Genomic DNA, 57671 nt, shown 5'->3' with positions numbered 1-57671 from the left:
CGCCTATATATGCATTGGCAGACACGTGTACGAAGTCACCAATAACAGCGTCATGATCAATCACAGCACCGGCATTAATAATCACGTGATTCCCGATCCGGCTGTTTGCCTGTACTACAGCATTGGCAAGCACCACGCTCCCTTCTCCTATAGCAGCGTTCGTCGCCACATAAGAAGTACTGTGCAATAACCCGGTAAATGAATGGGCTACTTTTTCTGCCAATATTTCCCTGACATTGTTATTCCCAATACCCAATATCAATGGTAATTCAGGAAAAAGCAACGGATCGTAGGAGCGGATAATCGTATTGTTGCGGCTACCATGATGTGCAGCATCATCCGAGAACATTACAGGCACCTCAGCGCCGGTAAGCATTCCAAGATCTGCCAGCACGTTAGCATGACCTCCCGCACCGTAAATAAGAAATGATGTGGACATTATGCAGCTAGTTTAGGTTTTAATCCCGGTTTTAAAATTACATATATCAGCACCAGCGGTACACCAACAATCGCTATATTCATCAGCAAATTATTTTGACTACTGATGATGAATACATCGATCACCGCCTGCACCACTGCATACAATGAAGCCACCAGTAAGTGCGGCATCTTTCTTTCATTGGCCAGTAGCTGGTAAAAATGTAACCGGTGTGCTTTAAAAATATTCTGTTTGAGTGTTAAGCGATGGATAATGGTCAGGACCGTATCTACCCCATAAACCGACAGTAAAAGCAGGTATTTCCATTCGCCTGTAAATAAAATGAGTTTCAACAGCAACGTAATAATCCAGAAGGCAATCGTTACACTACCCACATCTCCTGCAAAACAAGCCGCTTTCTTCCTGAAATTAAAAAACAGGAAAACAGCACATGCCAGCATAGGCAGCCAGATCATATCTTCATTGATGAAATGAATATGCTGTATGTTTACAAACTGCAGCGCTCCCAGGGTCACCAGGCTGTATAAACCAGTGATGCCGTTAATACCATCCATAAAATTGTAGGCATTAATGATACCTATGACCAGTATGTACAAAGCGATGATAGTATAAACAGGAAAATTCCCGAATACCGCCAAATAGAAAAACATCAGCGACACTGCTGTTATATGAAACAGTATCCTTACTTTATTCGGTAAAGAATAAATATCATCCAGGAAACTAATGACACCAATAATAATCACACCTGCGGCAGGAATACCAAATCCATGAAAATCAAGGATCAGCGCCATCAGGGCTGCCATTACAAAAACAATACCCCCTCCTCTGATAGTAATACTGGTATGAGAGCTGCGCTCATTGGGCTTATCAATAATATTGTAATGAGCAGCCAACTTGAAATAAACTTTGATCAGCAAAAAAAATGCTGCTACCAATGCCAGATACATCATACTATAAATCTTATTTTCTCCGTAACAACTGATGGTTTCCAGTTAAGCAAATTCCTCGCTTTAACATCGCTGAAGGTCAGTGTTGTCGTAATTTTTTTAAGCTTGCTGCTGTTCACCGGAAATTTATCTCCCAGCAAATCCCCCAACAACGCCAGTAGTTTTGCCACCGGAAAAGGGATGCGCAACGGATCCTTTTTACCCATACCGCGGGCGATACAGTGTTCCAGCTCCCGAAAACTGGGATGATCCCCATCTGTTAAATTATACGTTCCGCCTATTTCCGCCACAGCAGGAAGAATAGCAGCAATATCTTTCGCCCATACAATACTTTTCTTTGCATTTGCCTTACCAATGCTCAGGTACTTTCCACTCCTGATACCCCGGATCATCGCTTTAAGATTTCCGGGAGGATTGTTACCCGCTATTAACGGCAAACGTAAAATACTCAGTTTTATCTGGTGCTTCGCACACCACTCTTCGAGGTATTGCTCTGCCATGATCTTACTTTCTGCATATGGTGTATCGCCGGCCAATGGATGATCTTCGGCAATCAAAACGCCTTCCTCCTTTCCATACACGGCCACTGTGCTGATAAAAACGAATGCTTCCGGAAGCGCCGCCGCCTTCTCCAGCGACTGGCACAAATTGACAGTTCCCTGAAAATTCACTTTATAAAAATCTTCTTTCTCCGCCGCATTTCCCGGTATGCTATGCGCTTTTCCTGCACAATGAATAACGTATTTAACAGCAGGCAGATTGATGACCATACCGCTGCCCAGATCGGCCGCGATATGCCTCCCGCCGGAAACCGGCGACTGCCTCCCCAGCGTAATAAAGTGGTACCTGCCGTCGAGAGTGCCAATAATTTCTCCTCCCAAAAAGCCTGAAGCACCGGTTAACAATATATCAATTTTCACTTGTTGTCATTTTTAGATATTTATCCAGGATAATCTCCCTGGTATATTTTGTTTCCGCCAGAGACCTCGCCCTTTCGCCCTTACTTTTAAGCTGTAGGACATCTTCAGGAGACAAGCTGTTAAAGAAATCAAGCAGCATGCGGGTATCCTTCATCGCATAACACCAGCCTACATCGTTCTCATTGATCATTCTGGCAATCTCGCTTTCGTCATCACCAATAAAGAGGATCGGCTTTCCCGCTGCCAGGATATTGTAAGATTTTGATGGCACACCAAGGCCGGCCATCCCCTCCTGCAGCGAAACAATGCCTACATCTCCGGCATTTAAAAACTCGCGCTGCTGACTACGGGAAAAAGAATCCAGCATGGATACGTTACGCAGATGATTAACAGCTACAAATTGCTTCATTTCTTCCTTCACAGCGCCTTCTCCGATAAACATAAAATGCACCAATGGATTCCGGATCTGTTTAATAACGTTACATAACTCCATCAGTCCCTGTACACGACCCAGATTTCCGGCAAATTGAAAAATGATTTTTTCTGTGATCCCCAGCTGCTGCACAATCCTGTTTTCATCTTTCCCTGTCGGGAAAATGCTTTTTGTATCGGCCCAATTCTCTACTACGTATATGGCAGGCTTCCTTTTATATCCTTTTAGCTTCTTTTCAAAAATTTCTTTCATATCTCTTCCCAACACAAACAGTACCGCCATTTTACTATACGCCTTGTTAAAAATCCATTTCAACAATTTATAGCCAATACTGCTGGTTTTCATTAACCTGGCTGCTACCAGATTTTCCGGGAAAACATCGTGTACAATCGTAAAGCATTTCAGCCCTTTTAACCTGCTGATCAAAGATACCAACAGCACTATTGGTGCAGGATTGGTAACAATCAGTACCCGATCACCCCTGCCTGCCTTTGCCAGCAGTTTAAATGAAAGCTGCACACTTAATAACATCATTCTGAGGGAACGTTGCAATAGCTTATCCTTACTCAACGGCAGGGCTTTTACCCGATGAATTTTCACACTTTCATTTGCAAAAGCATCGTTGGATACGATATTGGATTTTTGGTAAGAAGATGGACCACATATCACATGCACTTCACTGTTTTGCGCAATGTGTGCACTGACTTCCGTCATGATATACGCAGTGGACGTTTCTTCCGGAAAAAATAGCTCGGTTACTACCCATAATTTATTCCCCATAATTATTCATAGTTTTTCCAAACTGTTTTTTTAATATAGTCGGTGTAGGAAATAATTATCCTTACCACTTTATCTGCTACGTTAGGCATGGAGTAGTCAGCTACTTCCCGGAAGTTCCTGGTATCTCTTTCCTGATATTCCAGTTGTTTTAATCCCTGTAAGATCCTTTCCGGGTTCAGCCCTACCATCATCACCGAGGCTTCTTCCATTGCTTCGGGTCTTTCATGCGCTTCCCGGATGTTTAGTGCCGGAAAGTTAAGGATCGACGACTCTTCCGAAATAGTGCCGCTATCTGACAATACTGCTTTCGCCTTCATTTGCAGTGCGATATAGTCACTGAGTCCATATGGCTTCATCAGCTTTACCAGTGGATCAAAGGTCACGCCTTTTGCCTCAATCATTTTACGGGTACGGGGATGTGCGCTCACAATCACCGGCAAACCAAATATGCGGGCAATCTGGTTGAGCGAAGTAACGAGGTTATCAAAGTTCCTGTCAGAGTTAATATTTTCCTCCCGATGTGCAGATACAACAAAATATTCCTGCTCTTTCAACTGTAGTTCATCCAGGATATGCGATTGACGGATCTTTGGCATATAGTGATGCAACACCTCATACATAGGGCTGCCGGTCTTGATGATCCTGTCGGCCGGTAATCCCTCGCGCAGTAAATATTCTCTGGCGATATCTGAATAGGTCAGGTTGATATCACTGATATGATCTACTATTTTCCGGTTGGTTTCTTCCGGCACGCGCTGATCAAAACACCGGTTACCTGCTTCCATATGAAAAATAGGAATCTTTCTTTTTTTGGCTGGAATAGCACATAAACAGCTATTGGTATCTCCCAATACCAGGAAAGCATCCGGCTGCTCCGCTTCCAGCAGCGGGTCAATCTTTATAAGGATCTGACCGATTGTTTCCGTAGCGGTTTTGCCGGCGGCTTCCAGAAAATGATCCGGTTTGCGCAAGCCCAGGTCTTCAAAGAAGATCTGGTTTAACTCATAATCGTAGTTTTGCCCGGTATGCACCAGTACATGCTCTATTGCTTCCGACTCATCCAACTTAGCCAACACCCTTGATAATCTAATTATTTCCGGTCTGGTGCCCACTACTGTCAGCACCTTCAATTTCTTTATAGCTGTACTCATGATTATTATTGTTAAAAAACTTTTTAAACGGTTTCAAAGTAAGTATCAGGATCCTGCGGATCAAAAAACTCATTAATCCAGAATACTGTATATAATTCTTCTTCTCCGATGTTCTTAATATTATGCGTGTACCAAACCGGCATATCTACGTATGATGGCTCGTTTCCGTCCAATTCGAAATTCAATACTTCTTCGGTATTATATTTCCGTAACTGAATCAGTGCCTTACCCTTGATGACCAGGAATCTTTCAATTTTTCGGGTATGGAAATGATTCCCCCTGGTGATACCGGTATGCGTGGTAGAAAAAGATACCTGGCCGCCTACCTGCAACTTTACCATCTCCACAAAAACACCCCTGTCATCCGCGTGCTGCTTTAATTTAAAGGGGAAGTAAGTTTTATGGTCGATATAACTTCTGAAAGTATTAAACAGGTGGATGCTGAATGCATCCGGAAGCGCCGGGATCACTCCTTGCTCCAGATATAGTTCCTTAAAACCTGTCAATTTTGAAAGGATCTCAGACACATACAATTCTGCCGTAGGCTTTACTTCATAATCGCGTTGATGATCGTTGTTACGAATGGCATCAATGATCAGGGTGGCCAGTTCATCTACATGGATCAGCTTTAAAAATCCATCCTGGTCTATTTTAGGCGTTTGACCATGACAAAGCTGGTGGCAGAAAGTAGCGACTACAGAATTATAAAATGGCTTCCCAAAAGGACCAAATACATTCGGGATGATCAATCCCGAAAAATTTGCCTGATGACTAACAGCCCACTTCTCCAGCAGCTCACGTCCACCTTTCTTGGATTTACCATAAAGGTTATCCCTTTCTTCCTGGGTAGAGGAAGAAAAGATGACGTGCGGATGATTCCCCGCTTTGGAGAGTGCTGTTACCAGTTGCTGTACCAGCCCAAGATTGGTATCATGGATCAGCTGCGGATCCGGATCACGGTTCATTGCCGCCAGGTGTACAATTACGTCACATTGTTTCACCCATTCGGTTAGTTGTGCTTCCGAATCAAAATAAGATCTGCTGAAAGGGATGAGCGTAAACTCATCTTTCAGTAAACTTATTCTGTTAAACAGGTAAGATCCTACAAAGCCATTCTGGCCGGTAATTCCTATTCTTTTCATTTTATAATTTATTCCAGTCCAACCATAGTGAAGCATCAAAAGACCAGCGGTCTTCTCCCGATTGTTGTACATCCAGATCTGAATATACCATTAAGATGGAACCTGGCTCCAGTGCTTTTATACCATTGGCATACCCCGGAGGGATGCTTAATACCGCAGGTTCGGCCTCATTCAATATAAGGTATTCTGCCTTCAGATCCTTCGAAGGCTGGCTCCAGTCATCAATTTTCACCCACGCCAGTGCAAATTTCCCTTTAGGAACATAAAAATATTTTTGTTCCACTTTGTGCCCCTGCCATGCGCGTACAACACTTATATCCGGATGTACAATCTGGTAGAAACGTTTTACATCCGGGAAGGTAAACTCATTTACAAATCCCAGTGTTCCCCTTGCATCGGCAAAAGAACCGCCTTTTATTAGTTCTACTGATGCCATTAGTTCTTCAGTTCCTGCTGAACATAGTCCAGTTTGAGTAATAATGCTTTCAGTTCTTCGTCGCTTAATCTGTATGTATTATGGGAGTGGTAATCCTGTGCTTCTGCAATCTTGCTATCGCCTTCAGAAAAATACTTGGCGTAGTTCAGATCACGGTCATCGGCGGCAATACGGTAATAATCACCCAGGTCTTCTGCTTTTCCAAACTCTTCCCGTGTCAGTAATGTTTCGTAGAGTTTTTCCCCATGACGGGTACCGATTACTTTTATTTCATTTTTCGCTTTGAAAATTTCGCAGAGTGCTTCCGCTACCTGCCTGATAGTAGCAGCTGGTGATTTCTGTACAAAGATATCACCCGGATTGGCATTTTCATAGGCAAACAACACCAGTTCCACCGCGTTATCCAACGACATCATAAAGCGTGTCATTTCAGGATCTGTAATGGTGAGTGGTTTACCTGCCTTGATCTGGGAAATAAACAAGGGAATCACCGACCCCCTGCTGGCCATTACGTTACCATAGCGGGTACAGGTGATCAGCGGATTGGTACGTAAGCGGGCTTTGGAAATAGCCACTTTTTCCATCATGGCTTTGGAAATACCCATAGCATTGATGGGATATACGGCCTTATCTGTACCTAAGCAGATGATCTTGCTTACTTTATTTTTTATAGCAGCTTCCAGTACATTTTCTGTACCCAGCACATTGGTTCTTACGGCTTCCATAGGATAAAATTCACAGGAAGGCACCTGTTTCAATGCAGCAGCATGAAATACATAATCCACGCCTTCCATAGCACCATCAATGCTTCTGAAATCACGCACATCTCCCATATAGAACTTTACCTTTTCACTGCGGAGCAGGTTGCGCATATCATCCTGTTTCTTCTCATCGCGGCTGAATATGCGTATTTCCCTGATATCTGTATGTAAAAAACGATTCAGTACTGCGTTACCAAATGATCCGGTACCGCCGGTTATCAATAAAGATTTTCCTTCAAACATGATTAATTCAATTTTAATAAAACGTCAACGATTCTTTCTGCAGTTTTTCCATCCCATAATGGCGGGATGCCACCCTTTTTCCAGTTACCGGAAAAGAGCTTTTCAAAAGCCGGAGGAATGGCAGCAGGACTAATCCCCAGCAGTTCATTTGTACCGATGTCGCAGGTTTCCGGTCTTTCGGTATTAGCCCGCAGCGTCATACATGGGATATGCATGACGGTAGTTTCTTCCGTAATACCACCGGAATCAGTGATTACTGCCCGGGCATATTGAACGAGGTAGTTAAACTCCAGGTATCCTAATGGTTCCACCATATGGAGGTTAGGTGCTTGGATGCCAATATTGGCGAGCATTTTTGCTGTACGTGGATGTACCGGAAATACCAGGGGAAGCCCTTTTGATGAGCTGATAATGCCATCCATCAGTAGTTTAAGGTTTTGTTCCTGGTCCACATTGCCGGGTCGATGCAGGGTCATCACGATGTATCCTCCTTTTTGCAGTCCCAGTTCGTTCCAGATATCAGGTTGTTTGAAATGTGGCTGGTGTTTCAACAAGGTATCAATCATGGTGTTTCCCACCAGGAACAGGCGCTCTTCTGTTACGCCTGATTTCCGCAGGTTTTCGTTGGCGGTTTCTGTGGTCGTAAAAAAATAGTCTGTGATAGCATCCGTGAGCAACCGGTTGATTTCTTCCGGCATAGTCCAGTCTCCGCTACGGATACCCGCTTCCACGTGCGCTACTTTAATATTGTTTAATTTTTTGGCGGCCATGGCACAAGCAATAGAAGACGTAACATCTCCCACTACCAGCACCAGGTCCGGCCTGGTATCCATTAAGATCTTTTCGTATCGTACCATAATGGCCGCTGTTTGCTCCGCCTGCGTACCACCACCTGCTTCCAGGTTGATATCAGGTTCCGGAATACCCAGCTGCTCAAAAAAATCAGCACTCATCTTTTTGTCGTAGTGCTGACCTGTGTGAATGAGCCTGTAACGAATCCCCTCTTCCTTTCTTTGTTTTATAGCTTCAATAATCGGAGCTATTTTCATGAAATTGGGTCTGGCTCCGGCTATAATATCTATCAACATAACTTAGCTTTTATATTGTTTAAAATCCTGTATGATATCTTCTATTTGTTCCGGCTGCAATGCCGACTGAAAACGCCCGATATACTTCTTGAGAGCTTCTTCCGGCATATCCCACCATTGGAGGGCTTCCAGCTGCTGAATTATTTCTTCCGAAAATCTATACTTAATAATCTTCGCAGGCACCCCACCTACAATAGCGTATGGAGGAACATCTTTTGTCACCACAGAGTGGGCGGCTATAATAGCGCCGTTGCCAATCTTTACGCCACCCATTACGGAAGAGTTTAACCCTATCCAAACATCATTTCCAATCGTAACAGGAGCAGGACGGTCATCAAACTTATCTTCCGTAATCCATGAATACCCGGTACCATTATTTACAGAAAAAAATAAGGGCGACGTAGAAATAAAATCTGTTGGATGCGTACCAATACCAATAATGATATTCTTTGAAAACGAACAGTATTTRCCGATCGTTGCACTGTTAATATTGGTGCCATGTCCTATGTAAGAATACTTATCGATGGCACTTTGTCTTATCACTACAGATCTTTGAATGCGACATTTTTCAGAAATCACCGTTGCTTTATCATAAAAGACAAAGAATGACAGGTGACGATTTTTCCACCAGTCTTTGAAATGCTTTACGCTGAAATGATGAAGGATCAGATCAAGCATGCTTCCTCCTTTTTAAAGCATATTCCACTGCGCCCATGATAGAACCAGCCATTTGTTCCGGTGTTCTGTTATTGCGATAGTGTTCCTGTGCATTTTTCCCCATCCGGATTACTTCCTCTTTATTTTCTATGATCCATTGCATTTGCTGCTGGAGTGCTTCTACCCCACCTTCATAGATAATTCCGTTTTTCCCGTTGGTGATATTTAATACTTCTCCACCGGTGATCGCATTTTTCTCTGTTACAAAAATGGTGGCGTATCCCATGCTGGTCAGTACAGACAAACCTGCCTGATTAGGCGAAATACAGGCCAGTGCCCGTGTGTAGAATGTTTTAAGAATTTCGCTGTCGTAGATAGCGCCATGCAGGAAAACTTTATCTTCCAGTCCTTCTTCTTTTACCCATTTTTCAATGGAAGCGCGTTCAGGCCCCTCGCCAATAATATTTAAGACGGGCAGGGCTTCGCGGCTGGTTTTAATTTTGCTGTACGCCTGCAAAAGAATATCAATACCTTTTTCCTTATACAGGGTGCCTACAAAAAGAAAAGTATTTCTTTCCGCTACCAGGCCGTTCACCGGACTTACGTAGGTAGTATTGTTGGCAACAAAAATTTTATCCGCACTAAAACCTGCCTGTACAAATTTGGTTTTAGGATAATCACTATAGAAGATGAGGGACTCAGCTTTTTTACCAAAGAAATTCCTTACAAAGTCCCATTGCTTTTTATCATCAAATTTATTGCTGTAAGAGGCAGATACACCTATTCCCCAGAAAGACATGCTATACTTTCTCCAGGGATTCAACATCAGCGCCATGAGCCGCAACCAACGCAGTTCATAGAGTCCTATCACTGCATCGAACTGTGCGCATAACTTGTGCAGCGATTCTTTATGAATAAAAAAAGGCCCTACCTGTTTACCAGGTGTGAATACCGTTTTATATGGATATTTTTTATCTAAAAACTTGGGATCCGTATAAGCCACGGTTAAGTCGTACTTCTCATTAATAAGCTCAAATATTTTTTCCCGATATGGCCATACTTTGTTATAAACAATCAGTAGTTTCATTACATTCTTTTTAATACAAAAAATTAAGGGTTATCTTTTTAATGCTTTCAGGATCTGATCACTGTATATTATCACCTGGCTATCGTGACGCTGAACAAAGCTCTCCAGGTTGGGAGCTTCCTTTAGCATCTGTGGTTGTTTCTGCTTATAGTAATAAACTTCCCCATCCCAGAAAACTACGCCTGCAGGCCGGTTGCCATTCACTTCTGCACCCATGATCTTTTTAACATAGGCAGAAAATGCATCCATCGGTACCAGTGTCATAAATGACGCACCCTTACCCTGCCAACGAGGCCACACAAAAGGAAGCACAGGCTTATTCAGTTCCTTGCCCAGTTCCAGCGCTATCCGCAGGTTATTCTCTATGTATTTTTCGTTATAACTTCTGCTCACCACTCTTTCTGAATAAATCATGTAAAGCGACGGACAAATAACATCTACATACTTTAACAGGTCTCTCAGCTGATAACACTGGTTCTGCCACTTTTCATTAGCAGTAACTGTTCTGAATGGCAGTCCGTAAATACCCCATTGCACATTCGGCCGTTCCTGTTTTGCAATCATGATGGCTCTTCTAAACTGCGTGGCGATCTTCTGATAATCCTGATTACCGGAATGGTTGTTGGTCAGTATTTCCAGGGCCTCTCCTTCCCAGTCCAATATGCATACGCCAGCTGCACTTTTATCCGGGTATATTTTCCGGATGCTGGTAACGAGTAAATTGCTGTCTACGTTCAGGCTATTCTTCGCTACAATGCTGCTCTGACCAATCATCTTTGCCGTAGCAATATTCTGCTGCCCCTGTATATAGGTATTCGCTTTGTCGCCCAGCCCGCTGATGGCAATGTATAACCGGGGATTGCTGCTGGCAGGTTTTGCTGTTTGCGCCGATGCAGCAGGCAGTATACCTGCAATGCCCAGCAGCAGTATACCTGTAAACACTTTATATGTTTTTATCCAATACATCATCATAATCAGTTTAAAGATTCATCGAAAGGCTTGTTCTTTATTTCAAAAAACAATGCAAGCAGTATCCATAATCCGGGAGTAATAAAGATCCCCCCGGAAGTCATTGACAACAATAAATAGCCAAGCAATATCAATAGCAAGGCAATATGACGGTGTAGCCGGTACCGGCTGGCATAACCTGCTTTAATGAGCACCTCAAAGAGGATCAGCAAAAACAGGATGCCACCAACAGCTCCCAGCGACATCAGTAATTCAAGGAATACGTTATGCGGGTAGATATGGCTATGATCCGTCACATATTTATCTCCGATAAAAGGGTGATTACTAAACTGGTCCCAGGCACTGGCATATTCATAGTCCCGGTCTTCCTTCTCGCCATTGGCTACGTTATCAAAAAAGTGAGTTAACCGATAAAAGAGGAATACATCATCCGAAAATATTTTCGATCCTATACCACTCATCATCAGGCCACCCAACAGCATAAAAATAACCAGGGCTGATTTTAAGACGATGCTCACCGTATTACGGGACATTCTTAACTTAAAATAGAAGAGTATACATACCGATAATAGGAGGGAAAGGAAGGGGCCTCTGGATGCGCCCAGCAATACGTTGGCCACTCCAATGATCACACATATAAAAACTGCTATGCCACCTTTTATGGTTTTCGGTGCATCAAAAAGCAGTTTGCTCAGCGCTAAAACAGCCAGCAACATGCCATAGAAGCTGATCGTAATCGGGTTGATCATGGCTTCGCTGGGATCATCGCCCACAGCACCTCTGGTAGACATCAGCGCCATGGTAATACCATTACTTGTGAAGAAGGATACAAAGATGATAATATTGCTGACAAACGTGAAGATAAATGCCCATTTCAGGAACTGCTTTATGTTGATATATGGCGCTGCCGCTGCCACCGCAATCACCGGCAGAAAACAGTTGGCAAATGCCATGGAATACATAAAGAAAGTACTGTACCTGCCATTACCAAACTCTATTCCACGCAGGCTTACATCTACAAAAAGGCGGCAGGAATAAATGAACCATAACAACAATAAAAGGAAAGTACCTTTCGATACTTTCTTCATTGAAAACGGTACACGTGCAATCACTACCAGCGACGCCAGCGCTATCAACACACGAAAAGCGGCGTTAACAGGCGTTGAATTCACTTTCAGGAACAATGGAACAGCACACTGAATAGGATATCCCAACGCCAGAAACAGCACGATAGCACTCCCAAAAAAATTGGCGATTTTGCTATGGCGGTTATATGCTGCATCCAGCGCCATATGATTCACGGCTATATCTTTATATTCCAACTGTATCATGCTTGCTTATTCACTTTTCGTACCACTTCCAACCAGGAGTCAGCCCATCTTTCTGCGTTAAAACTGTATTTTATGGTGTCAATGGCATTTTTGGCCACCCTTTTTCTTTCTTCGGGGTTATTGACGAGATACTCTATAGCCCCCATAATATTTTCGGCAAACGGCATTGTCAGCATGCCGTTGTAGTTGTTCAATAAAATATTATTGATCCCGCCTATATTGCAGGCTACCACCGCGCATCCTGCACCCATTGCTTCCAGCAGCGAAAAAGAAGTACCTTCTGACGCTAATGTTGGCACCACCGCAATATGGAAATTGCCATGAAACCTCAGGGAGTCATTAAAGTCGTATTTGGTAATATGCACATTGGAGCAGTTTTTAAACCGTTCGGCCAATAGTGGTTCCAGTTCTCCTTCTCCTGCAAATGTGAAGCTCAGATTTGAGTATCTCTTATTCAGGTTCTCCACAATATCCGCCATCACCGCGATACCTCTGATCTTGGTAAAACGCCTGGCGATGAGTATCTTAATGGTTTCCCCACCGGCTCCGCCAAAATTGATATTAGGTGTTTGGCTCACACTCGCAAAATTAGGAATCACAAAAATCTTCTCTTCTCCTTCCCTCGCAGAAAACGTGCGGTACCAGGATAAATAATTGTAATCCACACAAACTTTATACTCTGATTTGGTAAAGTAACTGTAGGCTTTGAAAGACTGCATTAATTTGGTCACCACATTCAGTTGCATTTGCGCCATCAGCTTACGCATGCCTGTATTCAATTCCAGTGAGTCGAAATATATGCCATGTTGGATACTGATGGTTTTATAAGGCGCAATTTTTACAGACAGGGTATCAGCTCCCCATATCACCAGGTCATTCAGCGGATCAATCTGTGATACATGGCGATCAAACAACAGCTTCATCTGGCGTTTCGACAGGTTATAACCTACCAGGTTAACGTCGTTATCAATTTTCCTGTTAAAATCTTTATTTCCAAACTGTATAATGGATACATCGAGTCCCTCGCCTGCCAGCACGGCAGCCAGCGACAGCAAATAGGTTTGAACGCCTCCTACTGTTACATGTCCTCCGTCAAAATCATACACACGGGGGTAAAATATATGTACTTTAAACTTACTCATAATCTAAAATTTACGTTCTACAGTTCCTGAATGGCTTGTCTGAATAAAGAAAACATCTTATCTCCCCGGGCGATCTCTCTGTCAAGATCTGTTTGGAAAAGACTGATCCTGTTTGCATAGTCAGCGCGGATCTGTTCCACATAATTTACCAGCTGGTTAACATCAAACGGGTATTTCCAGCAGTCGAACGATTTAAAATTATCACTGACGATTTTCAGTTTCTGCTCCACTTCAATGCACACTGCAGGCTTGTTGAGCAGCGCCGCAAAAATGGCTCCATGGAACCTCGCAGTAACGAACATATCAATACCTGCCAGTTCCTGGATGAATGCTTTGAAGGTATATCTTCTGGCATCCCATATCATGGCTTCGATATTTTCCCGCTTAATAATATCCAGCCATTCAGGATCGCGTTCTTCTGAAAAAAGAATATATTTTACTTCGTATCCCTTTTGCTGCCAGATGCGGGTGGCTTCCAGTAACTTACCGTAATAGGCATGCCCTTCATCGGTATGTTTCCAGTCGCGCACGATGATACCAATCACACGCGGGTCTGCAGCTGGTTTTGTTTTTGTAAAATAGTTATTGACAAAAGAGGAATTAAAACACAAGTCGCTACCCAGGAACAAACCTTTGGATTCCCACGATTTACACATATCATAACTCACCACATCGCGAACCAGTGCCTGATCCAGCTGACGGAAAGTTTGCATCGCTACCCTTTCTTCTACAGAATCTTTTACAAACGGACCTACCCCAATACCGATAGCCACTGTTTTGGCGGCTTTGATGCCGCTTACTTTCTTAAACCCTCTTAAACGTGGTAGAACAACGGATTTGAGGGTTTTATAGTCAAAGAAATATTTCAATTTCTTCAGCGTCATTTTAGGTAAATACTTGACCTGCGTGTTAGGGAAAGAGAAAAACTGGGTACCTCCTCCGTAAACGAGCATATCTACATCCAGCTTACTAAAAAGATCTTCGGAAGAAATAATTCTTGCTGCAGGAAGTAACTCGCTAAAGTAATCTGCTTTGGTGCAATAGAAGCCAAATTCATCTTCACGCAGAATATCTTTTATGTGATCATACATTGTAATCATCAATGCATCATCTCCAAAGTTATTCAGTCCGTATCCCCCTCTTACCAATACTTTCATGTTATCTGGTTATTATATGGTTTTTCATATGGTTATCAAATGTCTTCCCTGTCAGTRCTATTGCTGTAGTGTACCCAGCTGTTTTGCCCTGAAGTATATTTTATCCTCGCTTTTAAGCTTGTTGTAATGTGAAGCGTCTCTGCTACCGATTACCTTAGCGGGATTGCCGGCTACAATAGAAAACGGAGCTACGGTGCCTGTTACCACGCTTCCGGCGCCAATGATGCTGCCCTCTCCAATACTTGTGCCGGGAACAATAATTACATTCCCTCCGATCCAAACATTCTCGCCAATGCTCACGGGTTTTGTATCCACCCGGTGATCATAAGGAATATAATGTGCGTCTCTGAATACATGATTGGCGGAGTATATCGTTACATCAGGTCCTATAATGGTTCCCTTTTCGATGGTAATACCACCTACGCCGTATAGTTTGGCGCCAGGGCCAATATAGGTGTACTCCCCTATAGAGATGTTACCTTCACCACTGCAGTGAAACGGGCGACCTATTGATACACCTGCACCCAGCAGACGGAACTTTGTCCGCCTGATACCCGCTTTGTGAATGCTGTTGGCAACAGCATTGTATATTTTACTAAGAAACAGACCTGACATGTTTATAAATTCTATAAAATATCCATAAAATAATGGCGCATGCAACGAGTAAAATCAACAGCCGCACGTATATGCTCAACTTGAACATCATCATCACTATAAATGCTATAAAAATGATTCCCCAGATAGCCAATGACTCAGGAGATATCAGGAAATAAGCATCTGCCAGTTGCTTTTTTATATAGAAGGGAACAAATACCACGGTACTGATAAAGTAGGCAAATGCATAGGCACCTGCACGTCCTTCCGAACCACCGTGCTTAATTCCCATCATATAAAAAATAGCCAGCAACCCCCAGATACCGTTACTTAACATACTCCACCACATAAAGCTGCCTGCTGCAAAATTTCTGGCTATACCCTGCCGGTGTGCAATAACGATAGTACCGATCATTACAATCACTACTGTACCATTTAAATTGCCGGATGTAAAATCCTTGCCAAAAGCGATACCTGCCATTTCCGGCACCAGTATAAAAGGCAGCGATAAAAATATGCCGATACCCCAGGGAACAAAATTGTTGATGGCTTCCAGTTTAGCATTCCGCTGTTTAAAATTGCGGATCACCTGCGGCAGCAACGCCTGCCCCAGCGTAGTATTTACCACACTGATAATAAGTGAAATGCTGAGTGCCGCATTATATACCCCGAGATGCGCATAGCCTGTTGGTTCTTTTGCCAGCAGCACATTACAATACCAGTTTACCGGTAATACCAGTATACCACTTAACACCGCCGGTAAGCTGAAAGTGTATAATACCTTTAACTCCTTGCGGTAATCTTTTTCATTTACATTGATACCAAATTTCTTTGTCTCCTTTTTGATCTCCACCCAACTCAACGCGGCAATTAAAAGTGCATTGATGGTTAAACTCAGAATAGCACCGTTTACGCCCATTAAATAGGTAAGCCCTATAGAAATCGGCAGGTTAATAACTCCTGCTATCAGGTTAACCTTCGCTATTTTTTTAAATGCTTCCAGACCAGCCAGGATGCCCGTTTGAACGCCATTAATGGCGTAAAAAAGGATCGCCCAGGAACCATATCTCAGGCCGGTGCCGAGGTGGGCATTCTCCAGCGAATGCTCTGCCAGCGGACTCGCCGAAAAAAATAACGAAACACTGATAATCAATCCCATTAAGATACCCATATGCATGGCCATCTTTGCTATTCTACCCGCTTTCTGTTTATCGGTATCCCTGTATTCCGCAATAAATTTTGTGGTGGTGATACCCAAACCGAATATGGAGAAAACGATAAACATGTCGATCGTTGACCGGATCATTCCCATCTCTCCGAAACCTTCCTTTTTAAGCATGCGGGCGATCACAATAGAAGATAAAAAGATCAGGGCTCTGAAGACCACCGTTCCCAGGAATGTCCAGAAAACACCGTGTACTATCTTCTTACCAACTTCTGATTTGTTAACCTTCGCTTTCAGCGCAAATATGATATCTGCAAGCCGTGGCATATACTTCTGGATAATTATCATCGTAGTATCTTGATCAGAAAATATTTTACCTATTTTCTGTTGTGATTCCGTTTAACCTTTATTTTGTAATAGCTGTTTTTTCCAGGATAGCATCGATGATCCTGGCACTTGCTTTACCATCACCATAAGGATTGTGTAACATGCTCATAGCAGCATATCTTTCACTATCCAATATGAGCCACTCCGTTTCATGGAAGATCTTTTCAGCAGAGGTACCTACCAGTATTACGGTTCCTGCATCTACTGCTTCCGGACGCTCAGTGGTATCTCTCATTACCAGTACAGGTTTACCCAGACTCGGTGCTTCTTCCTGAATACCACCGCTGTCTGTCAGCACCAGGTAACAATGTTTCATGAGATAAATAAATGGCAGGTAATCGAGTGGTTTGGTCAGGTATATATTTTCAATACCCCCCAGTTTATTATAAACAGGCCCCTGCACATTAGGATTCAGGTGAACCGGGTAAACGATGTCCACATCCGGAAAGCGGGTAGCAATATTTTTCAGGGCATCACAAATATTCAGGAAACCATCTCCAAAACTTTCCCTTCTGTGCCCTGTTACCAGGATAAATTGCCTGCCTTTTGAAATATCATATCCACTCTCCGCTAAAATCCCTTCCAGTGATAATTTCAACGACACATCGCTTTCTATTTTATCCAGTGCCAGCAGCAATGTATCTATTACGGTGTTGCCGGTAATAAATATGCTTGATTTCGGCATCCCTTCATTCAATAAATTGGCTTTAGACTTTTCAGTAGGCACAAAGCAGAGATCTGCAATTTTGTCTACTACCTGCCGGTTAAATTCTTCCGGCCATGGTGAATGAATGTTAAAGGTTCTCAGCCCCGCTTCCACATGCCCTATCTGAATCTTCTCATAAAAAGCCGCGAGCGAAACCACAAAAGCGGTAGTAGTGTCACCGTGCACGAGGATCAGGTCGGGCCGGAACTCTTTCAACACTACTTTCATTCTTGACAGAATGTTGATAGTGATATCATAAAGATCCTGTGATTGCTGCATGATATCCAGATCGAAATCCGGTGTAATATTGAAAGTTTCCAGTACACTGTCTAACATATGACGGTGCTGGCCTGTTACACATGTTCTTGCATCAATCAGGTCACTATGTCTGGCCAGTTCCATTACAACCGGAACCATTTTTATAGCTTCCGGCCGGGTGCCAAAAACTACCATTACTTTTTTCTTTTTGATATGGTTCATCCTTCTTATTTATGGGTCATTCAACAAAAGATCTCCAAGCCGAAGGTTTTTCAGCTAAAGATTTTTCAATAAAAGGTCTTTCAATTAATTATTTTTCAACTACTGGTTTCTCTCAAAAGGTTTTTTCAATAAAAGGTTTTTCAATAAAGATCTTTCAGCTATGGTTTCTCAATAATATTGTTTTAATCATCCGATACTTTATAAAAAGCGGGTATAGTACCCGCTTTTGCTATAATCTTCCGTCTACGAGCGAACGGTCTAAGATAGCTTTGGCGTCAAACACCACTGCATCATGACCATTCTTCAAGGCGTTATAATCAATTGTCAGAAATTCGTTGTGCGCAACGGCCACCAGAATAGCATCATATTGCTTTGAGATACTATCTACCAATGTCAGCCCATACTCCTCTTTCACTTCTGCTTTATCTGCATGGGGATCATACACATCTACTTTCATTCCAAACTCTGTCAGTTCCTTGTATATATCCACCACTTTGGAGTTACGTATATCCGGGCAATTCTCTTTAAAAGTAATACCAAGTATCAGTGCTCTTCCGCTTTCTATTCTGCGACCTTTTTTCACCATCAGCTTTATGATCTTATTGGCTATAAACACCGCCATCATATCATTCACCCGCCTTCCACTCAGGATCACCTGTGGATAATAGCCCAATGCCTCGGCTTTGTGTGCCAGGTAATAAGGATCTACACTAATGCAATGTCCGCCAACAAGCCCTGGTTTGAATTTCAGGAAGTTCCATTTTGTGCCGGCAGCCTCCAGCACATCAGTCGTATCAATACCAATACGATCAAAGATTAATGCCAGTTCATTCACAAAGGAAATATTCACATCCCGTTGAGCGTTTTCAATTGCTTTGGCTGCTTCAGCTACTTTTATGCTGGGTGCTTTATGGGTACCTGCCTTGATAATACGCTTATATAGCTGGTCGATCTTTTCTGCAATATCCGGTGTTGAACCAGAAGTGATTTTCCTGATAGTAGTAAGGGTATTCACCTTATCGCCAGGTACAATACGCTCCGGAGAATATCCCGCATAGAAATCCACATTAAACTTCAGGCCGGAAATTTTTTCCAATAATGGTACACAATCCTCTTCTGTACACCCAGGGAATACCGTAGATTCATAAATAACGATATCGCCTTTCTTTAAAACCGTACCCAACATTTCAGTTGCCTTCAGCAGGGGCTTTAAATCAGGTGCATTAAAACGATCAATGGGGGTAGGTACCGTTACAATGAAAGTGTTATAATCTTTAAGATCTTCTTTCTTGTCAGAGAAATTTAAGCCTGTTCCTTTGCTATCTTTCTTCTTCTCCATTGCTTCTTTCATACCTTCAAGATTCGCCTCCAGTGTATGGTCGTAGCCATTTCTCAGCTCTTCTACCCTACCTGTATTAATGTCAAATCCTAATGTATTATATAGCATCCCAAACTCAATAGCCAGTGGCAATCCAACGTAACCCAGTCCGATGATAGCAATTTTTGATTCCTGGTTCATTTTATTAACTATTTAATTAATATATTGTCTCTTAATATTATCTGCCAAACATTACCTTGATTCTACTTGACAGCCCCTTAGGTGAATTGTCATTATAGCCGTAACCATACCCATAGGTATAGCTATAACCATATCCTTTCCCAGCTTTTACATCATTTACAACGATGTTCATTTTGGGCATTTTACGGAAGGTATAAAGTTCTTTAGATATCTGAAGTTGTTGTTTGAAAGTATAGCCTTGTCTGACCAGATACAAGGTAGTATCTGCAAAATTACCCAATAACTGTGCATCTGTTACCAGCCCTACCGGGGGGGCATCGATAACAATATAATCGAAACGGGACCGGAGGTTGACAAATAATTCTTTCGTAACATCTGTCAGCAGGAGTTCCGCAGGATTTGGAGGAATGGGTCCCGAGGTAATAATCCAGCAATTATCATTTATACCGGAAGGCTTGATTAACTCGCTCAATGGCGTTTTCCCTATTGAATAGGTACTAAACCCGGTGCGATTATCAATACCCAGCTTCTCCGATATTTTGGGTTTTCTGAGATCCATTTCCATTAGCAGTACTTTTTTTCCCGACAAAGATAAAACAGCGGCCAGATTAGTGGCTATAAAAGTTTTCCCTTCCCCACTCATACTGGAAGTGAGCAGGATAACCTTTTCACCGGCGCCCCGCAACACAAATTGCAGATTGGTACGCAAAGCTCTGAACTGCTCTGCAACAGGGCTCACGGACTCTTTGGATATAATAACAGCCGTTTTGTCGTCCGTATGTCCCACCTCAGCCAATATAGGAGCAGGGGTATTTTCGGTGATGTCCAGCTTATTTACTACCCGACGGCTTAGTATATCGCGCAGGTATAAACCAATAGAAGGCAAAATGATACCCAACATCATTCCAAGGAGGTAAATCAAAGCCCGCTTAGGCATGTAAGGGAATGCTTCACTTTTGGCCAGATCAATGATTCTTGCACCAGCCAGGTTGGAAGACTTGGAAATAGCAGATTCTTCGCGCTTCTTGAGTAAAAACAGGTACAGCTCCTGTTTAACCGCCTGTTGGCGGGAATAATCCAGGAATACCCTTTCCTTGGCGGGCACCTGCTGAATCTTCCTGTCAATGGCACCGGATCTTTGTTGCAACTGACCAATACTTGTTTGTATGCCGGTTTTGAAAGAAGACAAGTTGCTTTTCAGATCTCCTCTGAGACCAACCAGCTGTTCATCGATGTTTTTCACTACCGGATTAGACGGCGTGTTTGACATCAACAGCCGCTCTCTTTCCAACTCCAGACCATTATACTTTCCAATAATAGATACAAAGTTGGGATCTTCCAGAACAAGTGAAGAGGGTACAATCCGTTTATTGTTTGTTTCGTCATTGATATATTTTTCCAGGGATTCAATGACACTTAATTTAACCTGCTGTTCTGTTAGTTGCCTGGAGAAGTCGCCGGTACTGGATATTAAGAGTTTAGCCTGTTCTCCGAGATCTGCCAGCTGATTATTCTGCTTGAAAGTCTGAATATCTTTTTCCACACCTGTCAGCTCATGGCTAACCAATGCCAGACGATTGTCTACAAAGGCGATAGTGCTGTCTGCAATCCGGTTTTTGGCATCCACGCTTAACTGCATATAAGCATTAATCAGCTCATTTAGTATAAGCTCCCCTTTTTCCGGGATAGTACTGGTCATCGTCAGGTCGATAGTGCTTACCTGCTTATTAGGAATATTTACCGCTAATTTATTACGGTAAACGGTTACTGCTTTATCGACAGATACCACTCTCACCACATAGTTTTCCTTAATCAGGTTATTACCCGGCTGCCTCATCACCTTCATCACTCCTTCCGGCAAATGCAGCGTGTCGTTCCAGGAAATATCCTTATTCACGATCCCTTCGGCACTTACGTGTACTTTAGATTCGGACAAAGGTCGCACCACATATTCAGCATCTGGCAGCGTATCGTTCAGATTAGTCCATTGCACGGAGAAGGGCAGCTTGCGGAATTGTTCTGCTGTTTTCAATCTGCCTTCCAGCCAATAGGATACATTCAACTGCAGGTCCCTGACTGTTTTCTCCATTAATGAACGGGACTTTATAATTTCCATTTCATTGTCCACATTACTCTTGCTATTGAATATCTGCAATTGCTGTAACATATCCTTTTCGGGACTGTCGCCGCCTTTCTGATCATCCTGTATCAATATTTTGGCGTTCACTTTATAATCGGGCGTTGCATACCTCAGGTATAGCCACGACAATGCGATGCCGGCCACTGCGCAGAGGAAGAACCAGTACCAATAACTGATCACTTTGTCCAGCAGCTTCCTGAGATCAAAAACCTTATCAGGTTCATTATGCTGATGTAAAACACCATTTACATTTACAGCAGTTTGTCCATTACCATTATAATTCTCCGACATAAACAGCAAACATTTAAAAATTAACCCTTGAAAAGATTACAACCAGCAGCGTCAGAACGGATGATATAATTGTAATATTCCTCAAACGGGCTGCATCCGTGGAAACCACCTTTGACTTATTCGGCTCAACATATACCACGTCTCCCTGTTGCAGATAGTAATAAGGAGAAGTAAATAAATTGCTGCTATTGAGATTAAATCTGATAAACTCCTTTTTCCCTTCTATTTCCCGAATCAATAAAACGTTCTCTCTTTTGCCATAAATAGTAAGATCCCCTGCCATGCCTATCGCATCCAGCAAAGTAACTTTCTCGTTAGGCATTACATAGGTTGCTGGTTTGGTCACCTCACCCAGTACCGTTACTTTAAAATTTATAAACCGGACATTTACTACCGGATCTTTATAAAATTCTGCGGCTTTGGCCCTGATAGCTTCCTGTACATCTCCGGTTGTTTTTCCTTTCACCAATATTTTTCCCACCAGTGGCAGTGTTACAAATCCCAGTTTATCTACCAGATAGCCCGGACTGTTGGTGGCGGCCGCACCTGCTGCACCGGAAGTGCCACCTACCGACCAGTTTGGTGAATTCTGCTGATTCATGAGTGCGGTAGATGCAGGATCCAGTGTTTGGATAGTTACCTGCAAAATATCATCCGGCTGTATAACAGGCGTAGTGTATGTTGCCATCTCCACCATCTGACGTTTAACTGTATCAGGCACATCTTTGAAGTACGCAATATTTTTTTGTGATGAGCAGCCACCCATGAATAAGGCGAGCATGCTCCCCATTAAAACAAGTAAACTTCTAAAACGTCTGAAACGGGACAAGCCCTGATTGATTATTTTCATTACCGGCAAACAGTTTAAATAAATCGTCCCCTGCTGCGAGCCCCCTGGGCTTGCAGAAAAGATATTTTACAGTATAATTTTACATCCTTATTTTACCTTGTCCAGTTCTTCATAAGCTGAATTTTTGCTGATGAACTCTGGCACCAATTCCTTCATCCTGGCCACGGTTGGTGTGAGGTAATGTTTTTGAGCTGACTCTATCAGTTGATTCACCCGCTCATTGATTTCCGTGAAATCAGATTGCCTTACTTTGGCGATCATGATTTTTTCATGATAAGTGGGCAATGTATTTTCTGCATTATTCAGTAGTTCTTCGTAGAGTTTTTCTCCCGGACGTAATCCGGTGAAAACAATCTGAATATCCTTACCTGGTTCTTTGCCTGTCATCCGTATCATTTTCCTGGCCAGGTCGGCAATCTTCATGGGCTTACCCATATCAAACACAAATATCTCGCCACCCTGTCCCATTGCACCGGCTTCCAGCACAAGCTGACAAGCTTCAGGAATGGTCATAAAATAACGGGTGATATCCGGATGCGTAACCGTTAATGGTCCACCCTTTTCCAGTTGTTGTTTGAAACGGGGAATAACCGAGCCGTTGGAACCCAGCACATTTCCAAAACGTGTGGTAATAAAGCGTGTTGGTGGTGCGCCGTATATCGGCCCCATTTTCTGATATTTTTCGCTCAGGTGATTATTGAAAGATTGAGAGAAAATCTCTGCAATACGCTTGGAAGCGCCCATTACGTTTGTAGGATTTACTGCTTTATCCGTTGATACCATTACAAACTTCTCCGCGCCGTATTCAACAGCAAGTTCCGCTACTGTTTTGGTTCCCAGCACATTGTTCATCACAGCGATAGACGGATTTTTTTCCATCATCGGCACATGTTTATAGGCGGCTGCATGATATACAATAGCAGGCGCATAAATTTCAAACAACTGCTGCATGCGAACTTTATCACACACATTTCCGATGAACGGAATAATAGGTATAGTTACCATCTTTTCCGCTATCTCCAGCTCCAGTTCATGCAATGGTGACTCTGCTTTATCACAAAGCACAATAACAGAAGGCTCATACCCCACCAGTTGCCTTACAATCTCACTGCCAATAGATCCGGCAGCTCCTGTTACTAAAATGCTTTTACCTTTCAGCTCTTTACTGAGTTCCAGGTTTTTAATATTGATAACAGACCGTTCCAGCAGATCTTCGATATTGATATCTTTCAATTGAACGCTGTTATTGTTAGAACCTTCTGTCCATTGACTCACGGGAATAATTTTTTGGACCCTTATATTCAATGTAATACATTCCTCTACCAGTTCATTCAGATGTGCGGCATCCAGGTGGTCATTAGGAATGAGCAGTACCTTGATCTTTCCTTCCTTCACCATTTTAAAGAGTTGGCCTTTACGGGAAGCATACACAGGAAGACCTTCTATTGACTTACCGGCATGTGCGTTTGTATCGGCTAAAAATGCAGTTATTTTCACATCTGACTGAGGATCGTCATGAATCGCCTTACGCAGCATCAGACTCGAATGGCCGGTATAATAAATAGCAGCGGCAACACGACTATGATTGCGGAAGTTATTATGGTACCTGAAGATCCATTTTACAAGCAGGCGATAAGATAACATACAGGAAGAACTGATGAAGAAATTAATCAGTATCACTGAAATAGGAAAGATGTTGAGCTTTGCATCCGGCACATGGCTATAGCCAAAAGTAAACAGGATCAGGCAACTGATAAGATTCAGTCCTGTAATGCGGCCAATATCTGTGAGACTCGTAAATCTTACGATACCACGGTAAGTACGCAATAGCAACGACAATGCCAGGTATACACCCAAAACTACCACTCCGATTTTCTCCACAGGAAAATACAAGTAGGCATCTACATCAAAATTCAATCTGAGAAGAAAAGCTAAATTGATTGCGATAACAGAACACCCCAGGTCTAATAGTAAAATTAGCCATGACGGGGTAATCCACGATGAACTACGCACCATAGGTTCAATAATAAGATATGGTTATTAAATGTCTTTACGTTCGCCTGGTCAACTACATCCACGCATTTTTCAAGGTTTTCATAGTAGCGCGTCAATTAAACCAGAACGGGTATACGAAAATGATTACAAACTATTCGGTTTTCAAAGTTAGCACAAAGTAAATACTAAAATTGATAAGTTCTGTTATGAAAAAGTAAACTGTTGAAAACTTTTTTTTCGAGCCCACCTCTAAAACAGAACGATAGTACATAACATTCCCGAACCGGCTTAAAAAAGCGATTATGAAAAAGATATCCGCAATCATCATCTACTGAAACACTGCCCCAACGGGACAACACAGCAAATAAATTTTTGGATATACGGAAAAAATAGGCGGATCAGCTAAATGCGCTGTCCATATTAAATATTACTAAAGAAATTTTACCAGTGATGCAACATTGGTGGTGATGCAACAGAACTTTGGGCTGTAACGTCTTGCTTTTCTCTGACTGCTCTAAAGTGTTAAATAGATGATACATGGTCTTTCAATTTTTCTGGTTAACGCAGCATATGACTAAAATATGGCTATATAATATGGTTAAAAAATCTGCGTTAAAATGATTCTTATAACGCTCGCAATCAAACAAACACCATACCAATTTACTAATTTATTTAATTTCCAACACAAAAAGTTAGTGAAGTTTTTATTAAATAGTACAGTTATTAAAAAACAACTAACATTATACCGGTCCGTCTGATATGGACCCCTTACAATGTAAGCGGCCTCACCTGTCAACAGGTGAGGCCGCTTATAACATAGAAGTATATACGTAAATGCTATTCGCCGGTAATAAATACCACCAGGCTTTTGGCACCATGAGCCCCCAATACCAGCGACTGTTCTATGTCGGCTGTTTTGGAAGGGCCGGCAATAAACACGCCGAAACCCGTTTGTGGCGCACCTATTTTTTCGTAGGCTTCATGCATCGTGGGCAGTATCCGCTGCCGGGGTAATACGATAGCTAAGTGCTGGCAGATAAAGGGCAGTACCCTTACCTGCATCTCCTGTTCTGTGAGCCAGATAGCCCCATTTTCTGCTACGCCCCATTGCCCGGGTACAACAGCCATGTCCACATCTTCCAGCAGATGCGGATCTTCATTCACCCATGCACGTTGCATATCACTAGCCGTAATGATGCGTTGCAGATGCGGATAATGCTCCGCCAGCAAAGCTGGTATCTCCGCTTCACTTTTTATTTCAAACAAACTGCCCCCCAGTGCCTCCAATACTTTGCGGTAGGCTTCCAGCGTACCGGGCATATTGCCGGATAGTCCCTGCAAAGCTGGCAACGCTGCCGCCTCCGGCTGGTTCTGTTTTACGGCGGCTAATATTTTATCCCTGCTGCTCATGAAGATTTTTTATTTTTTTCATACCATTCGGAGAATGATTGTGCCGGCGGCGCAGGCATTTCCCGTTGCTTGTACCATGGGTTCAGGCGGTTATTTACCATACCGGGGAAAGCACGCATCACCCAACGCCCCATTTTACCAGCGGTTTTATAGGTACGTGGCGCTGATAATACCCCACTCATTATTTTCATACTGGCGGTTTTCGCAGCCGTGGTATGTCCTTCCTTTACCAATACCTGCCGCCATTTATACAGCTGCTGGTGAATATCTATTTTCACCGGGCATACATTTGAACAGGAGCCACACAGCGTTGACGCAAAGGGCAAATCTGCATAATCCTTCATATCCAGGTTAGGCGCCAGAATAGCCCCGATAGGACCTGCTACCGCAGTATGATAGCTATGTCCCCCGCTGCGCCGGTATACCGGGCAGGTGTTCATACAGGCACCACAACGAATACACTTCAACGAGTTGCGGAAGTCCTCCCGGCCCAGCTGCCTGCTACGACCATTATCGACCAACACGATATGCAACTCCTGACCGGCCCTGGGCTGCCTGAAATGACTCGAATAGGTGGTAATGGGCTGTCCCGTAGCACTACGCGCCAACAGGCGTAAAAACACCCCCAGGTGCTTACGCTGTGGGATTATTTTCTCAATACCCATACAGGCAATATGTACATTGGCCAGGTGCGCGCCCATATCTGCATTCCCTTCGTTGGTACATACCACCATCTCCCCTGTTTCTGCTACTGCAAAATTCACCCCGGTAATAGCAGCGTTTGCCTGGAGGAACTCCTTGCGCAAATGCAGCCTTGCTGCTGCCGTCAGGAACTGCGGATCCGCATTTCCTGCGGGGGTACCGAGGTGTTCGTGAAACAGCTCGCCTATTTCTTCCTTCTTTTTATGAATACACGGCAGTACGATATGACTGGGTGGTTCTTTCGCCAGCTGTACTATTCTTTCGCCCAGATCTGTATCTATCACTTCGATGCCGTTGGCTGCCAGGTGCGGGTTCAGATGACATTCTTCCGTCAGCATCGATTTACTTTTCACCATCCGCTGCACACCATGCTTTTTCAATATGGCGGTGACGATCTGGTTATGTTCTGCTGCATCGGCGGCCCAATGCACGATCGCACCATTTTGTTGTGCCTGTTGTTCAAACTGCAGGAGGTAATCATACAGGTTCCCCAATGCATTAAGTTTTATCTGCGAAGCCGTTTCCCTCAATAGTTCCCATTCGGGGATGCTCCATGCCATGCGGTCGCGCTTTGCCCGCACCCACCACAAAGTTTCATCGTGCCAGTTTACCCGGGCTTCGTCCTCGTTGAACTTGTCCGCCAGCGTTGCGTGATCAGCTGTTTGCCTGTTCATGGATATTTTGATTGAGAATTTCAGCAATATGCATCACCTTCACTCCGGCATGCTGCCGGCGTAAAATGCCTTCCATGTGCATGAGGCAACTCACATCTGTTCCGGTGATTACCTCTGCGCCATGTTTAACGTGATCGGCTACACGATCCTTTCCCATTTTTACGGACACCGCTTCTTCTGCCACACAGAAAGTACCTCCAAAACCACAGCACTCATCCTGTCTGTCCAGCGGTACCAGCTCCACACCTGCCACCATGCGCAGCAGCTTTTCCGGTTTGGAAAAAGGTGCTGCCACCAGCTCACTCATTTGTGCCAGTGCCAGTCCACGTTGTCCGTGGCAGCTCTGATGCAAACCTACCTTACAGGGAAAACGGGCCGGGAGAGATTCCACCTTCAGGATGTCTGTCAGGAATTCCGTCAGTTCGTATATACGTTGGCGTATGTGCGTGGCCTTGTCCTCCACCACCGGATCGTGCAAATGATCCTTGATATGCAATACACAACTGCCGGAGGGACCTACAATATAATCGTAGTCAGCAAAATTTTTGATGAAGAGGGTATTACACTGATGCGTAAGATGCTCGTATCCTGAATTTGCCATTGGCTGGCCACAACAGGTTTGTCCCTGTGGGTATTCCACTTCACAACCCAGTTTCTGTAGCAACTGCAGGGTGGCAATGCCTACCTGCGGATAGAACTGGTCAATATAACATGGTATAAATAATCCTACTTTCACGGGTAAAGTAATTTAGATGATCATTGCTGACATGCAAATTTAGCAGGCAATGCGACAGTAATCCTACCTCTTTTTTACCGGTTACTGGCTTATTTTTGCTTTTAGCAGTTAGCCATTGGCTTTTAGCAAAATACAACGAAGACCTAATGTTGGCAACCCGGGCTATCCTGCTTTAGCTTTTAGCTGTTAGTCATTGGCTTTTAGCAAAAATGCAGCGGAGAACATAACAAATATGTCCTCCGCTGCATTTTTGCTAAAAGCCAATGGCTAACAGCTATCTCATGATTTGTTCTTCCTGTTTCTTCTTCAGATACCATTGTACTACGCGGATTTCCGCGAAGCTGGCGGATTCCCCTACTCTTTCCTTGATAGGACCTGCAGCCGTAGCGCCCAGCTCTCCGATATGTTTCAGGATGAGGCGCATAGTCCTTTCGGATACAAACTTATAGATATCCATCTCTCCGGCTTCCACGCATTGTGCCAGGTGGCTTTCTATGGTGCCCACTGCGAGTTGTCTTGCTGTGGCAATATCCGCAACAGACTTACCTGCCAGGAATAGTTCCAGTGTACCACGGCGGCTGGCGCCTTTTTCCACTTTCCCTTTTGCGGCCTTTTCTTTGGCAGCTGCTGCTGGAATAGCAGCTGCGGCGGCTTCTGCATCCCTTAGTTTGGTATAATCTTTCAGGCCGGTGGTAAATGCCAGGTCAGCGTAGGATACTTCCCACACATGCCGCAGTTTATTCCAGCAGTCAGACTCCAGGGCCATGAGTTGCAACAGATATTTTTTGGACTTTGCTTTCTTCACATCCGTGATGTGGGCCTGCAAAGGCAGTATCAGATCTTCATAGATGCTTTGGGTAAAGTAACCGATAGCTTTGTTCACCCGCAGTTGTAATTGTTCCATTTCGCCGGTTTGTATGGCGGTATCCAACAACTGATGCAGCTGCACTACAAATTTAGCGGCTACTTCCTGTTGTTGTTCTACTTTGGCAGACATGCTGCGGCTCAATTTTATGGCGGCATCAAAATCGGGTACTTTTTTATCCTGGATCCATACGGCATGACTGCGAATGGTGGCCTGCATACGGTACCAGTCGAACAGTTGCAACAGGGAAGTGGCCTGGAATTTCTTCCGTTCCATTTCCAGCAGCACCACCAGTTCATTGGCTTCATTTTCCTTTTCAGCAAATTCGATGACCTGCCGGTCTGTTTTAATGCTGCCATGCCCAATGCGGGAATGCAGTACCAGGCCATCCAGCGAAGTACAGCGGCTAAGGGCCACATATACCTGCCCGGGTGCAAAAGCGTAGCCCGCATCGATAATCGCACGTTCAAACGTAAGCCCCTGGCTTTTATGAATGGTGATCGCCCAGGCCAGGCGGATAGGAAACTGCGTGAAGCTGCCTATTTCTTCCTCCTCAATGCTGTTCTCTTCCTGGTTGTAGGAATAGCGGATATTGCGCCAGGTTTCCTTACCCAGTTTGAGTTCCTCATGAGAGCCTGACAACACCAGTACTATTTCTTCGTCATTGATTTCCTTAACGATGGCGATTTTTCCGTTGTAGTAACGACGTGGCTGCGCCAGGTCGTTTTTCAGGAACATCACCTGTGCCCCTACTTTCAGTTGCAACAACAATTCTGTGGGCAGGGCTTTGTCACTGAAATCGCCTTCAATTTTACCTTCAAAACGATACACTTTGCCGGGCATGTCTGCCAGGCGCCGGGCATTGATTTCATCCGCCTTCCTGTTATGGGTGGTGAGTACGATATACTCTTCGTCTTCTCCCTTAAAATTTGGCTGATAATGTTCATTCAGCATTACCAGGTCTTCATGCAGTACTTCATTGTTACGTACCCGGTTAAGTACATCGATGAAGGCCTGTTCGTTTTGCCGGTAAATTTTCTTCAGCTCAATATATAGCGGTGGCGCCTGTTCTATTACTTTAGAGGCAAAGAAGAATGTGCTGGTGTAGTATTCAGAGAGCATGCGCCATTCTGCGTCCGGCACTACCGGGGGCAGCTGGTACAGGTCGCCGATGAACAACACCTGCACACCACCAAAAGGCAGCAGGGGTTTATTGCGGAAGTGACGGAGGATCACATCAATAGCGTCCAGCATATCACAACGCACCATACTTACCTCATCGATGATGAGTAATTCCATTTCCTGCAACAGCACTTTCTTATCATTCGTAAAACGAATGTTACGGAACAAACTATGTTTATCCGTACTGCTGATTTCATCCATTCCAAAGCCTCTTTTTGTGCCGGGAACAAAAGGTCCGAAAGGCAACTGAAAAAAAGAGTGCATGGTAACACCACCGGCGTTGATGGCGGCTACACCTGTAGGCGCCACAACTACCGTATTTTTACGGGTATGTTCTTTTATGTATTTCAGGAACGTAGTTTTCCCTGTACCAGCTTTACCGGTAAGGAATATATGGCGGTGTGTATGGTTTATGAAATCTGCCGCCAGGTGAAAGATGATATTTGTATTATCCGGTTGGGGCATTTAATTTTAAATTGAAAGGGCGAATATACAGAAAAGCTGCGAAAACAGCGTCAATATTGCACATAACTAAATGGGGTGTATATTCGTTTTAGTTTTTGCCAACAAAATATTAATGAGATGGAAACCATAAAAATAGCAACGGCTCAATTTGAAAACAGGAGCAATGACAAAGCGTATAATCTGGGTGTTATCCGCAAATTATCTGCACAGGCAGCGGCCGATGGCGCCCATGCTGTCGCCTTTCACGAATGTGCTGTAACTGGCTATACTTTTGCCCGGCATTTATCCAGAGAGCAAATGCTGGAACTCTCTGAATTTATCCCCGATAGCCCTTCTATCAAGGCTTTACAAGACATTGCGGCAGAAAATAATATTGCGGTGCTGGCGGGATTATTTGAAAAAGATGCCGACGATAATTTATTCAAGGCATATGTATGTGTAGACAAAAACGGGTTAGTGGCAAAATACCGGAAGCTGCATCCGTTTATCAATCCTTATCTGACACCAGGAAATGAGTATATCGTATTTGATCTGTTGGGATGGAAATGTGGTATGCTGATCTGTTATGATAATAATATCGTAGAAAATGTTCGTGCCACGGCTTTGCTGGGTGCAGAAATCATTTTCATGCCACACGTAACGATGTGTACGCCGTCTACCCGGCCGGGCGCAGGTTTTGTGGATCCGAAGTTATGGGAAAACCGGGAGAAGGATCCGACTTCCCTGCGGCTGGAATTTGACGGTATGAAAGGACGGTCCTGGCTGATGAAGTGGTTGCCGGCGCGTGCATACGACAATGGCGTTTATGCGGTATTCTCCAATCCTATTGGTATGGATGATGACCAGTTAAAGAATGGTTGTTCCATGATCCTGGACCCATTTGGCGACGTGGTGGCGGAATGCCGAAAACTGGGCGATGATGTAGTAACGGCAACGCTTACACGAGATAAGCTGAAGGAGGCTGGTGGTTACCGGTATCGTTTGGCCCGCAGACCTGATTTGTACGGCGCTGTAATTGCAGCACCACATGCATCTGTGCAAAAAGTGGTGTGGTTACAGGAAGAAAAATAGCCTGAAATGAGCACTTGATAATTTATAAAATTATCTAATAAATAATAAGATCCGCCACTACAGCGGATCTTATTATTTAACCCTTAAAATAAGTGAATGATATATAAATGATGAAAATATATTTGCAGTGTCTGCTACCCACAGCACTATATTTCCTACTGTTAGCCGGCATTGTTTATTAATCATCATTCAGACCCATGACAAAAATAAAATTTTTGACAGCTGCGGCTGCCCTGACCTTGCTCTTTACTGCCTGCAAGAAAAAAGACAAAGAAAGTGACAATTACAAAGCAGCTATTGTTGGTAAATGGAACTATGTTGAAACGGTAGTATCCACCAATGGGCAAAGTCAGCCTGCAGAAACAGAAACGTACACTCATGGAGAATACGAACGGTTTACCGCTTCTGATACTGTTTATTATGGCAGCAGCACTACCACTGTGGACAGGGATTACCTTTTTTACAAGCTGGATGGCAGTACCTTAACCTACGCTGAGGACAAGGCCTTCACCCAGGGATTGGAAATATGTCACATTGAAACGTTGAACAACAGCGAACTGAGGTTATCCAATGAAGTGGAAGTAACGCCCGGCACAAAAGTAACGCACACCGTCAGGATGAAAAAATAATCCGTTTTTTACGTTTACAAATACAAAAAACGCTTCAGAAATGAAGCGTTTTTTTGTATCAGGTTTTCAACCTGGCGAATATCTTTTTTCAATATTCTCTAAATGCCAATACACTTACGTTTGCCATTCTCAAATCCCATCGAACTATCTTTGAATATATTCAACGCTCATCCCGTTAGTTTTAGATAAATACCCCGTTTATACCTGCTTTCTTTCAATAGTATATCTCCTTCCACAGCTACAGCCTGCTATAGCAGCACTGCTATGGCCGTTTTCCGACCTCCATCCGTCTTCTTATCCGGTAGTCATCCCCGCATCAAGTCCACCTTATCCCCACATCAAGTCCACATCAAGTCCACCTCAACTACAGTGCTTCTATAGGTACACAGCAGGTGCTAAGCATAGCCTCGTCAGTGCCGACATAATGACTATGCACTTTTGCAGGCAATGCTGGCTATAATGATGGGGGTTCTTCATTCATTTATATCCTACAAGCGTATTTAGAGACAAAGAAGATAAAAGTCCTTCTAAGTAGCCGTGATGCAGGCTTAGATCTGTAGCATTTTTCCTTAAAAGCAATGCATAAAAAAAACCGCCCTGGCATAGCCAGCGCGGTTTATAACAAAACTATTATAAAATAAATTATGCCAGTCTTACGTTAACAGCATTCGGGCCTTTTCTGCCTTCTTCCACGTCAAATACTACGCGGTCATTTTCGCCGATGCTTTCTTTGATACCAGATACGTGAACAAAAATTTCTTGTCCGGAACCTTCGATTTTAATGAATCCAAAACCTTTAGCTTCATTAAAAAATTTTACTACACCTGTTTGCATTATATTTAATATTTAATTGTGAACGTGTTCTCGCCATTTATTACTGCAGGCGGCTACCTGGGCGACTACAAGAAAAAGTGTAAGAAAAAGCTGAATGTGAGAGGTGATCTACCAACAGAATTGAAATACATTATCTTAAAGAAGCGATACGAAGATAGGTGATTTCCCGAATACAACCCTAATTTTTTTAAAAGATTTTCTTGCGCTGGACGGGGGCATTGGCCCATAATTCCAGATTAAAATATATTTTCGCATTATATATGAAACATCCTGACGCATGGCGAATAAAAGCCATATTAACCGGATCAGCCGGTAACCTGGTAGAATGGTACGACTGGTACATTTACGCGACTTTTTCTCTCTACTTTGCGCCTGTTTTTTTCCCAAAGGGTAGTTATACGGCTCAGCTGCTCAATACAGCCGCCATTTTTGCCGTAGGTTTTCTGATGCGGCCCATAGGAGGCTGGATGTTTGGCCGCATAGCCGATAAACAAGGACGTAAAGCCTCTATGACTTTATCGGTATTACTGATGTCGCTGGGTTCTTTACTCATTGCATTTACACCCTCCTACAATAGTATCGGTTTAGCCGCACCGGCATTGCTCCTGCTGGCCAGGCTATTACAGGGACTAAGTGTAGGAGGGGAATATGGTACCTCTGCCACCTACCTGAGCGAAGTGGCTACCAAAGAGCTGCGGGGCTTTTATTCCAGTTTTCAGTATGTTACGCTGATTGGCGGGCAACTCATTGCGCTGGGCGTACAAATGCTGCTACAGAAGCTGTTTTTAACGCCGGCCCAACTACATGAATGGGGTTGGCGCATTCCATTTATCATTGGCGCTGCACTGGCCTTTTTTGCGCTTTACCTGCGCAGGCATATGCAGGAATCTACTTCTTTCGAAAAAATAAAAAATGAAAAGGAGAAAGGCTCACTGAAGTTGTTGTTCCGGCAGCATCCCAGAGCTGTGCTGACGGTGGTAGGACTTACCATGGGTGGTACGCTCGCCTTTTATACCTACACTACCTATATGCAGAAGTTCCTCGTGAATACGGTGCATCTGAGTATTGAACATGCTACTACCATTACGTTCTTCCTGATGCTGATCTTTGCCTGTTTGCAGCCCTTATTTGGCTGGATTTCAGACATATACGGCCGTAAGCCCCTCCTGGTAGGTTTCGGAGTACTGGGCACCCTGCTTACTGTACCCATTCTCACCGCTATCAGTAACACCAGTTCAGAATGGACAGCCTTCTGGCTCATTCTCCTCGCATTGGTGATTGTGAGTGGCTATACCTCTATTAATGCGGTGGTAAAAGCAGAGATGTTCCCGGCTGAAATACGGGCATTGGGAGTGGGTTTCCCCTATGCCCTTACAGTAGCTATCTTTGGTGGTACTGCAGAACCTATTGCCCTGTATTTTAAAAAGACAGGGCATGAGCCGATGTATTACTGGTACGTGACCATTTGTATTTTTATCTCACTGCTGGTGTACCTCAGCTCACGCGATACTAAAAAGACGTCTTTGCTGGATAAGGATGTGTGATCTCCCTGACACTACCATCCTGGTTACCGATGATCAATCTGCTGGCGTAGTCGAGAAATAAACCGTTTTCTACTACGCCAGGGATATTGTTGAGTTGCGTATGCAACGCCGGCGCATTATGAATTTTCTGATAATGGCAATCCAGGATATAATTGCCGTTGTCCGTTACAAAGCGGTTATTATCTTTTAACCGCAGTACAGGACGGGCACCCAGTGCCACCAGTTGTTTGAAGGTAAGTTCCCAGCCAAAGGTGGCTACTTCTACCGGCAAAGGAAATTTGCCCAGGTGTTTTACCAGCTTGTGCTCATCTATCACCACCAGCATTTCTTTTGAGGCCGCCGCAATAATTTTTTCACGGAGCAATGCCCCTCCTCCCCCTTTGATTAACTGCAACTGCGCGTCTGCTTCATCTGCCCCATCAATATCTATATCTATTCTTTCCACTTTATCAAAATCAACCAGAGGGATCTCCTGTTCTCTCGCCAGTTGTTCTGATTGCGCAGAAGTAGCTACCGCTTTAATTTCCAGGCCTGCCCTAACTAATTCGCCTATACGGAGAATAGTATAGTAGGCAGTACTGCCGGTACCCAATCCAACGGTCATACCTGATTTAATATATTCCGCCGCTTTTTCTCCGGCAGCTTTTTTCCCGATATCTGTTGTTCCTTGCATAGACCAAATATAATAAATAGCTGTTAGCCATTAGCTTTTAGCTTTTAGCAAAATGCAGCGAAGAGGAACATTTATGTTCTTCGCTGCATTTTGCTAAAAGCTAAAAGCTAATGGCTAACAGCTTACCGGTATCTCGCCGGAGAAAAAGCTGTGATATCAATACTTGTTTTACCGTTGTTGGCCAGTTCGGCTAACAGCTTACCGGTAGCGGGCCCCAGACTAAGACCCATCATGGCATGTCCGCCACCAAACAGCAGGTTGCTGAACTGCGGTACATAACCGATATAAGGCAATCCATCCGGGGAACAGGGCCTGCATCCACTCCATACGGCTGTTTTATCAGGCATGTTTACCGGGAGATTGGTAAAGTAACGTTGTATGGAGTCTACGATACCGGCAACGCGGTTCATATTCACCGTTTCGTTTACGGGCGCCACTTCCATTGTACCGCCATAACGTAATCTGTTTCCCATAGGTGTTAATGCCACCCGGGCTTCACACAGAATGGCAGGAATATTTAAATTCACTGCCGGGGATTCCAGCGTAACGGAGTATCCTTTACCTGGCATCATAGGCACGGAAGCACCCGCCAAACGCGCCACGGCCGGCGTCCAGGAGCCGGTAGCCAGTACAAACATATCAGCAGCATGCGTTTCGGTCCCTGTCACTACAGCAGTTACTTTCTGTCCATTGGTTTTTATACCTGTTACTTCTTTATCAGGGAGAAATTGCACCTGTTGTTGCTGCAGGTATGCGATCAGTTGCCGCATCAGGTCATTGGGATACAGGTGTCCATCACAGCGGTAATGTACGCCTCCCAGCACATCCATCTGCACTTGTGGCTCCAATGCCTGCAGGCCTGCTTTATCCAGCACTACTGCATCCAATCCCATGTCATTGGCCTGTTTGGCAAGATGCGCTTCTTCTTCCGCTACGGCAGACGTTTTATAATACATGATGATCCCCTTGCGTTCGAGGCCAAAATGAAAGGCTTCCTTTTGAGCCAGATCGGTATACAGGGAGCGACTGAAGAGATTAATATCCCGCAGTGGCAGCGCCGATGCTGCAACATGCTGTGCGTTGGCACTTTTCATGAACTTTAATCCCCAGCTGATCAATTGCTTATTCAGGGCAGGCTTTACATAAAAAGGGCTCTTACTGTTGAACATCCAGCGGATACCCTGTGATATAATACCTGGTGCTGCCAGTGGCACAAAGTGACTCGGCACTATCATGCCCATGTTGCCATAGGAACAGTTGTTGCTGAAATCTCCCTTATCGATGACAGTTACTTCCCAGCCGCTTTCCTGCAGGTAATAAGCGCTGCAAAGACCAATAATACCACCGCCGATGACGATTGCTTTCATATACTTAAAATGATTTGATCACGGGAGCCTTGCGTCCATTGGGATCATTGTTCCCGATAATAATTCTATAGGACCTGAAAACCGTGTACATACGGATCATCATCATCCAGGATAATAGTGTTATAACCAGTTACCATGGCCCAGCCTTCAATGCCAGGAACGATAGCGGGTTTGCCGGCTACTGTGGTTTCTTCTTCGATGGTACCGGTAAATTGGGAGCCGATAATACTTTCGTGAATGAAGTGATCCCCTTTACGCAGTTTTCCCTTTGCATACCATTGCGCCATTCTCGCAGAGGTACCCGTGCCGCAGGGAGAGCGGTCAATGGCTTTATCACCGTAAAACACCGCGTTGCGGGCGGTGGCTTCCGGGCGGATGGTGGCACCGGTCCACAACAGATGACTCAACCCTTTGATGTGCTCATTTTCCGGATGTACAAAAGTATATTCTTCGTTTAGTCTTTTCCGTAGCTCACGGCTCCAGGAAATCAACTTATCAGCGGTATAATTTTCCAGGCCGGAGAAATGCTCCTGCGGATCAACGATGGCGTAGAAGTTACCTCCATAGGCTACATCCACGTGTAGAGTACCCAGATCCGGGCAGTTGACTTCCAGGTTTTCTGCTGCCAGGAAAGATTTTACATTCGTCAGCTTTACTGATTTCACCTTCTTCCCTTCCTGTACATAGTCCACCAGCACCAGTCCCGCCGGAGTTTCCAGGCGTAATTTGCCTGGCACCTTGGGGGTAATCAATCCCTGCTCAATGGCAATAGTCACTGTACCGATGGTACCATGACCGCACATAGGCAAACAGCCGCTGGTTTCGATATACAATACCCCGATGTCGTTGGCTTCATCGGAAGGCGGATACAGGATACTGCCACTCATCATATCATGCCCGCGGGGTTCAAACATGAGGCCTTTGCGGATCCAGTCGAACTCCTGCAAAAAGTGCAGGCGTTTCTCCATCATATTATTCCCCCGGAGGATAGGCCCGCCTCCGGCAACCAGTCTTACCGGGTTACCGCAGGTATGGGCATCTATGCAAAAAAAAGTTTTAGTAGACATACACGTTCAAAATTATTTTCTGACAGCATCTCGTGTCAGCTGACCATCCAGCCGGCGCCAGATACCTAAAGGGTTTTCATCTCTCAATGCTGCCGGGAGCAACGCTGCCGGCCAGTCCTGGTAGCATAAAGGCCTTGCAAAACGTACAATAGCCGAAGCCCCTACAGATGTACTTCGTATATCCGTGGTGGCCGGAAATGGTCCGCCATGGTGCATGGCATAACCTGGTTCCACTCCTGTAGGCACATTATTCAAAATGATGCGGCCTACTTTTTCTGCCAACAGGGCAATAGCAGGGGAAAAGCGTTGCAGGTCTGCTGCTTCTCCCATCACCGTACCAGTTAATTGTCCGTGTAATTGTGTTAATACGGTTTGTAGTTCCGCGTCATCATCACATACCACCAGTAAAGCAGCCGGTCCAAATACTTCCTGCTGCAGCTCTGTGTTGGCGATAAAGTTTTTTGCATTCACGCGGTATAATGCCGGTGAACCTTTGGTAGCGGCAGATTCCAGGTTGCCCGCAAAAAGAGTTTCTACTCCTTTTCTGCGCGATAGCTGGTCCCTGTTTTCATAATAATGATAACAGATACCGGGATTGAGCATGGTGCCGGCGTGGATAGCTGACAGCTCCTGTTGTAATGCCGCAGCAAATTGTGTGGTGGCATCGCCCGCCAGTGCAATCAACAAACCAGGGTTGGTACAAAACTGCCCGGTGCCCAGGGTGATGGACTGCGCATATTGTTTAGCTACGCTTTCTGCTGCTGTAGCCAGTTTGGCCGGCAGCAACAATACAGGATTGATGCTGCCCATTTCTGCATATACCGGAATAGGTTCCGGTCTTTGTGTAACGGCATCAAAGATAGCAGTACCGGCTTTAAACGAACCGGTAAATCCGATGGCTTTTATACCGTGATGTTTTACCAGTTGTTGTCCCAGTGCCGGTCCGGCGCCGGTAAGACTTGAAAATACACCATCCGGCATACCACATGTCTGCGCGGCTTTTTGAATAGCAATAGCCACCAGTTCATTGGTGCCCGGGTGCGATTCATGTGCTTTTACAATTACCGGATTACCTGCTGCCAGCGCAGATGCGGTATCGCCGCCGGCAGTGGAAAAGGCAAGTGGAAAATTGCTGGCCGGGAATACCAATACAGGTCCCAGCGGCACCAGCATTTTTCGTATATCCGCCCGTGGTAGTGGTGTACGGTCAGGTTGTGCCGGATCTATCACAGCCTCTACCCAGGAGCCTTCGCGTAATATATTGGCAAAAAGCCGCAGCTGGGAAACGGTGCGCATCCTTTCTCCTGTGATGCGGGGCAACGGCAGGCCTGATTCCGCTACTGCTCTTTCCAGCAACAGATCTCCCAGCGCCAGTATTTCGTTCGCAATGGTTTCCAGGAAAACCGCTCTGTCTTCCGGAGAAGAAAGGCGGTATTCCATGAAAGCGGTGATAGCTTTATCCACGGCCTGATTTACTTCTGCAGCAGTGGCTACAGCAAATGTTTCAGGCAAAGCAGCATTACTAACGGGATCGTACGCACGAAGTACCTCATTCCCTTCTCCGGAAGTAGCGAAGCCTATTATATTTTTTCCTGTAATCATGCAGGGAGATTTAAATATTCCGGTAACACGGGGCGGGTAGCCAATGCGTCAGCAATTACTTTTTCCGCATGTGCTTTTTCTGCTCCCTGAGGCAACAGGCGTGGTGCGCGTAAGTTTGTGTTGCCAATACCGGTAGCCGTAGCGGCCATTTTAATATACTGTACCAGTTTGGGATCGATATCGAGTTCCAGCAAAGGCATGAACCAGCGGTAAATAGCGAGTGCTTCTGCAATACGGCCCGCTTTAGCGAGGCGGTAGATAGCTACTGTTTCACGCGGGAAAGCATCCACCAGACCAGCTACCCAGCCATGGGCTCCCAGGACGATGCTCTCTAACGCCAGCGTATCTACGCCGCAGAGTACACTGAAACGGTCACCGAAACGATTGATCATCCGGATAACGTTAGTAGTATCGCGGGTAGACTCCTTCACAGCCTGAATATTAGGCACTTTCGACAACTGATCAAACATATCCAGGGTCACCATAATCTTATAATCTATCGGATTATTGTAGATCATAATAGGCAGTGGAGTACTGCTGGCCACGGCAAGGAAATAGGCTACTGTTTCGGCATCATCTGCTTTATAGCGCATAGGAGGCAACAGCATCAGACCAGCAGCGCCGGCATCTTCAGCAGCCTGAGCACAGGCAATAGCAGCAGTGGTAGTTTGCTCTGCAATATTCATAATGACGGGTATTTTACCACCCAGAAAAGCAATCGCATGTTTTACCAATGCATACTTCTCTTCATTCTGTAAACTGCTGGCTTCTCCCAGTGAGCCGCCCAGAATAATACCATTAACGCCTGCATCTACCTGCGCCTGCAGGTTTTTGTCGAACATCTCATAATCAATATGATCGTCGGCGGTGAAAGGGGTGAGCAATGCGGGAAATACGCCTTGCCAGTTAACTTGTGCCATTTTCCTATCTTTTTTTATGCCAACAAAAATAGCGGGAGGCCTGCGATAGCACGCCACTGTAATTAATCAATTATACGCAGATTTTAACCAAAAAAAAGGCATTTTTAGCTATATAGAAAAAATATCTGCATAGATTCTTCCCTGTAGGTCTCGATTTTTTTTCTTAATTTATGCCAATTCCTGCGTAATTGCTATACCCATGTATTTTGTGCGATTTTTTGCTTATCTCCTGATGTTGTTATCCTTTGCCCAAATGGCCAGGACACAGTCTTGTGACCAGATTGGTCAAACACCTTCCTCTGCTTTTCCGGTATGTGGCACCCAGGTATTCAAACAACTCTCTGTACCCATTTGTGGCACGACAATTATACCCGGCCCTGTTTGTAACACCCCCGGAGATTTTAATCACTCTGATAAAAACCCTTTCTGGTATAAATTTACCTGTTATCAAACTGGTACGCTCGGATTTACGATTACCCCGCTTATACTGGCTGAAGACTACGACTGGCAGATATTCGATATTACCGGCCGCAATCCGAATGACGTTTATACAGATGGGAGTCTTTTTGTAACGATGAACTGGTCCGGAGAATTTGGTCTTACCGGCGCATCTGCTGCAGGAACCAACATTGCTGTTTGTGGAGGCTATGGTCAACCATTATTCAGCAAGATGGCGGTACTGCAGCAAGGCCACCAATACCTGTTGCTGATCAGTCATTTTTCCGATACGCAAAGCGGTTATGAACTCGCCTTTGGCGGCGGCACCGCCGTGATCACAGATCCAACCATACCTCACCTGCAGCAGTCGGCCTATAATTGCGGCCCCTATTCAGTAGGAATTAAACTCAGCAAAAGGGTGCAATGCAGCAGTATCTCCACAAATGGAAGTGAGTTTTCCCTTACAACGCCAGGCATAAACATCACCGGCGTAACCGGTGTTGGCTGCACGAATGGTTTTGATACGGATTCGTTGCTGGTACAATTAGATAAAATGCTCCCGGTTGGGACGCATTCCCTGGTATCAAAAAATGGTGCCGATAACAATACGTTCCTGGATGCCTGCGGCAACCAGCTTCCCGTAGGAGAGCGTGCTACCTTTACGGTAGTACAGACCTTTCCGGTGGCGATGGGTAATATTAAAACGCTGCCCTGCGCACCAGATCAGCTGCAACTGGCATTTAATGCGCCGATCCGGTGCGCATCAATTTCTCCGGATGGAAAAGACTTTGTGCTGAGCGGCCCTCCAGGCGTAAAGATTACCAGTGCCGCCGGCAATTGCAGCAGTGATGGGCTGACTACCATCATCACACTAAAACTGGATAAAAGAATACTGACAGCAGGGAACTATAAAGTGACGCTGGTAAAAGGACCTGATGGCAATACAATTGAAAGCGAATGCCATATACAAACACCAGTGGGACAGGAAGCCACATTTAACATACCTCCGCAGCCCTATGTGCCACTGCCCCCTGTTACACCCCCACCCTGCGCGCCCAACGAAATACAACTGGTATTTAATGAGTCGATCCGTTGCAGTTCTGTAGCAGACGATGGTAGCGACTTCACCATCACCGGACCTGTGCCCATCGTGATCAGCAAAGCCGTTACTGTGTGCGATGCAAACGGACTAACCAAAACGGTTACCCTGCAATTAAAAGACCGGATACTAAAAGATGGTAATTACCTGGTACAACTGAAAGCCGGAAAAGACGGGAACACACTACTAAGTGAATGCTGGCAGGAAACGCCCGCAGGCGCTCAGCAACCTTTTACGATTGCTCCCCAACCAAGTGCATTGATACGTGGTACCGCCCCGGCTACCTGTACCCCCGTGAGTATAAAAATAGGTGTCTCCGTCCCGGTACGCTGCAGCTCCATAGCACCTGATGGCAGCGACTTTACCATCAGTGGCCCCAGGCCGGTAACGATTGTAAAGGCAACGGGGATCTGCAATAGTAATAATCTGGCCGACACCGTGGAACTACAGCTATCAGCAGCCATTCAAAATGCAGGTGATTACGTCATCACCCTCCGGAACGGAACCGATGGTAATACTTTGCAGACGGAGTGCTGGCAGCCCTCCGCGCCTAATCAACAAACTACTTTTCGTGCAGCCGATACCGTTAATGCCTCGTTTGGCTATGCTGTTGAGCAGAACTGCCGTATTACCACCTTGCATTTACAGCATAATGGTAAAAACCAGGTGAATCAGTGGAAATGGACCTTCGATGACGGCGACTCCTTTACGACACAAAATCCGGTGAAAGTATATACCTCACTGGGCATGAAGCATCTGCAGCTCACCGTTTCAAATGGTGTATGTTCCGATACAAAAAGTAAAGACACGCTTCTCAGAAGTGAAGTCACTGCATTGTTCGATGTGGATCCGGGCCCTTATTGCCCGCTGGACCTGGTATTACCGCAGAATAAAAGTCTTGGTAAAATAAACTCCTGGATCTGGGACTATGGCAACGGCGCCCGCACTAACGGCGCCACTCCCATCCGCATGCAGTATTATCCTACACAAAAAGAACAACAATACCTGATCCGGCTGATTGTTAAAAACGATGCGAACTGCCTGGATACCGCCAATCATTATATTACTGCTGTATCCAGTTGTTATATAGATGTGCCTACTGCGTTTTCTCCCAACAACGATGGACAAAACGATTATCTCTATCCGTTGAATGCGTACAAAGCGGTGGATCTTCATTTTGCCATTTATAACCGGGTGGGCAATCTGCTGTTTGAAACCACTGACTGGCGGCGTAAATGGGACGGCACCGTCAATGGAAAAACTGCCGATGTGGGCACCTATGTATGGATGCTGGAATACACAGAGAAAGTCAGCGGTAAGCGGGTATTCCGCAAAGGCACCACTGTACTCCTCCGGTAACCCATTTTTGGAATTGTAAGGGAAGTCCCCTAATTTTTGCCCTGAATAAACCGCGCATACATTGAAAGTACCCATTATATTAGCCATGGCTGCCACTTTTCTGGGCAGCTACGCAAAAGCACAAGACTCCACTGCCATCAAAGCCATCAATGCCGGCAGTTTTGCACAGCACATCAAAGTACTGGCCTCCGACGTCTTTGAAGGCCGTAAACCTTTTACCCGGGGCGAAGATAGCACCATTCAATACCTGGCCGCCCAGTTTAAACAACTGGGATTGCAACCCGGCAACGGCAACAGCTATTTCCAGGAAGTACCGATGGTATCTATCAGCTCCAAACCTGCCAGCAACCTGGTGATCAAGGGAAGTGGCGGAGAAGTATCCCTGCAGTACCTGGAAGACTTTGTAGCCGCCACCCGCCGTGTACAGGACCAGGTGAGCATCCGCAACTCCGCACTGGTATTTGCAGGCTACGGCATTGTAGCACCGGAATACAACTGGAACGACTATAAAGGACTGGATGTAAAAGGGAAAACCGTGATTGTACTCATCAACGACCCCGGCTTTGCAGACAGCACCCTGTTCAAAGGTCGCACCATGACTTATTACGGCCGCTGGACCTATAAATTTGAAGAAGCCGCACGACAGGGCGCTACCGGCGTTATCATCATTCATGAAACCGCCGCCGCCAGCTATCCCTGGAAAGTAGTACGCAGTGGATGGTCTAACTCAAAGTTGTATTTACAAACAGCAGATAACAACCAACACCGCACCGCCCTCGAAGGATGGATCACACAGGATGCCGCCAAAAAAATATTCCAACTGGCCGGTATATCACCAGATATCATGCAAAAGGCCAGGACAAAAGGTTTCAAGCCGGTAGATCTCCATTTACAAACATCTCTCGATATTAATAATACCATAAAAAAATCTACCTCCCATAATGTGCTGGCGGTTTTACCGGGTGCCAAACGCCCGCAGGAATGTGTTGTATATTCCGCCCACTGGGATCATTTTGGTATAGGCGAGCCCGTTAAAGGAGATTCTATCTATAACGGCGCAGTAGACAATGCCACCGGCACGGCCGGCCTGCTGGAACTGGCCACCGCATTCACCCGCCTGCCACAAAAGCCAGAACGCTCCGTACTGTTCCTTTCTGTTACCGGAGAAGAACAGGGCCTGTTGGGATCAGAGTATTATGCTGCCCATCCTACCTTTAAGATGGAGAAGATAGTAGCTGATATTAACCTGGATGTACTGAATACTTTTGGTCGCACTAAAGATATTACTGTGATCGGCTACGGTCAATCTGAACTCGACGACTACGCCCTGCGTGCAGCCCGTAAACAAGGCCGTATCACCATCCCGGAATCCAATCCGGAAGGAGGCTGGTTTTTCCGTTCCGACCATTTCAACTTCGCCAAGAAAGGCGTACCCGGATTATACATCGGACCAGGCACAGATGCCATTGGCCACGAAGCTGGCTGGGGAAAAGAACAAACAGCTTCGTACAATCGTTTACGTTACCACTCCCCCGCTGATGAATTTGATCCGGCCACCTGGATAATGGATGGTATGGTAGAAGATATCCGCCTGTTGTTTGACGTAGGCTACCACCTCAGCAACGAAAGCAATTTCCCCGCATGGAAAAAAGGATCAGAGTTTAAAGCATACAGAAAATAAATAGCCATGGTTTTATTCGGATTGATAATGATCGGATTGATCCTGTCACTGTACTTTGTCAATATGTACAGTCGCAGGAAAGGAAGAAAAACAGCCGTACCGGAAGGGTACCAGTCGCTCCTGGAAGAGCATGTACGCTACTACCAACAACTTACCCCCGCGGATAAAACGCGGTTCGAATCCATGGTACAACGCTTCCTCAAAAGAACAAGTATAGAAGGCGTAGGTACCGAAGTGGAACCGTTGGACCGCGTACTCGTGGCCGCCAGCGCCATCATTCCCATCTTCGGATTCAAAGACTGGGAATATTTCAATCTTACTAACGTAATCCTCTACCCCGATACTTTTGATGAAACCTATCAGTACGAAGGTAATCGCCGTAACATTCTCGGCATGGTAGGCAGCGGCGCGTTAAACGGACAAATGATCCTCTCCCGCTCCGCCCTCCGGGAAGGGTTCTCCAACACCACCGATAAAAACAATACCGCCATTCATGAATTTGTGCACCTGTTGGATAAAACCGATGGTTCCATTGATGGCTTCCCCACCAAATTGCTGGATCATAGCTACAGTATTCCGTGGATGAAACTGGTGCACCAAACGATACAGCAGATTTCAGAAGGGCATACAGATATTAATCCCTATGCCGCGATGAATGAAGCAGAGTTTTTTGCGGTGATATCAGAGTATTTCTTTGAGCGGCCGGATTTACTGGCGGAGAAACATCCGGAGTTGTATGAAATGCTGGCGCGGATGTTCAGGCAGGACCCGGTGGGAAAGGTGGGATGATTTTTTTCCAGGCGTCAGCAAAGAGGTTGCTGGCGCCTGGGGAATATAACGGGCAAATTTTCAAACAGTTGCATTCTTTTCGATTACTTTCCTAAAAAAGCTCCTGTTCAATATTATAAATAGCACCATTAGGAATAAGCAATAAGGTATTACTACATCCAGGCCTTTACCTTCAATGGTAAATCCAAATCTATACCTTATAATTATTGGTGTAAATGCGGCCAGACTAAAGATTCCCAAAAACAGTGCAAAAAAGGTCGCCAGTCTATTTACAGGAAACTACTATTCGATACCACCTGCTTTCATTACTCCTACAAATTGAAATAGATATAAAAAGCCACAAATCTTGCGGCTTTTTATATCTATTCTTTATGTATTTTGATATACTTTTTAAATAAAAACTTAAAAAGAAGCCATCCTACTAAAATAAAAATAACAATTTGAACAAATACTACAACGACCTGCTGGCTTGGATCTGAATATAAAATGTCCAACTGATAAAGTTGACAGAGAGTGTAAATAATAATACCCACATTACCCATTCGCCATAAAATAAATTATCTGGATACATTGACAATACTGACAATGTACCTAATCCAACATATAAAAAGGCCAGCAGATACGAATATCCTTATGCAGCATTCTTTGTCATAAATCAAACAATTTATTTAGATGGAGCATTAGTAACTCCGTGAGGCGGATCTTCCATCATGGCACCATAACTCCAGATCACTTCCATCTCCAATTTCCCTATCCTGTAACTCTTTCCCATTATACATCATCTTATTCTGCGCATAATTCGCTCTCTTCAACGCACTGCCACTTATCCTCACCATCGTTTACCCAAAAAGATAATGATAAGGCTCCTCACTCAATCAACTTATTTCCGAAGTTCTTTTTCCAAATCGGAGAATCCCAAAATCGGATATCGTTCAAGTTATACCTATACAATGAGTCATCAGTAATAAATGTTTTAAAACATGCTTCCCTAATATTATTGGATATTTCTTGTTGACTGTAGGAATTAGTAAAAATAGGCCCCATCCAATTTAAAGAAAGTACATCTCTTTGCCGAATTCCCAAATAACAAGTAGCATCATAATACCAGCTATACCGTTTATCAGGCATCAACTGTCTATTTGTTGGATTTTTGGTAATAACAATAAATGCCAATTTTTTAAAATTGGGACTATAAATAATAGTGTCAATTACTAATTCTGTAGAATCATAATAGGCGGTACTATGAAAAAAATCTTCATGCTTTAATAAAAGTTCCCTTAGTCGATTTATTATTTCAGCACTATCCTTAAGATAAAAATTCCTACTACTTGTTGTATTGTTTAAGTATTCCTCTGGTGTATCAGTATTTTTACGAAATACCATCCATCCATTGATATATTTATAGTACCAAAATACAAGTCCTACAAAAAATAAAAGAATAATAAATATCACTTGCTTTGTTTTCATAATTTATTGTTTCGCCCAGTTTTTACCGTCCCATTTGTAGGTTCCTTCTGCCAGGTTCTTTATATCATTAAAAAATGTAAAAATTGAATGGTCGGTGCTTATACCTGAATTGGTTATAATATCCTTTTTGGGATCTAATCCCTGCTCATCCCCATTTGCCAACCACCCCATTCCTAAAATATTCCAATTACCTGAATGCTTATATTGCTTTGTCTTAATATTTGGATCAGCTTTTATTTCATCTGCTTGGTAAGGATCAAAGTCTGCAACCAACGTTATTTTCACTTGATATTCAAGGTGATTTTCCTTTATATATTCTTTTAGCGCTTTTACCAACCCTTTACCGAACGCCCCTCCCATACTATGAGTTATAATTTTAATTGTTTCCACTATATTACCGTTCGGATCTCTAGCAAGATTATCTATGATTTCCTTTGCATCTGCTTTACCATATTTATATCCGTAGAATTCCCTGCCCGCTGCAGTCGCTGAAGGCCTTCTATCATCAGCTATAGGGTGAAAGCCACCAATTGAACCGTCATAATACCTGGAACTACCATCACCTAATTGTGTCATTACTTGTTCGTCAAAATTTTGGTACGTAGTTACAGCATGAGTACCATCCCCATTGTCATACCATTGTGTAGGCTGTCTATTAAGTTTATATATTGTTTCCGAGGTTCTCCAATAACTTGCTCCAGGTGCTGACCAACTAAAGTGATTACCATTTACAAAAATGACAAGATTACCATCCGGATCTACAGCTTGTGTGGGTTGATTCAGTGCATACACATAAGGGGATGTAGCAAAATACAATTCAGCCTTATTATCCGTTTTATGCCATCTACCTATCTGTGCATCATACATCCTCGCACCATAGTCGTATAGCTCCAGCCCTGATCCATCTCCAAACTCCTTACTCTGCAACTCCTTCCCATTATACTTCGCCTTATTTTCTGCATAACCCGCACCTTTCAACGCYCTGGAACTAATCCCTGCCATGGTCAATCCAAACGGGTAATAGTAGCCGTCTCTCTATTTAGTCATAGTAGTGAGCCGCTTGTTCCTGATCTTTGCTTAAAATCGGATAAACTGACCAAACATTCTCATTATTTGTACTATAGTATTTAAGTCTCCTTAGCCTATCAATATATTTAAAAGTAAGCAAGGCACTACCTATCTTACTTTTAAATTCAGAAGGAACTGACCTTATCGTAACAGGAATAATAACAACCATGTCTCTTACAAAAACAGTCTTCCCATAATAAGTAGTCTCATAATCAATAACATATTTTTTCTCCGATATCATGAAGTAGTTGTTCTTCTTTATCAAAAGAAACGACATACCCTCTTAGGCTATTTTCACTCCTAAAGAAATTATTCTCTTCGATGTGTTTAACCGGAAAAAATATTTTCTGGTTATTATAAAACATCAAATAACCGGTATTTATATTGATAACCTGTTTCTTATTCACTAATAATTTATAATTACATGCACTATCAGTGATTAAAATTATTAGCAACAGAGTAATTAATCTATTCCTGTGCTTGGTCATTATTGTCTTTTAAATTTTCCATTCTGATCAACATCTACAACAACATTTGAAATATAATTATTACTTCCCTTTGCCTTACTAAGTTCTAATATTTTTACTCCAATATAGCACCATCATATTGTCTTTCAACTTACTATCAATCTTATACTTCTTACTGACAATGCCCTTCCACAGTGATATAATCGTGCTCACTGCTGTCTTAAATAGTTGCCATCAAGCTTAAACTTTCGTTTGTTCATAACAATATAATTTCTAATAGAAACATCAGTCAATATAGTAAGAGCTATTTTCCGTTCATTAACCTTAACTGGAATCCATGCTGACGACATACCATTCTCAAAAACAATTTTCACTCTTTCTATCTTTTCAAACAAGCCATTACACATTCCAACCATCGGGAGACATTTTATAGTATCATTGTTAACTAACACAAAGGCTTCCATCAAAAGTTCATGCTTGACATTCTCTACAACAGCAATAACAGAACTATCAACAAACTTCCTATTTTCTCCATAACTTATTTCTGCAGGAATATTATCCATTTGAAATGTACTTTCCAAGATTAATAGATCTTTGGACATTTTCCATTTACCCTCACTTATTTCATGAGTTGCACAAGTATTTATACCATAAGAAAAAGTACTATCCCTTTTAAGCATTAGACTAACACCACCATAGCCATCTTTATCCGAATAGTTGAACTTAAGGAAAATACCTTTCATCCTATCACTCTTCGTAATGGGTTCCTTCTTTAGCGTTTGACCGCTTCCAGGTTCTGAAAATGAAATTATAATCGCAGCTATTAAAAAGACTCTCATATTATTTGCAATATAATAATTGGCCTGCAATTGCTTCTCTCATCATAGTTAGCGGCCAAAATTGTTTCCATAAATTGAGACTTGAATGCTGATGCCTAATTCGGCCGCTAGAATGACCAGCTCAACGGGCATAAATATATGCTGAGAAAATTGCCCATTTGAGAACTCAATGCCAAAATCCAAACTGATTTGATCGATCCCTTTCGTTTTTTTGACATGCAAAAGCTGGTCACGATGCCTTTTTAAATACCTGACAGTATCCTTTACCTGCACATTTAAATCATTGAAATCTGCTTTACTAGTTTCTATAGTTAGAAAAGAATAGGGGAACTTTTCTCCATTTGGTCTCAACGGAGAACGAGGCTCGCCCTTAATCCTTTTCTTTACAGTCCGCAACCTGTTCGTACTTAAAAAAGAAGAAATATCGAAGTCTTTTCCAGTTATTGTTAAATTACAAGGCATAAACTTATGGTAAAAGCACTTGCGCTTGTGCGTTTTTGTCTACGGTTACATTAATTACATCTCCCGACTGAATTCCATTTTTCAGAATATAACTTTCCGCTTTTGTCAATTTTAAAATGACCTATAGCAACAGTATCGCAGCAGAGGGTAGCCAAATCACCATTTTTTCTTTCATCAATATAAGCGAATCGATTTCCTGTAAGCACTAATTTAATGTGTTTATCATTTCTCGAATGATATTCACGCTGAATGTCCCTTGCAGACTGCTTCAATGAGTAACACCCAGAAAGGTAAATAATAAGAAAAAGCAAAAAAATACTACTCTTAATTTTGTCATTCATAATTTATACTTCAACCTATTCTCTCCATAATTGCTCCCTTTGAGAGCGTTTGAATTGATCCCGCCGTCATCAGGCCAAACGGATAATAATACGTCTCCTCCAACTCATTCTTACTGCTTTATCTCTCTCAGCAAACTTATTACATTTTTAATTTCCAAAGATTGACTCTGACTGAGCTCTGTAATGTATTTATTTATACCTTCATATTGAAACAGAATACACCCCTTCTTCTTAATGATACAGATATTGTATCGAYGCCGAATAGAATACAGGTCACACATACAAATATATCCTCCCTTCTCAATACCATTTAGTTTATCAAGTAAATCCGTATAATTTTTACGATGAAACTCCTTCTTGATAGTAAGATAGTTACCCGTTTCAGTAGTACAAACACCATCAATCATACGCATATATACTACAGAACCATATGTATCATCATCTGGTACTGCAATACAAATTAGTTGGTAATCACTGGTACTATCACTTTTAAATTTATCATAGTAATCAGCATAATAATTAATATCAGCAAATGGCTCAACAATTTGAGTTCGCTGCAACTTACAGGTATCCTCATTTTTATAATCAACCGAAGATAGTATCCATATTAAGGATGCTATAAGAAATGAAGGCATAATTTTATTTTTATATCTATAACATTACAGATCTGTAGAATTATTGTAGCCGCTTCTTCAACAAATCAAAATAATCTGGTGAAACATTATTATAATCAAATCCAGGTTTAACTGTTGGCCACCTTCTTGGAACATCAGGAGATTGAAAGAATTCACGAAGATGATTAGGGCCCAGGATTTGTGTTCTTATAATATTTTCCAAATGAGTAGCAGAGGTTTCAACCGTCTGCCTCCATGCTTTAAATTTGATTTCGAATATTTGTCTGCCAGTTGCATCTATCTTACCACTATAGTCATATTTGGGAGCTGCCTTAACTAATCCATTGTCAATTTCCCATGCATGTCCTAATTCATGTCCAAGAACTAATGTTTGTTGAGTTGATTCTGATTGGTCTTGTAAATCCCACTTTCTGTCATTTAAATCAAACGTGACATTAGTGCCATCTCCGCTCTCTGTGAGATTAGTATTTCCTCCTTTCGCTTCTGTTTTACTATTAGAACTTCCGTCCTCATTCGCCTCCTTTCTAGTAACAGTTATTGTGTGCATTTTATCAGACTTTTTCAAATCACCATACATCTTCTTGAAAGCACTTGATTCTCTACTTGCCTGTCTAGCTAATTTTTTTGCTTCACGCAAATCTTTTTTGCTAACATTCTCTCCTCTTTTCCATTCCACTTCCATCCCATTTGGATCAATTAGCATAATAGGGTTATTGGCCGCATAATTATAAACTGATACACTGGAATATTTAAATGCCATGGGGTCTTGTACGTGCCATCTCCCTATCTGCGCATCATACATCCTTGCCCCATAGTCGTACCACTCTAACCCACTCCCATCACAGTACCAATTTTATTTCCTTTAATAGTAAAAAAACGCCGGGAATCATTCCATCTACATCTACAAATCTTATTGGATTATCAAAAGCATAATTGCACGGTGAATGTCTTCTCATTTTTTCGGATAACGGGTCTACAACATGCCATCGTCCTATCTGCGCATCATACATCCTAGCACCATAATCACACCACTCTAACCCACTCCCATCTCCAAACTCCTTACTCTGCAACTCTTTCCCATTATACTTCAACCTATTCTCCGGATAATTAGTCCCCTTCAACGCATTGGAACTAATCCCCGCCATCGTCAGCCCAAACGGATAATAATGCGTCTCCTCCAGCTAATTCGATACCGTTTCCTCAATCGCTCCGTACCAAGCGTATTTTTTTGTATTAAAGTGAAAAGAGTCTTGAATACGACCGGTTTTACGGGCTGTCTTCAGGCATTTCTCGTAAACACTATAATAATCAATAATAAAATCCGTACAATTATTGATCTCTTTTTTACTTTTCCAGTCTATTACTACAGGAAAACATGAATACATGCTGATGCCCTCTGGATGAACTATCTTATTAATCATATACAAAGCATCAATTTGCATATTATAATATTGCGTCTTAGGTTTTCCTATGCATGTTCGTTCTATCCCCTCATTGAAAAATTTATTAACCTTTCTACAGCACAATGAAGTATCTCCTTTAAACTTCAAAAGCTTTTCAACAATGACGAGTTTTATGCTATCTGAAAGCTTGAGAACTGCATCGAGATCATAAAAATCTGTTGGTGTTTTTATACTAGTATCTCCCAAATTCACAGATATTACTAGCTTATATCCATCTATTTGATCTGCATAATGTCGACACGCCACCTTATCTACAGAAATACATTTCACCTGGGCGAATGTATTTTCAGATAATAATAGGCATACACATAGGAAGCCAGACACTATACAAAAGAATTTTTTAGTCATTGTAATCAGTTCCATCTAGTGCTTTTTTTTGAGGTAGTTTCAATTGTTCCAGTAATTCTTTAATGCTTTTAGCATCTACTATCTTTATTCCATTTGCCTTTCCTTTGTCTGGATCACTATGTTTGAAATTTCTTGTTCTAACAAAAGAGTTTTTTGCAGCAGGACTAGCTGCACCTGATTTTGATGCCCCATCCTCTACTTTAAAAATCCCCTGATCAGCAGACCACGATCCATCACCATTTGCTACTGCACTATGAAAAATATTAGACATACTTTCATTCGCCTCAATAAACCCTGTTGCTTCTGCATCTCCTACTGTTTGCCCATTTATGCCGTCTACAACATATCCATCATCAGCGAGTATTGTATTAATTACCTTACTTCCAGTTGTTACATCTTCAATTACCAACTTTCCTCCCGCAAATGAATAACCATGGCAATTGGAACACGTGCTTATCGGATTATCAGAGTTCGTAACCTTAACTGCTCCTCCTTTTCCATCATTCTTATAAACCTCCGAGCTAATTTCGCGCAACGCATTGATAGGAGTTCCTTTGTCTGTATATATAGTAACTACCTCAAACGATGACTTGTAGTTATATTCCGTCCCTCCAACAGTGGCAAATGAATTTCTGCTGATAACATTACCTGTGGATGTTGCAATAATGTTTCCTTCCTTATCTTTTAATAATTTTCCAGCTTCATCAATCAGCTTCACAGGATTATTTGCTGCATATTGATATGGACTTAGTGAAACATATACATTCGCAAATCTATCCTGTGTACTCCATCTTCCGATTTGCGGATCCTGCATTCTGGCTCCATAGTCATATAACTCCAACCCTGAGCCATCTCCGAACTCTTTACTCTGCAACTCCTTTCCATTATACTTCATCCTATTCTCCGGATAATTAGATCCTTTTAAAGCATTCGATGATATCCCACTCATCGTCAGCCCAAACGGATAATAATGCGTCTCCTCCAACAACGGTCCACTACTATGTGACACCACCAGATTATCAAAGAAAACATCCTGTGCACTTTCATTACTCGTATAAATATAGATAAATCCTGTCTTTTTAATCACCATTTTGTCAGTAGCCAGGGTCTGTAATACATCCGGCGTTCCTTGCACCTGCTTTACGCCACTATTCTCATTAACCATCACAAACTGGTCATCAAACAGTGCATAGTTAAGATACGATTTAGGTTTATCCGACAGGTTTTGCGACGGATCCTTCTCTTTCAAATTGTCATATGCCGAGTTATTAAATGTCACCGCCAGCGGAGAACCAGGGCCGGTGGCGGCATGCGCACCATCTCTGATCCCTCCACCGCCGAATGCCTGCAGCAGGGCTGCCAACATATCTGTAGTAGTGGTAGCTGGTGTGCTGGCAGCGGTGCTTTTATAAAATGCCTTGCTGCCAATCTGCAAGGTATCACCAGCCATCACTCTCAGCACCAAAGACGGACCAATTTTCTGTCCATTGGTGGCGTTCAGCCTGGCTACGTTGTCATTAGGAGAAGTAGTAGCATCTGTCGGGTAGCCGACAGGTTTTGGAATACGGGTGTTATCAAGATTACTGAACAAGGCATTTTCAACAGGCGCCTGGGCTGTTTCCATTGTGGCCGCATACACACCCGCATCAGATTGTTCCGTTAACACCATCCGTATATCTCCCAGGTGATCTTTTACAAAATAATCATACTTATATGCCACCGGTTGCCCTGTCTTTAAAACAGCACGAATACGGCCTTCTTCATGCGCTAAAAACTGTAACGTGTCATTCTCATAAACAAATCCATTGATATAATCAGTGGTTGTCACCTTTGCAATGGTACCAGTATTATCTGTAACTATCTTGCGTTGTTTATTACCGCTGGCATCGTACTGATACTTAATCACTCCTTTGCCAGTAATGGCAATGCTATCCGGAAGATTCAGATAATTATAACGAATAGCCGCGATGTTCTTATTGGCATCCCGGGTGAGATTACCGTTGGCATCATAGGTATAATCTATCGCTTCATTATTATTAATTTCCTTAAAGTCCCCTAACTGGCTTTGGATGTTATTACGTCTGTCTGTTACAAAGGATAGCTTGTTACTGGCAGCGGTGTAACCGTACTTCAAGCTGTCTATCATTTGTGGTTGGGTACCGTTCATGCCTTTCTGGTTCATGAAGAGGATATTTCCATTCGCATCATAGGATAGTCCACTTACGGAGAAATTCGTTGATGTATTCCCCCAATTGTTGCCACTTAGCTGATTAAAATCCGCGGAAGTAAGGCGATTGACTTTATCGTAAGAATAACCATAAGCCCTTTGTACGCCATCGCCACCACTTTTCCAGGTAGTACCGGCAATATTGCCGTTGTATTGAGCAGTTGAAAAGCCATAATTATAACTTAGCTCCTGTCCAAACCAGTTAGTCTGGCTGTTTGGAGTAGCTACAAAATCTTTATTAATTCCTTTCAACCAACCACGTATATTATATTCATAGTTCAATGTCTCCAACGGTGATGCAGTACCATTTATGCCTAAACGCTTTTTCTTCAGTCGTCCCAGTTCATCATATTCGTTTGCGGCTACCATTTTCTCCAAACCTGCATCATCATTTAATCTTTTTTTGACGTTGATCAAACGTCCGCCGGCATCATAAGACAACATCGTAAGCATAGTCGCTTGTGGAATAGTGCCGCTACGCTGATTCTTATGTCTTAAATAGAAACTCAGCAGCTTACCATTGAAGTCATACAAATTAGTAGTGACATCAACCCCACCACTAATATTGTCCGATATCGTTTGTATCTGACGGCCCTTATCGTTATAGAAGGAGGTTGTTGTCAGCCATTGATCTGTTCCCAGTACTCTCACTCTTGTACCAGTAACCAGACCGTTGACAATTGTACTGGCTGTTGCTGGCAGCGCTTCTGCATTAGGATTGCTGCCTGCTTGCGGTTTCGTAATATCGCCGGCAACATAATTTCTCTTCCCGGCAAAGCTGTAATCACCATAAAAAGTATATACCAGCGGAGTTAATTTATTAACAGGAATATTAGGAAGTGGATTAGAAGCGATGACAGTTGTGTTGCCGTTGGTTGTTGAAGCATTAATTTCAAATGACACCTCTGCTCCCGCTCCTGCATCAAACCCATCAGTAAGCGAGATACTATTCGTAGCCTGGTATAAGGACGTGATTCCATCATAAGATGCCAATACCAGGTCTGCTGTTCCTGGAAAAGTATAGGGTATGTTCTGTGTATTGCTGGTAGTAGCATTCATGGCTATTTGCAGCGCATCCCTGGTAGTATTATCGTTATATAATGCATTCAGCGTAGGCCGGTTCAGGTTATCATAGAAAGTTACCAACCAGTTATTGCCTTTCATATTACCATCCCGTGAAAAAGCCAGTCTGTCGCGCACATCATATACCATTTCAGTGGAATCTGAGCCGGGTACTTTTTTGATGATCATACGATTACGACCATCATACCGATAAATAAAGCACAGTTCAGCAGCTATCGCCGGACTAACTACCCAGGTACCGATGCTGGCTTCTACCGCTTTGGGAGGAATGATAAATCGCAGATTCCCCAGGTCATCATAAGCATAATAAGTACATAGCCAGCCTATATGACCTGTACCAGGTGCAGCGGACAGCTGGATCTTCTTTAGAACTACCTTCCCTTCTTTATCCTTATACTCTACCTGTTGATTTCCGGCTTCATCTATCGTTATATTCTTATACAACTGTCCGGCCGCGTAAATGCGTCCGGCGGCACTCGTGGGAATAATTGCATTTGCGGGGAAGTCCCAGATACGTACAGAATCCGCCATGATATTTATGAGGTATTGATTTTCCACCGGCTTATTACCACCCCGTTCAACCGTGGTAAGATCGTTCTTAGCCCAGCTATTGCCAGGAGCGTAGGTTTTCAGTACCCGGTTCAAAGGGGATGCCTCATAGTCGATATGACTATAGTATACACTTTCTCCAGTAGTTCCGGGAACCTGTGTCTGATAGAAATTTTTCTGGTCAATAAAAGGATTGATCTTGAATTTACCATCCTTTACATTCTGTGGTACATAAGGCAGATATTTATTTTGCTCCCGCCCAAACTGATCATATATAACAGGAGCTACCATATCATTGCCACCAAAGCTCATTCCCTTTGCTACGGTTTGCAAAGGCCGTCCCAATCCATCAAAGTATTGTGTGGACTGGCGTACTTCAGCGACCGACCTGCCGGCAGCGGCCACATAAGCGGTATCAGTTGTAGCTATCGCCGGCTCCCAGGTACGAACATAGTTGATGGTAGTACCACTATAAGCCGAAGGTAGGGCAACGGGCGTTGCTGCGGGTAATTGTGTTCCTCCCGGTGTTTGGGCGGTTATAACTCCATGAATACTTAGAAGTAATATCGCTGCTATTAAGAGAAACTTATAATGGACGTTTACTGATTTCATAAACCAGGTATAAAACCTGGCAAGGAATACCAGACAGATATTTTTTATTTTAAAAGGGATCTTAAACATAATGAGATGCTATCAAAGGATAAAACTATTGGGTTATCGGAACCTGGTATTGATAATCATATTGCTTAAGGATTTTACCATCCTTATCTTTAATCACTTTCAGCCGGTTAAGGCCATCATACTC

At 43.5% G+C, this 57671-nt stretch carries 45 protein-coding genes and 3 pseudogenes (1 of these 48 running past the window's edge); 6 read left to right on the top strand and 42 right to left on the bottom strand.

The features are described 5' to 3' along the window. From AC1DP6_RS25970 to AC1DP6_RS25845, 26 genes and pseudogenes are all read right to left on the bottom strand, one after another. On the bottom strand, positions 1-439 hold the 5' portion of the coding sequence (locus AC1DP6_RS25970) for a PglD-related sugar-binding protein (protein ID WP_477057450.1). 110 nt of this gene lie to the left of the window's left edge; the window shows 439 of its 549 coding nt (coding positions 1-439); the start codon lies at positions 437-439; its stop codon lies off the left edge, out of view. After that, a complete protein-coding gene (locus AC1DP6_RS25965; RefSeq protein WP_477057449.1) occupies positions 439-1389 on the bottom strand; it encodes an MraY family glycosyltransferase in 951 nt (316 codons plus the stop codon). The genes AC1DP6_RS25970 and AC1DP6_RS25965 overlap by 1 nt, the downstream gene beginning before the upstream one ends. Beyond that, entirely contained in the window at positions 1386-2306 is a 921-nt protein-coding gene (locus tag AC1DP6_RS25960) for an NAD-dependent epimerase/dehydratase family protein (RefSeq protein ID WP_477057448.1), read from the bottom strand. Before AC1DP6_RS25960 ends, AC1DP6_RS25965 begins: the two co-directional genes overlap by 4 nt. Further along, the gene (locus AC1DP6_RS25955) at positions 2296-3519 is read right to left on the bottom strand and encodes a glycosyltransferase family 4 protein (protein ID WP_477057447.1); all 1224 of its coding nucleotides are present in this window, start codon (positions 3517-3519) and stop codon (positions 2296-2298) included. Before AC1DP6_RS25955 ends, AC1DP6_RS25960 begins: the two co-directional genes overlap by 11 nt. Before the next feature lie 2 nt (positions 3520-3521). Beyond that, on the bottom strand, positions 3522-4670 hold the full coding sequence (gene wecB, locus AC1DP6_RS25950) for a non-hydrolyzing UDP-N-acetylglucosamine 2-epimerase (protein ID WP_477057446.1): 1149 nt from the start codon (positions 4668-4670) through the stop codon (positions 3522-3524). Between the two features lie 23 nt (positions 4671-4693). Beyond that, positions 4694-5812 (bottom strand): polysaccharide biosynthesis C-terminal domain-containing protein, encoded by a 1119-nt coding sequence (locus AC1DP6_RS25945; RefSeq protein ID WP_477057445.1) that lies wholly within the window; start codon positions 5810-5812, stop codon positions 4694-4696. Position 5813: 1 nt separating this feature from the next. Continuing rightward, positions 5814-6248 (bottom strand): cupin domain-containing protein, encoded by a 435-nt coding sequence (locus AC1DP6_RS25940; RefSeq protein ID WP_477024127.1) that lies wholly within the window; start codon positions 6246-6248, stop codon positions 5814-5816. Continuing rightward, positions 6248-7252: a polysaccharide biosynthesis protein gene (locus tag AC1DP6_RS25935; protein WP_477024128.1), complete on the bottom strand. Its 1005-nt coding sequence runs from the start codon at positions 7250-7252 to the stop codon at positions 6248-6250. The genes AC1DP6_RS25940 and AC1DP6_RS25935 overlap by 1 nt, the downstream gene beginning before the upstream one ends. Positions 7253-7254: 2 nt before the next feature. After that, positions 7255-8340: a non-hydrolyzing UDP-N-acetylglucosamine 2-epimerase gene (gene wecB, locus AC1DP6_RS25930; RefSeq protein ID WP_477057444.1), complete on the bottom strand. Its 1086-nt coding sequence runs from the start codon at positions 8338-8340 to the stop codon at positions 7255-7257. A gap of 105 nt (positions 8341-8445) precedes the next feature. Continuing rightward, positions 8446-8658, bottom strand: a pseudogene (locus tag AC1DP6_RS25925) (CatB-related O-acetyltransferase); the annotation flags it as partial. Positions 8659-9010: 352 nt separating this feature from the next. After that, on the bottom strand, positions 9011-10084 hold the full coding sequence (locus AC1DP6_RS25920) for a glycosyltransferase family 4 protein (RefSeq protein ID WP_477057443.1): 1074 nt from the start codon (positions 10082-10084) through the stop codon (positions 9011-9013). A 30-nt stretch (positions 10085-10114) separates the two neighbouring features. After that, entirely contained in the window at positions 10115-11026 is a 912-nt protein-coding gene (locus AC1DP6_RS25915; RefSeq protein ID WP_477057442.1) for a hypothetical protein, read from the bottom strand. Positions 11027-11058: 32 nt separating this feature from the next. After that, positions 11059-12384: an O-antigen ligase family protein gene (locus AC1DP6_RS25910; protein WP_477057441.1), complete on the bottom strand. Its 1326-nt coding sequence runs from the start codon at positions 12382-12384 to the stop codon at positions 11059-11061. Next, positions 12381-13526, bottom strand: coding sequence for a glycosyltransferase family 4 protein (locus AC1DP6_RS25905; protein ID WP_477057440.1), 1146 nt, complete (start codon positions 13524-13526; stop codon positions 12381-12383). The genes AC1DP6_RS25910 and AC1DP6_RS25905 overlap by 4 nt, the downstream gene beginning before the upstream one ends. 17 nt (positions 13527-13543) lie before the next feature. Further along, on the bottom strand, positions 13544-14683 hold the full coding sequence (locus AC1DP6_RS25900) for a polysaccharide pyruvyl transferase family protein (RefSeq protein ID WP_477057439.1): 1140 nt from the start codon (positions 14681-14683) through the stop codon (positions 13544-13546). A 57-nt stretch (positions 14684-14740) separates the two neighbouring features. After that, positions 14741-15298 (bottom strand): acyltransferase, encoded by a 558-nt coding sequence (locus AC1DP6_RS25895; protein ID WP_477057438.1) that lies wholly within the window; start codon positions 15296-15298, stop codon positions 14741-14743. Continuing rightward, positions 15279-16769 carry an oligosaccharide flippase family protein gene (locus AC1DP6_RS25890; protein ID WP_477057437.1) on the bottom strand — a complete coding sequence of 497 codons (1491 nt, stop codon included), beginning with the start codon at positions 16767-16769 and terminating at the stop codon, positions 15279-15281. Before AC1DP6_RS25890 ends, AC1DP6_RS25895 begins: the two co-directional genes overlap by 20 nt. Positions 16770-16848: 79 nt before the next feature. Beyond that, positions 16849-18015: a non-hydrolyzing UDP-N-acetylglucosamine 2-epimerase gene (gene wecB / locus AC1DP6_RS25885; RefSeq protein WP_477057436.1), complete on the bottom strand. Its 1167-nt coding sequence runs from the start codon at positions 18013-18015 to the stop codon at positions 16849-16851. Between the two features lie 229 nt (positions 18016-18244). Continuing rightward, positions 18245-19534: a nucleotide sugar dehydrogenase gene (locus AC1DP6_RS25880; protein WP_477057435.1), complete on the bottom strand. Its 1290-nt coding sequence runs from the start codon at positions 19532-19534 to the stop codon at positions 18245-18247. Between the two features lie 37 nt (positions 19535-19571). After that, the gene (locus AC1DP6_RS25875) at positions 19572-21965 is read right to left on the bottom strand and encodes a GumC family protein (protein WP_477057434.1); all 2394 of its coding nucleotides are present in this window, start codon (positions 21963-21965) and stop codon (positions 19572-19574) included. Positions 21966-21978: 13 nt separating this feature from the next. Then, the gene (locus tag AC1DP6_RS25870) at positions 21979-22815 is read right to left on the bottom strand and encodes a polysaccharide biosynthesis/export family protein (protein WP_477057433.1); all 837 of its coding nucleotides are present in this window, start codon (positions 22813-22815) and stop codon (positions 21979-21981) included. Positions 22816-22902: 87 nt separating this feature from the next. Beyond that, a complete protein-coding gene (locus AC1DP6_RS25865) occupies positions 22903-24696 on the bottom strand; it encodes a polysaccharide biosynthesis protein (protein WP_477057432.1) in 1794 nt (597 codons plus the stop codon). Positions 24697-25647: 951 nt separating this feature from the next. Further along, entirely contained in the window at positions 25648-26220 is a 573-nt protein-coding gene (locus AC1DP6_RS25860; protein ID WP_477057431.1) for a LutC/YkgG family protein, read from the bottom strand. Next, a complete protein-coding gene (locus tag AC1DP6_RS25855) occupies positions 26217-27596 on the bottom strand; it encodes a lactate utilization protein B (RefSeq protein ID WP_477024144.1) in 1380 nt (459 codons plus the stop codon). Before AC1DP6_RS25855 ends, AC1DP6_RS25860 begins: the two co-directional genes overlap by 4 nt. Further along, entirely contained in the window at positions 27577-28332 is a 756-nt protein-coding gene (locus tag AC1DP6_RS25850) for a (Fe-S)-binding protein (protein WP_441576210.1), read from the bottom strand. Before AC1DP6_RS25850 ends, AC1DP6_RS25855 begins: the two co-directional genes overlap by 20 nt. A gap of 274 nt (positions 28333-28606) precedes the next feature. Next, positions 28607-30844 (bottom strand): helix-turn-helix domain-containing protein, encoded by a 2238-nt coding sequence (locus AC1DP6_RS25845; RefSeq protein ID WP_477057430.1) that lies wholly within the window; start codon positions 30842-30844, stop codon positions 28607-28609. 117 nt (positions 30845-30961) lie between these two features. Between AC1DP6_RS25845 and AC1DP6_RS25840 the strand changes: the two genes are divergently transcribed. Both AC1DP6_RS25840 and AC1DP6_RS25835 read left to right on the top strand, forming a co-directional pair. Next, positions 30962-31915 carry a nitrilase family protein gene (locus tag AC1DP6_RS25840; RefSeq protein WP_477057429.1) on the top strand — a complete coding sequence of 318 codons (954 nt, stop codon included), beginning with the start codon at positions 30962-30964 and terminating at the stop codon, positions 31913-31915. 197 nt (positions 31916-32112) lie between these two features. Next, complete coding sequence (locus tag AC1DP6_RS25835) at positions 32113-32544, top strand: hypothetical protein (protein WP_477057428.1); 432 nt, start codon at positions 32113-32115, stop codon at positions 32542-32544. A gap of 642 nt (positions 32545-33186) precedes the next feature. Here AC1DP6_RS25835 and AC1DP6_RS25830 read toward each other — a convergent pair. After that, positions 33187-33378: a cold-shock protein gene (locus AC1DP6_RS25830; protein ID WP_079472790.1), complete on the bottom strand. Its 192-nt coding sequence runs from the start codon at positions 33376-33378 to the stop codon at positions 33187-33189. A gap of 260 nt (positions 33379-33638) precedes the next feature. On the opposite strand from AC1DP6_RS25830, the gene AC1DP6_RS25825 reads away from it, so the two are divergent. Beyond that, positions 33639-34922 carry an MFS transporter gene (locus AC1DP6_RS25825; RefSeq protein WP_441576207.1) on the top strand — a complete coding sequence of 428 codons (1284 nt, stop codon included), beginning with the start codon at positions 33639-33641 and terminating at the stop codon, positions 34920-34922. On the opposite strand, the gene rpiA is transcribed toward AC1DP6_RS25825, so the two are convergent. The 5 genes from rpiA to AC1DP6_RS25800 form a co-directional block, all read right to left on the bottom strand. Beyond that, complete coding sequence (rpiA, locus tag AC1DP6_RS25820; protein ID WP_441576206.1) at positions 34888-35595, bottom strand: ribose-5-phosphate isomerase RpiA; 708 nt, start codon at positions 35593-35595, stop codon at positions 34888-34890. The genes AC1DP6_RS25825 and rpiA overlap by 35 nt on opposite strands. Before the next feature lie 122 nt (positions 35596-35717). Beyond that, positions 35718-36962: an NAD(P)/FAD-dependent oxidoreductase gene (locus AC1DP6_RS25815; protein ID WP_477057427.1), complete on the bottom strand. Its 1245-nt coding sequence runs from the start codon at positions 36960-36962 to the stop codon at positions 35718-35720. Between the two features lie 65 nt (positions 36963-37027). Beyond that, positions 37028-38029 carry a 4-hydroxyproline epimerase gene (locus AC1DP6_RS25810; RefSeq protein ID WP_477057426.1) on the bottom strand — a complete coding sequence of 334 codons (1002 nt, stop codon included), beginning with the start codon at positions 38027-38029 and terminating at the stop codon, positions 37028-37030. 12 nt (positions 38030-38041) lie between these two features. Beyond that, on the bottom strand, positions 38042-39631 hold the full coding sequence (locus AC1DP6_RS25805) for an aldehyde dehydrogenase (NADP(+)) (protein ID WP_477057425.1): 1590 nt from the start codon (positions 39629-39631) through the stop codon (positions 38042-38044). Continuing rightward, complete coding sequence (locus AC1DP6_RS25800; protein WP_477057424.1) at positions 39628-40551, bottom strand: dihydrodipicolinate synthase family protein; 924 nt, start codon at positions 40549-40551, stop codon at positions 39628-39630. The genes AC1DP6_RS25805 and AC1DP6_RS25800 overlap by 4 nt, the downstream gene beginning before the upstream one ends. A 199-nt stretch (positions 40552-40750) precedes the next feature. Between AC1DP6_RS25800 and AC1DP6_RS25795 the strand changes: the two genes are divergently transcribed. The 3 genes from AC1DP6_RS25795 to AC1DP6_RS25785 all read left to right on the top strand — a co-directional run bounded on the left by AC1DP6_RS25795 (position 40751) and on the right by AC1DP6_RS25785 (position 45917). After that, on the top strand, positions 40751-43447 hold the full coding sequence (locus AC1DP6_RS25795) for a T9SS type B sorting domain-containing protein (protein WP_477057423.1): 2697 nt from the start codon (positions 40751-40753) through the stop codon (positions 43445-43447). Between the two features lie 61 nt (positions 43448-43508). Then, complete coding sequence (locus AC1DP6_RS25790) at positions 43509-45128, top strand: M28 family metallopeptidase (RefSeq protein ID WP_477057422.1); 1620 nt, start codon at positions 43509-43511, stop codon at positions 45126-45128. 27 nt (positions 45129-45155) lie between these two features. Continuing rightward, positions 45156-45917: a M90 family metallopeptidase gene (locus AC1DP6_RS25785; protein ID WP_477057421.1), complete on the top strand. Its 762-nt coding sequence runs from the start codon at positions 45156-45158 to the stop codon at positions 45915-45917. 867 nt (positions 45918-46784) lie between these two features. Here the strand turns inward: AC1DP6_RS25785 and AC1DP6_RS25780 are convergent. The 10 genes and pseudogenes from AC1DP6_RS25780 to AC1DP6_RS25735 all read right to left on the bottom strand — a co-directional run bounded on the left by AC1DP6_RS25780 (position 46785) and on the right by AC1DP6_RS25735 (position 57478). Beyond that, positions 46785-47384, bottom strand: a complete 600-nt coding sequence (locus tag AC1DP6_RS25780) for a hypothetical protein (RefSeq protein ID WP_477057420.1) — start codon at positions 47382-47384, stop codon at positions 46785-46787. Positions 47385-47387: 3 nt separating this feature from the next. Next, positions 47388-48395: pseudogene (locus AC1DP6_RS25775) on the bottom strand (RHS repeat-associated core domain-containing protein); the annotation flags it as partial. A gap of 733 nt (positions 48396-49128) precedes the next feature. After that, entirely contained in the window at positions 49129-49758 is a 630-nt protein-coding gene (locus tag AC1DP6_RS25770) for a hypothetical protein (RefSeq protein ID WP_477057419.1), read from the bottom strand. A gap of 48 nt (positions 49759-49806) precedes the next feature. Next, positions 49807-50220 (bottom strand): hypothetical protein, encoded by a 414-nt coding sequence (locus AC1DP6_RS25765; RefSeq protein ID WP_477057418.1) that lies wholly within the window; start codon positions 50218-50220, stop codon positions 49807-49809. Positions 50221-50671: 451 nt separating this feature from the next. Next, entirely contained in the window at positions 50672-51196 is a 525-nt protein-coding gene (locus AC1DP6_RS25760) for a hypothetical protein (protein ID WP_477057417.1), read from the bottom strand. 40 nt (positions 51197-51236) lie between these two features. Next, positions 51237-51878: a M91 family zinc metallopeptidase gene (locus tag AC1DP6_RS25755; protein WP_477057467.1), complete on the bottom strand. Its 642-nt coding sequence runs from the start codon at positions 51876-51878 to the stop codon at positions 51237-51239. 9 nt (positions 51879-51887) lie between these two features. Further along, positions 51888-52016, bottom strand: a pseudogene (locus tag AC1DP6_RS25750) (RHS repeat-associated core domain-containing protein); the annotation flags it as partial. 19 nt (positions 52017-52035) lie between these two features. Then, positions 52036-52377: an RHS repeat domain-containing protein gene (locus AC1DP6_RS25745; protein ID WP_477057466.1), complete on the bottom strand. Its 342-nt coding sequence runs from the start codon at positions 52375-52377 to the stop codon at positions 52036-52038. Then, positions 52378-53022 (bottom strand): hypothetical protein, encoded by a 645-nt coding sequence (locus tag AC1DP6_RS25740; protein WP_477057416.1) that lies wholly within the window; start codon positions 53020-53022, stop codon positions 52378-52380. Continuing rightward, positions 53000-57478: a DUF6443 domain-containing protein gene (locus AC1DP6_RS25735; protein ID WP_477057415.1), complete on the bottom strand. Its 4479-nt coding sequence runs from the start codon at positions 57476-57478 to the stop codon at positions 53000-53002. The genes AC1DP6_RS25740 and AC1DP6_RS25735 overlap by 23 nt, the downstream gene beginning before the upstream one ends. Between the last annotated feature and the right edge of the window lie 193 nt (positions 57479-57671).

It is taken from the genome of Chitinophaga sp. 01L420 (assembly GCF_056399985.1).
Note: the sequence above shows the minus strand (reverse complement) of the source record. Positions and strands in the feature narration are given on the sequence as shown.

Bases quoted from the DNA above. Each gene is read 5' to 3' on its own strand.
- AC1DP6_RS25840 (WP_477057429.1), top strand. From the start codon at position 30,962: ATGGAAACCATAAAAATAGCAACGGCTCAATTTGAAAACAGGAGCAAT.
- AC1DP6_RS25830 (WP_079472790.1), bottom strand. From the start codon at position 33,378: ATGCAAACAGGTGTAGTAAAATTTTTTAATGAAGCTAAAGGTTTTGGA.
- wecB (WP_477057446.1), bottom strand. From the start codon at position 4,670: ATGAGTACAGCTATAAAGAAATTGAAGGTGCTGACAGTAGTGGGCACC.
- AC1DP6_RS25770 (WP_477057419.1), bottom strand. From the start codon at position 49,758: ATGAGAGTCTTTTTAATAGCTGCGATTATAATTTCATTTTCAGAACCT.
- AC1DP6_RS25860 (WP_477057431.1), bottom strand. From the start codon at position 26,220: ATGAGCAGCAGGGATAAAATATTAGCCGCCGTAAAACAGAACCAGCCG.
- AC1DP6_RS25780 (WP_477057420.1), bottom strand. From the start codon at position 47,384: ATGAAAACAAAGCAAGTGATATTTATTATTCTTTTATTTTTTGTAGGA.
- AC1DP6_RS25855 (WP_477024144.1), bottom strand. From the start codon at position 27,596: ATGAACAGGCAAACAGCTGATCACGCAACGCTGGCGGACAAGTTCAAC.
- AC1DP6_RS25945 (WP_477057445.1), bottom strand. From the start codon at position 5,812: ATGAAAAGAATAGGAATTACCGGCCAGAATGGCTTTGTAGGATCTTAC.
- AC1DP6_RS25890 (WP_477057437.1), bottom strand. From the start codon at position 16,769: ATGCCACGGCTTGCAGATATCATATTTGCGCTGAAAGCGAAGGTTAAC.
- AC1DP6_RS25795 (WP_477057423.1), top strand. From the start codon at position 40,751: ATGTATTTTGTGCGATTTTTTGCTTATCTCCTGATGTTGTTATCCTTT.
- AC1DP6_RS25805 (WP_477057425.1), bottom strand. From the start codon at position 39,631: ATGATTACAGGAAAAAATATAATAGGCTTCGCTACTTCCGGAGAAGGG.
- AC1DP6_RS25735 (WP_477057415.1), bottom strand. From the start codon at position 57,478: ATGAAATCAGTAAACGTCCATTATAAGTTTCTCTTAATAGCAGCGATA.
- AC1DP6_RS25940 (WP_477024127.1), bottom strand. From the start codon at position 6,248: ATGGCATCAGTAGAACTAATAAAAGGCGGTTCTTTTGCCGATGCAAGG.
- AC1DP6_RS25845 (WP_477057430.1), bottom strand. From the start codon at position 30,844: ATGCCCCAACCGGATAATACAAATATCATCTTTCACCTGGCGGCAGAT.
- AC1DP6_RS25895 (WP_477057438.1), bottom strand. From the start codon at position 15,298: ATGTCAGGTCTGTTTCTTAGTAAAATATACAATGCTGTTGCCAACAGC.
- AC1DP6_RS25965 (WP_477057449.1), bottom strand. From the start codon at position 1,389: ATGATGTATCTGGCATTGGTAGCAGCATTTTTTTTGCTGATCAAAGTT.
- AC1DP6_RS25880 (WP_477057435.1), bottom strand. From the start codon at position 19,534: ATGAACCAGGAATCAAAAATTGCTATCATCGGACTGGGTTACGTTGGA.
- AC1DP6_RS25935 (WP_477024128.1), bottom strand. From the start codon at position 7,252: ATGTTTGAAGGAAAATCTTTATTGATAACCGGCGGTACCGGATCATTT.
- AC1DP6_RS25910 (WP_477057441.1), bottom strand. From the start codon at position 12,384: ATGATACAGTTGGAATATAAAGATATAGCCGTGAATCATATGGCGCTG.
- AC1DP6_RS25740 (WP_477057416.1), bottom strand. From the start codon at position 53,022: ATGGAACTGATTACAATGACTAAAAAATTCTTTTGTATAGTGTCTGGC.
- AC1DP6_RS25810 (WP_477057426.1), bottom strand. From the start codon at position 38,029: ATGTCTACTAAAACTTTTTTTTGCATAGATGCCCATACCTGCGGTAAC.
- AC1DP6_RS25815 (WP_477057427.1), bottom strand. From the start codon at position 36,962: ATGAAAGCAATCGTCATCGGCGGTGGTATTATTGGTCTTTGCAGCGCT.
- AC1DP6_RS25755 (WP_477057467.1), bottom strand. From the start codon at position 51,878: ATGGAAGTGGAATGGAAAAGAGGAGAGAATGTTAGCAAAAAAGATTTG.
- AC1DP6_RS25785 (WP_477057421.1), top strand. From the start codon at position 45,156: ATGATCGGATTGATCCTGTCACTGTACTTTGTCAATATGTACAGTCGC.
- wecB (WP_477057436.1), bottom strand. From the start codon at position 18,015: ATGAACCATATCAAAAAGAAAAAAGTAATGGTAGTTTTTGGCACCCGG.
- AC1DP6_RS25835 (WP_477057428.1), top strand. From the start codon at position 32,113: ATGACAAAAATAAAATTTTTGACAGCTGCGGCTGCCCTGACCTTGCTC.
- AC1DP6_RS25920 (WP_477057443.1), bottom strand. From the start codon at position 10,084: ATGAAACTACTGATTGTTTATAACAAAGTATGGCCATATCGGGAAAAA.
- AC1DP6_RS25765 (WP_477057418.1), bottom strand. From the start codon at position 50,220: ATGCCTTGTAATTTAACAATAACTGGAAAAGACTTCGATATTTCTTCT.
- AC1DP6_RS25800 (WP_477057424.1), bottom strand. From the start codon at position 40,551: ATGGCACAAGTTAACTGGCAAGGCGTATTTCCCGCATTGCTCACCCCT.
- AC1DP6_RS25955 (WP_477057447.1), bottom strand. From the start codon at position 3,519: ATGGGGAATAAATTATGGGTAGTAACCGAGCTATTTTTTCCGGAAGAA.
- AC1DP6_RS25905 (WP_477057440.1), bottom strand. From the start codon at position 13,526: ATGAGTAAGTTTAAAGTACATATATTTTACCCCCGTGTGTATGATTTT.
- AC1DP6_RS25875 (WP_477057434.1), bottom strand. From the start codon at position 21,965: ATGTCGGAGAATTATAATGGTAATGGACAAACTGCTGTAAATGTAAAT.
- AC1DP6_RS25870 (WP_477057433.1), bottom strand. From the start codon at position 22,815: ATGAAAATAATCAATCAGGGCTTGTCCCGTTTCAGACGTTTTAGAAGT.
- AC1DP6_RS25825 (WP_441576207.1), top strand. From the start codon at position 33,639: ATGAAACATCCTGACGCATGGCGAATAAAAGCCATATTAACCGGATCA.
- wecB (WP_477057444.1), bottom strand. From the start codon at position 8,340: ATGTTGATAGATATTATAGCCGGAGCCAGACCCAATTTCATGAAAATA.
- AC1DP6_RS25900 (WP_477057439.1), bottom strand. From the start codon at position 14,683: ATGAAAGTATTGGTAAGAGGGGGATACGGACTGAATAACTTTGGAGAT.
- rpiA (WP_441576206.1), bottom strand. From the start codon at position 35,595: ATGCAAGGAACAACAGATATCGGGAAAAAAGCTGCCGGAGAAAAAGCG.